62 protein-coding genes and 1 tRNA gene (2 of these 63 only partly in view) are annotated in these 54,659 nt (G+C 61.4%); 13 read left to right on the forward strand and 50 right to left on the reverse strand.

Annotation, left to right across the window (positions count from 1 at the left end):
- The 3 genes from ACODNH_RS07980 to ACODNH_RS07990 all read right to left on the reverse strand — a co-directional run.
- Window positions 1-439 carry the 5' portion of a hypothetical protein gene (locus ACODNH_RS07980; RefSeq protein ID WP_434531232.1) on the reverse strand. Its footprint begins 341 nt before the window's first position, so 439 of the gene's 780 nt are visible here — the first part of the coding sequence; its start codon is at window positions 437-439; its stop codon lies beyond the left edge, outside the window.
- A 39-nt stretch (window positions 440-478) separates the two neighbouring features.
- The gene (locus tag ACODNH_RS07985) at window positions 479-1,555 is read right to left on the reverse strand and encodes a CNNM domain-containing protein (RefSeq protein ID WP_306709054.1); all 1,077 of its coding nucleotides are present in this window, start codon (window positions 1,553-1,555) and stop codon (window positions 479-481) included.
- A gap of 82 nt (window positions 1,556-1,637) precedes the next feature.
- Window positions 1,638-2,579, reverse strand: coding sequence for an oxidoreductase (locus tag ACODNH_RS07990; protein ID WP_306709056.1), 942 nt, complete (start codon window positions 2,577-2,579; stop codon window positions 1,638-1,640).
- Between the two features lie 85 nt (window positions 2,580-2,664).
- On the opposite strand from ACODNH_RS07990, the gene ACODNH_RS07995 reads away from it, so the two are divergent.
- Complete coding sequence (locus ACODNH_RS07995) at window positions 2,665-2,919, forward strand: glutaredoxin family protein (protein ID WP_306709058.1); 255 nt, start codon at window positions 2,665-2,667, stop codon at window positions 2,917-2,919.
- A 107-nt stretch (window positions 2,920-3,026) separates the two neighbouring features.
- Window positions 3,027-3,323, forward strand: coding sequence for a hypothetical protein (locus ACODNH_RS08000; protein WP_306709060.1), 297 nt, complete (start codon window positions 3,027-3,029; stop codon window positions 3,321-3,323).
- 82 nt (window positions 3,324-3,405) lie between these two features.
- Here ACODNH_RS08000 and thiE read toward each other — a convergent pair whose 3' ends face one another.
- The 7 genes from thiE to ACODNH_RS08035 are packed head-to-tail and all read right to left on the reverse strand — an operon-like array spanning window position 3,406 to window position 11,742.
- Window positions 3,406-4,041, reverse strand: coding sequence for a thiamine phosphate synthase (thiE, locus tag ACODNH_RS08005; RefSeq protein WP_306709062.1), 636 nt, complete (start codon window positions 4,039-4,041; stop codon window positions 3,406-3,408).
- Window positions 4,042-4,083: 42 nt separating this feature from the next.
- A complete protein-coding gene (locus ACODNH_RS08010; RefSeq protein WP_434531233.1) occupies window positions 4,084-5,145 on the reverse strand; it encodes a PhoU domain-containing protein in 1,062 nt (353 codons plus the stop codon).
- A 2-nt stretch (window positions 5,146-5,147) separates the two neighbouring features.
- Window positions 5,148-5,825 (reverse strand): phosphate signaling complex protein PhoU, encoded by a 678-nt coding sequence (gene phoU / locus ACODNH_RS08015; RefSeq protein WP_306709066.1) that lies wholly within the window; start codon window positions 5,823-5,825, stop codon window positions 5,148-5,150.
- A 3-nt stretch (window positions 5,826-5,828) separates the two neighbouring features.
- Window positions 5,829-6,770: a phosphate ABC transporter ATP-binding protein PstB gene (gene pstB, locus ACODNH_RS08020; protein WP_306709068.1), complete on the reverse strand. Its 942-nt coding sequence runs from the start codon at window positions 6,768-6,770 to the stop codon at window positions 5,829-5,831.
- On the reverse strand, window positions 6,763-9,417 hold the full coding sequence (pstA, locus tag ACODNH_RS08025) for a phosphate ABC transporter permease PstA (RefSeq protein ID WP_434531234.1): 2,655 nt from the start codon (window positions 9,415-9,417) through the stop codon (window positions 6,763-6,765). The genes pstB and pstA overlap by 8 nt, the downstream gene beginning before the upstream one ends.
- Window positions 9,414-10,535 carry a phosphate ABC transporter permease subunit PstC gene (pstC, locus tag ACODNH_RS08030; protein WP_306709072.1) on the reverse strand — a complete coding sequence of 374 codons (1,122 nt, stop codon included), beginning with the start codon at window positions 10,533-10,535 and terminating at the stop codon, window positions 9,414-9,416. Before pstC ends, pstA begins: the two co-directional genes overlap by 4 nt.
- Window positions 10,536-10,593: 58 nt before the next feature.
- Window positions 10,594-11,742 (reverse strand): substrate-binding domain-containing protein, encoded by a 1,149-nt coding sequence (locus ACODNH_RS08035; RefSeq protein WP_306709074.1) that lies wholly within the window; start codon window positions 11,740-11,742, stop codon window positions 10,594-10,596.
- A 331-nt stretch (window positions 11,743-12,073) separates the two neighbouring features.
- On the opposite strand from ACODNH_RS08035, the gene ACODNH_RS08040 reads away from it, so the two are divergent.
- Window positions 12,074-13,078: a PhoU domain-containing protein gene (locus ACODNH_RS08040; protein WP_434531235.1), complete on the forward strand. Its 1,005-nt coding sequence runs from the start codon at window positions 12,074-12,076 to the stop codon at window positions 13,076-13,078.
- Between the two features lie 41 nt (window positions 13,079-13,119).
- Here the strand turns inward: ACODNH_RS08040 and ACODNH_RS08045 are convergent, their stop codons facing one another.
- The 8 genes from ACODNH_RS08045 to ACODNH_RS08080 form a co-directional block, all read right to left on the reverse strand.
- On the reverse strand, window positions 13,120-13,905 hold the full coding sequence (locus tag ACODNH_RS08045; protein WP_306709078.1) for a DUF7260 family protein: 786 nt from the start codon (window positions 13,903-13,905) through the stop codon (window positions 13,120-13,122).
- 290 nt (window positions 13,906-14,195) lie between these two features.
- Window positions 14,196-14,579, reverse strand: coding sequence for a rhodanese-like domain-containing protein (locus ACODNH_RS08050; RefSeq protein ID WP_434531236.1), 384 nt, complete (start codon window positions 14,577-14,579; stop codon window positions 14,196-14,198).
- Between the two features lie 38 nt (window positions 14,580-14,617).
- Window positions 14,618-15,160 carry an NUDIX hydrolase gene (locus ACODNH_RS08055; RefSeq protein WP_058994280.1) on the reverse strand — a complete coding sequence of 181 codons (543 nt, stop codon included), beginning with the start codon at window positions 15,158-15,160 and terminating at the stop codon, window positions 14,618-14,620.
- Window positions 15,157-15,570 carry a hypothetical protein gene (locus ACODNH_RS08060; protein ID WP_434531237.1) on the reverse strand — a complete coding sequence of 138 codons (414 nt, stop codon included), beginning with the start codon at window positions 15,568-15,570 and terminating at the stop codon, window positions 15,157-15,159. Before ACODNH_RS08060 ends, ACODNH_RS08055 begins: the two co-directional genes overlap by 4 nt.
- On the reverse strand, window positions 15,570-15,983 hold the full coding sequence (locus ACODNH_RS08065; protein WP_434531238.1) for a DUF5809 family protein: 414 nt from the start codon (window positions 15,981-15,983) through the stop codon (window positions 15,570-15,572). The genes ACODNH_RS08060 and ACODNH_RS08065 overlap by 1 nt, the downstream gene beginning before the upstream one ends.
- A 23-nt stretch (window positions 15,984-16,006) precedes the next feature.
- A complete protein-coding gene (locus ACODNH_RS08070) occupies window positions 16,007-16,483 on the reverse strand; it encodes a DUF5810 domain-containing protein (RefSeq protein ID WP_434531239.1) in 477 nt (158 codons plus the stop codon).
- 133 nt (window positions 16,484-16,616) lie between these two features.
- Window positions 16,617-17,114: a ribosomal protein S18-alanine N-acetyltransferase gene (gene rimI, locus ACODNH_RS08075; protein WP_306709091.1), complete on the reverse strand. Its 498-nt coding sequence runs from the start codon at window positions 17,112-17,114 to the stop codon at window positions 16,617-16,619.
- Between the two features lie 481 nt (window positions 17,115-17,595).
- Entirely contained in the window at window positions 17,596-19,569 is a 1,974-nt protein-coding gene (locus tag ACODNH_RS08080; RefSeq protein ID WP_306709093.1) for an aconitate hydratase, read from the reverse strand.
- A gap of 66 nt (window positions 19,570-19,635) precedes the next feature.
- On the opposite strand from ACODNH_RS08080, the gene ACODNH_RS08085 reads away from it, so the two are divergent.
- The 4 genes from ACODNH_RS08085 to ACODNH_RS08100 all read left to right on the forward strand — a co-directional run bounded on the left by ACODNH_RS08085 (window position 19,636) and on the right by ACODNH_RS08100 (window position 22,022).
- A complete protein-coding gene (locus ACODNH_RS08085) occupies window positions 19,636-20,193 on the forward strand; it encodes a deoxyuridine 5'-triphosphate nucleotidohydrolase (protein ID WP_373567966.1) in 558 nt (185 codons plus the stop codon).
- Between the two features lie 222 nt (window positions 20,194-20,415).
- Window positions 20,416-21,075 carry a helix-turn-helix domain-containing protein gene (locus tag ACODNH_RS08090; RefSeq protein WP_306709096.1) on the forward strand — a complete coding sequence of 220 codons (660 nt, stop codon included), beginning with the start codon at window positions 20,416-20,418 and terminating at the stop codon, window positions 21,073-21,075.
- 226 nt (window positions 21,076-21,301) lie between these two features.
- A complete protein-coding gene (locus tag ACODNH_RS08095) occupies window positions 21,302-21,580 on the forward strand; it encodes a HalOD1 output domain-containing protein (RefSeq protein WP_306709098.1) in 279 nt (92 codons plus the stop codon).
- A gap of 58 nt (window positions 21,581-21,638) precedes the next feature.
- A complete protein-coding gene (locus ACODNH_RS08100; RefSeq protein WP_306709100.1) occupies window positions 21,639-22,022 on the forward strand; it encodes a methylglyoxal synthase in 384 nt (127 codons plus the stop codon).
- A 46-nt stretch (window positions 22,023-22,068) separates the two neighbouring features.
- On the opposite strand, the gene queC is transcribed toward ACODNH_RS08100, so the two are convergent.
- The 4 genes from queC to ACODNH_RS08120 all read right to left on the reverse strand — a co-directional run bounded on the left by queC (window position 22,069) and on the right by ACODNH_RS08120 (window position 24,525).
- Window positions 22,069-22,758, reverse strand: coding sequence for a 7-cyano-7-deazaguanine synthase QueC (gene queC / locus ACODNH_RS08105; RefSeq protein WP_306709102.1), 690 nt, complete (start codon window positions 22,756-22,758; stop codon window positions 22,069-22,071).
- A gap of 19 nt (window positions 22,759-22,777) precedes the next feature.
- Window positions 22,778-23,560, reverse strand: a complete 783-nt coding sequence (locus tag ACODNH_RS08110) for a 7-carboxy-7-deazaguanine synthase QueE (RefSeq protein WP_434531240.1) — start codon at window positions 23,558-23,560, stop codon at window positions 22,778-22,780.
- Window positions 23,560-24,006: a 6-pyruvoyl trahydropterin synthase family protein gene (locus tag ACODNH_RS08115; RefSeq protein ID WP_306709106.1), complete on the reverse strand. Its 447-nt coding sequence runs from the start codon at window positions 24,004-24,006 to the stop codon at window positions 23,560-23,562. Before ACODNH_RS08115 ends, ACODNH_RS08110 begins: the two co-directional genes overlap by 1 nt.
- A gap of 228 nt (window positions 24,007-24,234) precedes the next feature.
- Window positions 24,235-24,525 carry a hypothetical protein gene (locus ACODNH_RS08120; protein WP_306709108.1) on the reverse strand — a complete coding sequence of 97 codons (291 nt, stop codon included), beginning with the start codon at window positions 24,523-24,525 and terminating at the stop codon, window positions 24,235-24,237.
- A 154-nt stretch (window positions 24,526-24,679) separates the two neighbouring features.
- Here ACODNH_RS08120 and ACODNH_RS08125 point away from each other — a divergent pair, with 154 nt between their 5' ends.
- On the forward strand, window positions 24,680-25,054 hold the full coding sequence (locus ACODNH_RS08125; RefSeq protein WP_306709110.1) for a response regulator: 375 nt from the start codon (window positions 24,680-24,682) through the stop codon (window positions 25,052-25,054).
- A 108-nt stretch (window positions 25,055-25,162) separates the two neighbouring features.
- Window positions 25,163-25,852, forward strand: a complete 690-nt coding sequence (locus ACODNH_RS08130; protein WP_306709113.1) for a hypothetical protein — start codon at window positions 25,163-25,165, stop codon at window positions 25,850-25,852.
- Window positions 25,853-26,321: 469 nt separating this feature from the next.
- Here the strand turns inward: ACODNH_RS08130 and ACODNH_RS08135 are convergent, their stop codons facing one another.
- From ACODNH_RS08135 to ACODNH_RS08175, 9 genes are all read right to left on the reverse strand, one after another.
- Window positions 26,322-27,650 carry a M28 family peptidase gene (locus tag ACODNH_RS08135; protein WP_306709115.1) on the reverse strand — a complete coding sequence of 443 codons (1,329 nt, stop codon included), beginning with the start codon at window positions 27,648-27,650 and terminating at the stop codon, window positions 26,322-26,324.
- 62 nt (window positions 27,651-27,712) lie between these two features.
- Complete coding sequence (locus ACODNH_RS08140; RefSeq protein WP_306709117.1) at window positions 27,713-28,045, reverse strand: hypothetical protein; 333 nt, start codon at window positions 28,043-28,045, stop codon at window positions 27,713-27,715.
- 146 nt (window positions 28,046-28,191) lie between these two features.
- Complete coding sequence (locus ACODNH_RS08145; protein WP_306709119.1) at window positions 28,192-28,509, reverse strand: 2Fe-2S iron-sulfur cluster-binding protein; 318 nt, start codon at window positions 28,507-28,509, stop codon at window positions 28,192-28,194.
- Window positions 28,510-28,531: 22 nt separating this feature from the next.
- Entirely contained in the window at window positions 28,532-29,926 is a 1,395-nt protein-coding gene (locus ACODNH_RS08150) for a selenium-binding family protein (protein WP_306709121.1), read from the reverse strand.
- A gap of 112 nt (window positions 29,927-30,038) precedes the next feature.
- Window positions 30,039-30,941 carry an NAD-dependent epimerase/dehydratase family protein gene (locus ACODNH_RS08155; RefSeq protein WP_306709123.1) on the reverse strand — a complete coding sequence of 301 codons (903 nt, stop codon included), beginning with the start codon at window positions 30,939-30,941 and terminating at the stop codon, window positions 30,039-30,041.
- 60 nt (window positions 30,942-31,001) lie between these two features.
- The gene (locus tag ACODNH_RS08160) at window positions 31,002-31,886 is read right to left on the reverse strand and encodes an NAD(P)H-binding protein (RefSeq protein ID WP_306709125.1); all 885 of its coding nucleotides are present in this window, start codon (window positions 31,884-31,886) and stop codon (window positions 31,002-31,004) included.
- A gap of 114 nt (window positions 31,887-32,000) precedes the next feature.
- Window positions 32,001-32,073 (reverse strand) — tRNA-Arg (locus ACODNH_RS08165).
- Window positions 32,074-32,162: 89 nt separating this feature from the next.
- Window positions 32,163-32,747: an NUDIX hydrolase gene (locus ACODNH_RS08170; RefSeq protein ID WP_306709127.1), complete on the reverse strand. Its 585-nt coding sequence runs from the start codon at window positions 32,745-32,747 to the stop codon at window positions 32,163-32,165.
- Between the two features lie 48 nt (window positions 32,748-32,795).
- Entirely contained in the window at window positions 32,796-33,380 is a 585-nt protein-coding gene (locus tag ACODNH_RS08175) for a 2Fe-2S iron-sulfur cluster-binding protein (RefSeq protein ID WP_306709129.1), read from the reverse strand.
- A gap of 144 nt (window positions 33,381-33,524) precedes the next feature.
- On the opposite strand from ACODNH_RS08175, the gene ACODNH_RS08180 reads away from it, so the two are divergent.
- Window positions 33,525-33,974 (forward strand): type IV pilin N-terminal domain-containing protein, encoded by a 450-nt coding sequence (locus ACODNH_RS08180; protein ID WP_306709131.1) that lies wholly within the window; start codon window positions 33,525-33,527, stop codon window positions 33,972-33,974.
- 18 nt (window positions 33,975-33,992) lie between these two features.
- Here the strand turns inward: ACODNH_RS08180 and gnd are convergent, their stop codons facing one another.
- Window positions 33,993-34,892 carry a phosphogluconate dehydrogenase (NAD(+)-dependent, decarboxylating) gene (gene gnd, locus ACODNH_RS08185; protein WP_306709134.1) on the reverse strand — a complete coding sequence of 300 codons (900 nt, stop codon included), beginning with the start codon at window positions 34,890-34,892 and terminating at the stop codon, window positions 33,993-33,995.
- A gap of 264 nt (window positions 34,893-35,156) precedes the next feature.
- Between gnd and ACODNH_RS08190 the strand changes: the two genes are divergently transcribed.
- The gene (locus tag ACODNH_RS08190; RefSeq protein WP_306709136.1) at window positions 35,157-36,254 is read left to right on the forward strand and encodes an aminopeptidase; all 1,098 of its coding nucleotides are present in this window, start codon (window positions 35,157-35,159) and stop codon (window positions 36,252-36,254) included.
- Window positions 36,255-36,523: 269 nt separating this feature from the next.
- Here ACODNH_RS08190 and flaJ read toward each other — a convergent pair whose 3' ends face one another.
- The 18 genes from flaJ to ACODNH_RS08280 all read right to left on the reverse strand — a co-directional run bounded on the left by flaJ (window position 36,524) and on the right by ACODNH_RS08280 (window position 53,070).
- On the reverse strand, window positions 36,524-38,272 hold the full coding sequence (gene flaJ / locus ACODNH_RS08195) for an archaellar assembly protein FlaJ (RefSeq protein ID WP_306709138.1): 1,749 nt from the start codon (window positions 38,270-38,272) through the stop codon (window positions 36,524-36,526).
- Between the two features lie 2 nt (window positions 38,273-38,274).
- Window positions 38,275-39,948 carry a type II/IV secretion system ATPase subunit gene (locus ACODNH_RS08200; RefSeq protein WP_127014150.1) on the reverse strand — a complete coding sequence of 558 codons (1,674 nt, stop codon included), beginning with the start codon at window positions 39,946-39,948 and terminating at the stop codon, window positions 38,275-38,277.
- A 14-nt stretch (window positions 39,949-39,962) separates the two neighbouring features.
- Window positions 39,963-40,724 (reverse strand): ATPase domain-containing protein, encoded by a 762-nt coding sequence (locus ACODNH_RS08205; protein ID WP_058994253.1) that lies wholly within the window; start codon window positions 40,722-40,724, stop codon window positions 39,963-39,965.
- Window positions 40,721-41,173 carry a CARDB domain-containing protein gene (locus ACODNH_RS08210; RefSeq protein WP_306709142.1) on the reverse strand — a complete coding sequence of 151 codons (453 nt, stop codon included), beginning with the start codon at window positions 41,171-41,173 and terminating at the stop codon, window positions 40,721-40,723. The genes ACODNH_RS08205 and ACODNH_RS08210 overlap by 4 nt, the downstream gene beginning before the upstream one ends.
- Before the next feature lies 1 nt (window position 41,174).
- A complete protein-coding gene (locus ACODNH_RS08215) occupies window positions 41,175-41,612 on the reverse strand; it encodes a flagellin (RefSeq protein ID WP_306709144.1) in 438 nt (145 codons plus the stop codon).
- Complete coding sequence (locus tag ACODNH_RS08220; protein ID WP_306709147.1) at window positions 41,596-43,254, reverse strand: FlaD/FlaE family flagellar protein; 1,659 nt, start codon at window positions 43,252-43,254, stop codon at window positions 41,596-41,598. Before ACODNH_RS08220 ends, ACODNH_RS08215 begins: the two co-directional genes overlap by 17 nt.
- A gap of 241 nt (window positions 43,255-43,495) precedes the next feature.
- Window positions 43,496-44,017 carry a chemotaxis protein CheD gene (locus ACODNH_RS08225; RefSeq protein ID WP_058994249.1) on the reverse strand — a complete coding sequence of 174 codons (522 nt, stop codon included), beginning with the start codon at window positions 44,015-44,017 and terminating at the stop codon, window positions 43,496-43,498.
- Window positions 44,017-45,234, reverse strand: coding sequence for a chemotaxis protein CheC (locus ACODNH_RS08230; RefSeq protein ID WP_306709149.1), 1,218 nt, complete (start codon window positions 45,232-45,234; stop codon window positions 44,017-44,019). The genes ACODNH_RS08225 and ACODNH_RS08230 overlap by 1 nt, the downstream gene beginning before the upstream one ends.
- Entirely contained in the window at window positions 45,235-45,594 is a 360-nt protein-coding gene (cheY, locus tag ACODNH_RS08235; protein WP_004515265.1) for a chemotaxis protein CheY, read from the reverse strand. It lies immediately after the preceding gene.
- A gap of 85 nt (window positions 45,595-45,679) precedes the next feature.
- Entirely contained in the window at window positions 45,680-47,746 is a 2,067-nt protein-coding gene (locus tag ACODNH_RS08240; RefSeq protein ID WP_306709158.1) for a hypothetical protein, read from the reverse strand.
- On the reverse strand, window positions 47,743-48,225 hold the full coding sequence (locus tag ACODNH_RS08245; RefSeq protein WP_434531241.1) for a hypothetical protein: 483 nt from the start codon (window positions 48,223-48,225) through the stop codon (window positions 47,743-47,745). The genes ACODNH_RS08240 and ACODNH_RS08245 overlap by 4 nt, the downstream gene beginning before the upstream one ends.
- Before the next feature lie 128 nt (window positions 48,226-48,353).
- Entirely contained in the window at window positions 48,354-48,929 is a 576-nt protein-coding gene (locus ACODNH_RS08250; RefSeq protein WP_306709161.1) for a DUF7500 family protein, read from the reverse strand.
- A gap of 89 nt (window positions 48,930-49,018) precedes the next feature.
- Complete coding sequence (locus tag ACODNH_RS08255; protein ID WP_306709162.1) at window positions 49,019-49,645, reverse strand: archaellin/type IV pilin N-terminal domain-containing protein; 627 nt, start codon at window positions 49,643-49,645, stop codon at window positions 49,019-49,021.
- A gap of 324 nt (window positions 49,646-49,969) precedes the next feature.
- Window positions 49,970-50,593, reverse strand: coding sequence for an archaellin/type IV pilin N-terminal domain-containing protein (locus ACODNH_RS08260; RefSeq protein ID WP_306709163.1), 624 nt, complete (start codon window positions 50,591-50,593; stop codon window positions 49,970-49,972).
- 377 nt (window positions 50,594-50,970) lie between these two features.
- Window positions 50,971-51,246: a DUF7521 family protein gene (locus ACODNH_RS08265; protein WP_058994242.1), complete on the reverse strand. Its 276-nt coding sequence runs from the start codon at window positions 51,244-51,246 to the stop codon at window positions 50,971-50,973.
- An 83-nt stretch (window positions 51,247-51,329) separates the two neighbouring features.
- Window positions 51,330-51,665 (reverse strand): ArsR/SmtB family transcription factor, encoded by a 336-nt coding sequence (locus tag ACODNH_RS08270; protein ID WP_004515272.1) that lies wholly within the window; start codon window positions 51,663-51,665, stop codon window positions 51,330-51,332.
- Window positions 51,666-51,821: 156 nt separating this feature from the next.
- Complete coding sequence (locus ACODNH_RS08275) at window positions 51,822-52,547, reverse strand: RAD55 family ATPase (protein ID WP_058994241.1); 726 nt, start codon at window positions 52,545-52,547, stop codon at window positions 51,822-51,824.
- Between the two features lie 88 nt (window positions 52,548-52,635).
- Entirely contained in the window at window positions 52,636-53,070 is a 435-nt protein-coding gene (locus ACODNH_RS08280; protein WP_170096951.1) for a chemotaxis protein CheW, read from the reverse strand.
- Window positions 53,071-53,240: 170 nt separating this feature from the next.
- Here ACODNH_RS08280 and ACODNH_RS08285 point away from each other — a divergent pair, with 170 nt between their 5' ends.
- Both ACODNH_RS08285 and cheA read left to right on the forward strand, forming a co-directional pair.
- On the forward strand, window positions 53,241-54,347 hold the full coding sequence (locus ACODNH_RS08285; RefSeq protein WP_306709165.1) for a protein-glutamate methylesterase/protein-glutamine glutaminase: 1,107 nt from the start codon (window positions 53,241-53,243) through the stop codon (window positions 54,345-54,347).
- Window positions 54,348-54,349: 2 nt separating this feature from the next.
- Window positions 54,350-54,659, forward strand: the 5' portion of a protein-coding gene (gene cheA / locus ACODNH_RS08290) for a chemotaxis protein CheA (RefSeq protein ID WP_306709167.1). The gene runs 1,685 nt beyond the window's last position; only the first 310 of its 1,995 coding nucleotides appear in the window; the start codon lies at window positions 54,350-54,352; its stop codon lies off the right edge, out of view.

Genomic DNA, 54,659 nt, shown 5'->3' on the forward strand with positions numbered 1-54,659 from the left:
TTCCCGCTGCAATCGCGTCGACAGCGGTGCGCCGGTGGCTGCCCGGAAGGTCGGCCACGCGAACCGTTGACTCGTTCCCGGGGTTGTCGACTTCGCTCACGCTGTACTCTTTGACGTACCCGACGGACCCGCTGGTCCGCTCGACGACCGCGTACGTCGTCCCGTCGAACGCGAAGCAGTCGAACTGATGAAGCACATGCGCCCACCCGTGGTCCGTTACGGCTGCCGAGGCGTCGCGGGTAGCAGCTATAAGTTCTGTAGTCGTCTCCGAAAAGATGCCGACGGTCGCTGTGTGGGGCACTGCCGCGGCGTCGACAGGTGACAATACTACTGGGGCTGGCGTCGCTGTGGCTTCCTGCGACGACGGGTCGCTGAGTCCGGAACAGCCGGTAACGAGCGTACAGGCAACGGTACCGATGACGGTCCGGCGGGAGGGCATAGCCGTCGGTTGCCGGCCGACCGGTAAATGCTTTCAGCGTCAGGCGACGCCGGCCTCGGCGTCCATTGGGTCCTGAATGTCGCCGACGACCTCTTCGAGCAGGTCGGTGACCGTGACCAGCCCGACGACTTCGCCGTCCGCAAGGACGAACGCGAGTTCCTGGCGCTCGGCCTGGAACTGGTCGATGGCATCGCTAACAGTCGTCTCCGGCGACATCGTCATCGGCGGCGAGGCGACGGCTTCGAGGTCGATACGGTCAAGCAGGCCGCCGTCGCCGGCCTGTTCCTCGCGCTCGTCGACGAGCGCGGGGATGTAGACGATGCCAAGGAAATCTTCGAGCGCCTCGCCGACGAGCGGGTAGCGGGTGTGTGGCGTCTCGGCGATCCGCTCGGCGTTGGTCGCGTCGTCGTCGGTCGGGGATAGCGCAACGATGTCTTCCCGTGGGACCATCACCTCGCTGACTTCGCGGTCACCGACGCGGAACGCGGAGAGGACCTCCTCGCGGCGTTCATCGGATACGTCGCCGCGGTCTAGAACGGAGCCGAGTTCGTTTCGCAGCTCGCCCCGGGACTCGATGCTATCGACTTCAGCTTCGAGCCACGCGCCGGACATTTCGACACCGAACAGCCCTAGTGTCCACTTGGCGATCCCGTCACCGACGGCGATAATCGGCGAGATGAGCATGGCGAAGTAGTACAGCGGCGTCGCGCCGTACCGACAGACGAACTTCGCGCGCTCAACGCCGAGATACGTCGGCGTCTGCTCACCGTGGGTAAGGTGGACGAGGTTGATAAGGAGGAAAGCGATAGCACCACCGAGGCCGACCCCAGCCAGGACCGACGACTCAAAGTAGGGCTCAAAGATGGCCGCGAGCGCCGGCTCGGCGATGATACCGACGGCGATACTGGAGGCGGTGATACCGACCTGACAGCTCGTCAGATAGATCTCCAAGTCGTCAGTCATCTCCCAGGCACGCCGGAGGCCGGGTTCGTCGAACTCCGATTCGTCGTACTGTCTGGCTCTTGTCAACGCGAACTCGATAGCGACGAAGAAGCCGTTCGCGAGGATCAGGGCAAGTCCTGCAAGCAGCCTGACCGAGATTTCGACTGGTTGCATGTGCCGGCGGGATTCACGGTCCGGCGGGGAAAAAGTGGGGATTACAGGCTCCGTCCTCTCGCGGCAGCACTGTCGACCGTCCTCAGGTGCGCTCGAAGTCGTACTCGACGCCAGTGAGGTCGGTCGAGACCGCCCAGAGCCGCTCAGCGGTTTCCTCGTCCTGTGAAGCGGCGTTTGACTGCTGGAACTCGGGGGAGCCGCGCATATCGAACAGGCCGCCGGGCCCGACGTACTCCCCGCCGATAACATCCTCGGCGGTGGCGGCGTACAGCATCGGTAGCGCACCCTGTGCAGCGGACTGTGCGAGCACAGCATTGGCAACGCCCATAGCCGCGGTTCGCAGTGTCGACCCCATCTCCCGCGGCCCGCGGAACTGGAGGTCGGTGTCGGCGTAGCCGGGGTGGCAGGCGACGCTTAGCACGTCGTCCCAACCATGGTTACCCAGACGCCGCTGGAGTTCGTAGGCGAAGAGGAGGTTCGCGAGCTTACTCTGGCCGTAGGCCGACCACTTCCCGTAGGAGCGCTCACGCTGCAGGTCGTCGAAATCGATCTCGCCCATCTCGTGCGCGCCGCTGGACTGCGTGACGATTCGGGATTCACCGTCGGCAGCCCCGAGCAGGTCGAGCAGGTGCCCAGTCAGTGCGAAGTGGCCCAGATGGTTGACGCCGAACTGCGTCTCGAAGCCGTCGGCCGTCTCGCTCCGGGGAATCGCCATGACGCCGGCGTTGTTACAGAGGATGTCGACAGCGTCGTAGTCGTCCCGGAGGCTGTCGGCGAACGAGGCGATGTTCGACAGGTCGGCCAAGTCACACTCTCGGACATCGAGCGTTGCGTTCGGAACGGCCTCGCGGATCTCCGCGGCGGCCGATTCACCGCGTTCGACGCTCCGGCAGGCCATCACTACCGTCGCGCCTCTGCGAGCGAACGCCTTCGAGCCTTCGAGTCCCAGCCCGCTGTTCGCGCCAGTCACGACCACGGTTCGGTCCGTCAGCGGGGGCATATCTTCGATAGTCCAGCCTGTCATTGGCCCGGTTACGGGCGCGAGACACTGAAACCTATCGCCGGCCAGAGAGTGAGAGTCTTATGCCGTCGTCCCCGTGTTTCCAGTGATGAGCGACGTACCGGTCACCGTCTACACGCGGGAGGACTGCCATCTCTGTGAGGAGGCCATCGAGACAATCGAGCGGGTCGCCGACGACGAGGGGACCGCCATCGAGCTGGACCTCGTCGACGTCGACGAAGATCCCGACCTCCGCGAGGAGTACGGCGAGCGCGTGCCCTACGTCTTCGTCAACGGGTCGCCGGCGTTCAAGTACCACGTCACTGAGCGACAGTTGCGCGAGAAACTGCAGCAGTCGGCGTAGCCACAGGACATCGGACCCACCCAGAACCGTTCGCTGTCGGGACCGGGTCGGCGCTATTGGGCAAGTACCAGTGCTGTTTATTATTTCTCGATGAGAATACGTCGGCGATGCCCTCCAGTATCAGTGAGACGCTCTTTAGTGAGCCGTCCGGACGCCCGATTACACTCGTCCACGCCGCCGGTGCACTCATCTTCGCCGGCCTGTATCTCTACGGCTGGGTTGTGGACGGGTCTCCAGTTACCTGGCTGCTCGTCATGGTGATCGGGACAGGAATGGCTGGCATTGCCGAAGCGCTGCCGGCAAGTCGGCGGCAAACGGCCGGTGTCCTCCGCTCCGTGGCGATTCTCGTGTTGCTCTGTCTCGTCGTTGCCTCCGTCGTTGCGCCCGAGTTCATCGTTGGCTGACCGCTGTGCTGTGTCGGGAGTGTCGCCCCCTTTCGCTGGGCTAGTTCAGGAGTGTGCGCACAGTCGCCGACGGCTGCCGGGGCTACTGACTGCGTTCGACTGCGTGTCGCAATGCGTCAGCCGCTGCCGCCGGGTCGTCGGCCGTCGTAATCTCGGTGATAACAGCCACACCGTCGGCCCCGGCATCAACGACCTCGGCGGCGTTCTCGGTCGTAATGCCACCGATACCGACAAGGGGAATGTCCACTGCCTCGGCGATAGCAGCGACGCGGTCGGTGCCGACGGCGTACTCCTCGTCGTCGATGTCGTCTTTCGAGCCAGTGGCATACACCGCACCAACGCCGAGGTAGTCCGCACCAGCCGCCGCCGCTTCCCGGGCGTCTTCAACGGTCGAAACCGAGCGCCCGATGACCGCATCGTCACCGAGGATATCCCGGGCAACAGAAACGGGGAGGTCGTCGTCGCCGAGGTGGACCCCGTCGGCGTCGATGGCCTGTGCGATGTCGACACGGTCGTTAACGACGAACGTGACGCCAGCCTCGCGGGTCAGTTCCCGCAGTTCCTGCCCGAGTTCGTAGCGTTCGTGTGCGGTCCGGTTTTTCTCGCGGAGCTGGACGACACCGGCACCGCCGTCAATCGCGTCCGCGACGATTTCGTCGGTTGTCCGGCCCGCCGAAAGCGACGCCTGCGTGACGAGATACACGTCCCAATCGATCATAGCGGATCTCGGAGCCGATGGCCCTTGTGTGCTGTGCGTTCGTCAGGACTCTGTTTCGGCTGTTGAACTCGTCGTGTCCGCTTCGTCAGTGCCGGTTTCGGAAGCCGTGAGCGCGCCGTCGCGGACGGCCATCCGGAGACCGAACTCGGCAATATTGCCGCCGTGTTCAGCTGTTCTGGCAAGGCTATCGAGGGCTCGGGTGAGGCGGTAGTCGGCGTCGCCCGATTCGAACAGCTGGCGGTCAAGGCTCGTTATCTGCTGGCGTACGGCCCGGCGCGTAGCCAGTGTCTGTCGGGCGGTGTCGACACAGGCGTCGCCAATGATCACTCGGACAGCGTCCTCGACGACAGTGCGAACGTCCTGAGCGATATCTTCGAGGGCAGTGACGATGGAACCGGTTGGCTGGCCGTCGAGTTGGTCGGCGATGGTGCCGATGCGTTCGGCGTGGTCAGCCACGCGTTCGAGTTCGTTCGCGGTTCCCCAGAGGGTGAACAGTTCGGGACGGGTCAGCCCGAGCGAATCGATCTCGTCGAGCCGTGCCAGTCCCCGCTCGAAGTAGCGGTCGATCATGGCGTACAGCCGGTCGGCCTGCTCGTCACGGTCACCCCACCGGTCGCTGGTCGTCCCGGTCGTCAGCGCGGCCATCGCGTCCCGGTGCATCGACAGGGCGACGAACTGGAGCTGGCGGACCGATTGCCTGACGGACACCTCGCCAGCGTCAAGCAACGTCTGGACCGTGACTTGCGTTTCGGTCTCCTCAGCGATAGTGACGCCGCTCAGGTTCCGGGTGACGCGTTCGATGGCCCGGTGTTGCTCGTCGCTGTAGCCGTCGGGGACTTCGAGGACGACGGACTCGACTCCGGCAGCGTAGGCCGCTCGCAACAACTGCTCTATTTCGGCCGGGTCGTCGTTGCCGACTTCTAGGGTGACGTGGTTCCGCGGCGTGGTCCGGGACTCGGGTGTCTGAATCACGAGTAGCCCGTCAATATGCGTGTGGAGGTTCACCGCCGTCCCGGCCGTACAGTTCTCCGATTCGGCCCACTCTTTCGGCAGCGAAACGGTGTATGTGCCGCCGCCGACGGTCTGTATCTTTCGGGTTTCCATGGTTAATAGATGAGTTCCGAGTCGGTTTCGACCATGTACAGCGTGCGTGCCGCAACGTTGACAGCGTGGTCGCCCACGCGTTCGAGGTCTCGAACCGTCAGCAGGAGCCGGGAAACGTCATCGAGTAGCTGCTCGACCGCCCAGCCGTCGTTCGTGTCGGCCTCTCGTTCGATGAGGTCCCGAGCGACGGTCTCGCTGGCCCGCTGGCAGAGCGCGTCGAGCGCGTCGTCGTCAGCCGCGATAGCGCGGCATTCCTCGACATCTTCCCGCCGATAGGCGTCGATACTGCGCTCGACCATCTCGATGGCTTCGCAGCCGATGGTATCGACGTCAACCTCGGGAGCGAGTCGACGATTAGCCGACTGTGCGTACGCTGCGAGGTTCGTGGCAAGGTCCGCAATGCGTTCGAGGTCGGTGATAATCTTGAACGAGGCGGCGACAAAGCGGAGGTCGGTCGCGACCGGCTGCTGGAGGGCAAAGAGGTCGATACAGTCGGCTTCGAGGGCCAGATACAGCTCGTTTATATCGTCGTCGCCGTCGATGACAGACTGCGCCATCTCCCGGTCGACGGTCCGGAGCGCAGTGAGCGCCGCTTCGAGCCGCTCAACAACGAGGTCGCCCATCTCGACCACGTGCTCCCGGAGTTCGTCCAGCAGTTGCTGGTACGACTCTCGTGACATGGGTTACCCGAACTTGCCGGTGATGTAGTCCTCAACGCGCTGGCTCTCGGGGTTCTCGAAGATTTTGTCCGTGTCGTCGTACTCGACCAGCTCGCCGCCGGTAAGGAACACGGCAGTCTGGTCGGAGATGCGGGCAGCCTGCTGCATATTATGGGTGACAATGACGACGGTGTAGTCCTTCGACAGTTCCTCGACGAGGTCCTCGATTTTTGACGTGGCGATGGGGTCAAGCGCCGACGCCGGCTCGTCCATCAGGATGACCTCGGGGTCGACGGCCAGGCAGCGGGCGATACAGAGCCGCTGTTGCTGGCCGCCCGAGAGGCCGAGTGCGTTGTCATCGAGACGGTCGCTGACCTCGTCCCACAGGGCGGCCTGTTTTAGTGAGCGCTCGACGAGTTCGCCCTCCTGCTCCGTGTCGTCGCGGCCGAACAAACGCGCGAGCAGGCCCTTGTTGATGTCGCCGTGCTTGCGGGGACCGTACGAGATGTTTTCCCGGATGGATTTCGGGAACGGGTTCGGCGACTGGAACACCATCCCGATACGTTTGCGCAGCTCGACGAGGTTGGCGTTGGGGTCGTAAATCTCGGTGCCCTCGAGTTCGACCGAGCCGTCGATGCGGGCGGCCTTGATTCGGTCGTTCATGCGGTTCAGGCACCGCAGATACGTCGACTTGCCACATCCGGACGGGCCGATGAGTGCCGTGACACTGTTTTCCGGGATCTCCATCGAGACGTCCTTGAGCGCGTGGTCGTCGCCGTACCACACGTCGAGGTTATCGACTGAGAGTTTCGTGTCACCATCGAACTCGTAGTGCCGCCACTCCTCGCGGACCTGCTCTTCGCTCTCACCGGCCGTTGTTTCAGCACTTGGCGATGCGGTTTCGACCGTCCGTCCGCCGTTCGTTTGCGTGTCCGTGCTCGGCTCCGTGTTGATGCTATCACTCATAGTTGAGTTTCCTCCGGAAGTACGTCCGCGCCGTGATACCGACTGCGTAGAACGTCAGGACGACCATCAGCAAAATAAACGCCGTCGCCCACCCCATCTGTGGCGACCCCGACACCCCGGCCGCGATGACGGCCCACACCTGCGTCGGTAACGACGCTGAGGCCGTCAGCAAGGCGTCGTTGGCGATGAATGGTGGCCCCGAGACGAAACGGAAACCGCCAATGACATCGACGGCAGCCGTCGCGTTCAGCGTCGACCCCAGCACGAGAATGAGCGGGGCGGTCTCACCGGCGATGCGGCCGACGCCGAGGATGACGCCGGTGATGACGCCCGGCATCGCCGCCGGCAGAACGACGCTCTTGATTGTCTCCCACTGGGTTACACCCAGCGCCGCGCTGGCGTCACGGTACTCGTCGGGGACAGCCTTGATCGACTCCCGCGAAGTGATGAGCACCAGCGGCAGGAGCATGAACCCAAGCACCAGCATCCCGGCCAGCAGGGACTCGTCACCGCCCAGCCGCGGGATCAGGAACGCGGCCCCGAACAGGCCGAAGACGATGCTCGGCGTGCTCCAGAGCGCGTTCGTCGCGATTTCGACGAGCGCGGTGAACTGGCCCTGCTCGGCGTACTCGGTGAGGAACACCGCGGCACCGACACCCAGCGGGACCGCGAACAGCGTCGCGCCGACGACCAGCCACACCGTGCCGATGATGGCAGGCATGATGCCACCGGGCTCGGCCCCCAGCGGGATGTAGGCCTCCATCACCATCGGCCACGAGAGGCTCCCCTCGTTGGCGATGGAGACGCCGAGAACGTTGAACGACGTGCCGGTAACGGCCACGTGCAGGCCCACCAGCGCGGTGAAGCCGGCCGTGCCGACGAGGCCGAGTCGCGTCTCCTCGGTCAGGAGCCGACGGGTGATCGTCGCCTCGCTGGACCGCTTTGCGACGGTCGTGAGCGTCGCCAGTGCGAGCGAAGCGACAGCGGCCCCGAGAGCGACCGCAGGCACGAGGTTCACCGGGCCGACCTGTGGATTGATGCCGGCAACTGGCTGGAGCAGCAGTGCGGCCAGCAGCAGCCCGAGACCGCCGAACACCCCCAGCGTGAACAGCGGTGCCTCGGACTGTGCGCTCTCCGCCAACGTCGGCCCGTCGCTGGCGAGCACGCCGACGAGCGGGTAGACCGCGAGGCCGCCTGCGACGGCCGACCCGGCGGCGACGGCGGCGAATCCGAGCGTCTCGCCGAGCGGCAGGCCGAACGGAGCCGGGCCGAACACGAGGAAGAAGCCGATGAGCGCGATTATCGCGAGAACCGCGGTCGGGACAGCCTGTCGGATCGAGTCGGTTCGCTCGGACTGTGACCCGACCTTTCGGAGCGAACCGAACGAGCGGAAGAAGATGACCGCGAGCAGCGCCGCCGGTGCGATCAGCAGTAGCGTTCCGATTGTCGTGTCGGGCGTCACCGTGAATGCCGTCTCGAGTGCCTGCCCCTGTCGGTTGACCTGAACAGTGTAGGCATAGGAGTAACGCAGCGGGGACCCAGTGATGAGGACACTCGCAAACATCGCGGCAAGCGCGCCGACTGCCGCCAGTGGGAGGACCCGGAATAGCTGTCGAGCGCCGCTGTTCCAGTCATTCGTGCCCGCAGGTGTGCGAGCGAACTGGACCGCGGCGAGGAGGGCTGGCGTCAGGAGGACCAGTGCGGTAAGCGCGCCAATCGAGAGTCCGTGGAAGGCGTATCCGACGCCTTTGACGGTCACGAACACGACAATTGTCGCCATCACGGCCACCATCAGGAAGGCGTTGAGGTTGATGACGAGGAAGGCCCCGTACTCGCGGCCCCGAGCGCCGAACCCGGCCCGGCACTTGGCGGCCGACCAGGCCGACAGGAGCGTCCCGACCAAGAGGAACACGGGGATGACTGCACCGCCGGTGAAACCACCGGAGAGCGTCTGCGAGTTCCACTGCCAGCCGACGCCGATGGTGCCGGTCACGATTGTCAGTCCGAGCGCGCCGACGACGATAGCCGTTGGGAGCGTCGAACCGAGGTCCTCACGGGGGAGAATCGCCAGCAGGAACAGCCCGACGCCGGCGACGACGGCCCCGACGAGCCACAGCAGTGAGCCGGCACCGGTGAGCGCACCACCGACGGCGGCCCCCATAGCCAGGCCGATTGCGCCGAGCGCGCTGCCGGAGAGCAGCCCGGCGCTCATGTTCGGCTCCGTGTCCACGAGTTCGAGCCGGGAAGAGACACCAGCAGCAGTGATCGCCAGCGCTTCGGCCAGCAATACGATTCCAAGCAGTGTCGCCATCGTCACAGGGAGGGCCGCGGCAAGCGCGGTCAACGCAAGCGTCGAGACGACGAGGCCCAGCCCGATGCCGCGCACTCGCTGAGAGGTGACCGGAACGACGTTGGTGTAGGAAGCAAGGCCGGTGATGCCGACCGCTCCGACGACGACAGCAAGTAGCGTCCCGAGCGCCGTGGTGAGGGTACTGCCGCTGGCACCGGGCGGGACAAGATTCACGAGCGTGACGAGCCCGAGCGTGAAGCCGACGACGCTCAGCGCGATCGCCGTATCGAGTCCTCGGTCGTAGCTGTTCGAATCCGCACTGACAAGTCGGTCCGTGGTCGCGTACGCGTCACTCATTGTTGCCCCTTCAGTTTCCGCTGCATACGTCGCTCAATGTACTGCGAGACGATGCTCATCCCGGCGACGATGACGAACAGCATGACGCCGGCGACGAACAGCACGTCGACGGTACTCTCGGAGGCGCTCCCGTACTGGGTCGCAATCAGGCTGGTCAGCGTTGCGTTCGCGTCGAAGATGTCGAACAGTGGGTCGGCGAACTGCGTTCCCGAGGCCATGATCGCGGCGACGGCCATCGTCTCACCGATGGCTCGACCCAGACCGAGAATGACGGCCGCGGAGATACCCGAGAACGCCGCCGGGATGGAGATGCTCTTCATCGTCTGCCACTCGGTTGCGCCCATGGCGACGGAACCGTCACCCATCGACTGAGGGACGCTGGAGAGAGCGTCCTCGCCGACGGAGACGACCGTCGGCAGCGCCATCACGCCCACGACGATCCCCGCGATGAGGAAGCTCGCCCCGTCATCGAGGAAGTTCGTCTGGATGAAGCCGTTCAACACCTGGAAGCCGATGAACCCGTAGACGATGGAGGGGATGCCGGCCAGGATCTCCACGCCGGGCTTGATGAGCTCCCGCAGGCGGTCGCTGGCGACCTCGGCGATGAACAGCGCGCCGAACAGGCCGAGCGGCCCCGCCACCGCACCCGCGATGACGGTGACGACCACCGTCGCCCAGATCATCGGTATCAGCGAGTAGGCCCCGCTGAGGGGGTTCCAGTACGTCGGATCAGACGGCAGGACGGTTTCGAGCCAAAAGAACCAGCGGGCCGCTCCGCCCTGTTCTGGGATCAACAGTAGTCCGAGCCCACGTTCGAGAAACGCCGGCAGTGCACTTGCGAACAGGAAGAACGTGATGAACGCGACGGTCAACACCGTTAGCACCGTCGCGATCAGCGTGAGTAGACGTGCAACCTCAGCCTGATAGGTGACCCAGCCAACCGCCGTAACGAACACGAACGCCAGCAGCATGGGCAACGCCAGGGCCGGCCGAAACAGGAAGACGAGAATCGTCGCCACCAGCGTCGTCGCTATCGTACCGACAGCGAGCGTTGACCCGTCAACTCTGTCTCCGCTTGACACCGCCTCGCCCTCCGTCGTAGGTATGTCTTCTGTCATAGTATGGAAAATCGACCGACACGGTCGATAATCGTCAGATCGGGTCGGCTGGGGTCAATTACACCTGATCGGGAAGCTTGGCGCGCTCTTCCTCGCGGCGGCGTGCGCCAAGCTGGAAGTAGTTGTTCGGCGCAACGAAGGTGTCCTGGCCGAAGTCGGACAGGATCATGTTGATGACTGCGGCCTCTTTCTTCGAGGTGCCTTCCCACGTGTACATATGGAGGTCCCGCGAGAGGGGGTATGCCGTCGAGTCGAGGCCGTTCTCGTCGTCCTGATAGCTGTAGGTCGTTCCTTCCCATTCCAGCCCGACGGGGGACAGGCCGTCGGTGTCGATAAACGCCAGCGCAAGGTAGCTGATAGCGTTGTCGGCCTGTGCGATAGCCTGCGCGAGACGCTGGTTCTGGCCGTAGCGGTTGGCGACGGTGGTGTCCGCCTCGGGATTACCAAAGACGTTGGAGACGAAGGAGGTTCGCGTCCCAGAGCCCTTGACGCGGCCCAGCACCTGAATCTCGCGGTCCGGGCCACCGAGTTCGCTCCAGTTGGTGAGTTCGCCCTTGTAGAGGCTTTTGAGCTGGTCGCCGGTGATCTGCTCGACACCGGCGTCGGCGATCTCCTGGGAGACGACCAGCGGCTGGCCGTCCACGCCGACAACGTGGTCGATGAACTGGTCGTAGGAGTCCCGGTCCGGGAGTTCGTCCTCGACATTCCCGGAGGAATTACCCATGTCGTTCTGACCGTTCATGACCTTCTCGACGCCGGTCCCGGAGTGGGAAAGGCCGACCGTGAACTGGAACGGCGGGCCGTCTTCGCCGCCAGCTTCGAACCCGTAGAGACCCGCCCAGTAGTCAGCGAGATTCTGGTCCGTGTCGATGTCGTACTCGCCGTGGGGCCAGTACTCACTGTCGCTGGCCGGCCGGTTGGCGTTCCAGTACGAGGCCGCGGTGTTGGCGATGGGGTACACCGTTGAGGAGCCACCGGATTCGAGTGCGCTGGTACCGCCGGAACTACCGCCTGCATCGGTGCTTTCGGTCGCTTCCATCTCTGTCGACACCTCGGTGTCCTCACTGCCGCCGGAACTTCCGTCTGACTCGGGGTCACTGCTTCCACTGGAGCAGCCAGCGATCGCAGCGATACTGGTCGCACCTGTCGTTGCGATAAATTTCCGCCGCGATACGAACTCTGACAGCCCGTTTGAGTCGTGCGCCATCACCAGAGTCCAGTGAGACAGCTAATAAGTAACCTGCTAAGATAGCTATATTTATTACGTTAGTACTATATAGGTGTGGTATGACAAACACCCACGAACAGGTATAGATATATTAGCTTTCTTGCCGTCTTTGGGGCCTCAAGTACTCGTATACGGCATATATGAACAACCACACACATTACGGTGTTTCAGCCGTCTGCACCACTATTACAGGCGAATATCGTCGAAGAATCGACCCTCAGCCGGGAAATATGTCCCCAAATATTAGAGGTCCAATATAGTATATAGATATGAGTGGATTTATATCATCCCGTGAACGAGTGCCAGTCACATGGAGACACGCAAGGTCCAGGTGACGGGCGGGTCGACATACACCGTCTCACTACCCAAAGAGTGGGCGACAGAAAACGACGTGAGCGCGGGCAGCGTCGTCGAATTCCACGCTGAACGGGACCTACTGTTGCTCGCTCCACAGCGGGACAACGGCCGCGTAGAGGGGAGTCTCGACGTGGAGGGACTCGGAAACAGGCACGAACTCACGCGGGCGGTGATGACGATGTACGTCAGCGGGTTCGACATTATCCAGCTCGAAGCAACTCGGATAACAGCCGAACAGCGCCGCATTATCCGTGATGCGACACAGGGACTGGTCGGTCTAGAGATGATCGAGGAAACGACGGACCGGGTCGTCCTGCAGGACCTGCTGGATTCCTCAGAACTGTCTGTCCACAACGCGATCACGCGTATGCGGCTGGTCTCGTTGACGATGCTCTCCGACGCTGTCGAGGCACTCATTGAGGACGACGACGACCTCGCAGCGGACGTGATGCAACGCGACGACGACGTGGACCGCCTCTGGTACATGGTTTCGCGCGTGTTCCGAACTGTCCTCCGGAATCCAACGGCGGCCAACGAGATCGGGTTCCCACGCGAGACCGTCTTCGATTTCCAGTCCAGCGCCCGCCAGCTCGAGCGTATCGCCGACCACGCGACCAAAATAGCCAGCCTCTCGCAAGAAATCGGAGAGATCACCGGCGAAACGGCCGACCTGCTCGATCAGCTGGAAGCAGAGGCGATTGCAGTCCCCGAGACTGCGATGGACGCCCTGTTGGCTGAAGACTCCGACGAGGCCGTCGAACTGGCAAACGCGGCCCGGAGTCAGATCCCCGATGTCGACGAGACTGCCCGCGGGGTCGATGGCCAGATCCGGGAGTTCGACCCACAGAGCGCACAGGTTCTGGGCCTCATCGTCGACTCCCTGTCCCGAACCGCCGACTACGGCGGCAACATCGCCGAAAGCGCCCTCCAGAAAGCCGCGCCCCGACCACAGTCCTGACCACTCGGCAGTATAAAAGTAGAGACAGCCGTCCTGTGGCCCTAGCTTGTCGAAACGATGCAGTGACGACGATGCCGCCTGATCGTGTCGAGACAGTCGACAGTGTCAGCGAGCGCCGGACACGTCACCGGACAGTCGCCGTAGAGATACCGAGCGAGACTGGTTCCGTCAACACCGGAGAGAGCGGCGGCTGACCGGCTGTGAAGCCGTTGCTGGCGGGTCGCTGCTACTGCCTCGCAGTCGGCCTCGATTTCGGCGAGTTGACCATCGATGCTGTCGAGTCGCGCCGGGTCAGTCGTTCGGTGCGCGTTCGCACCGAGTGCGGCCCCGCGGCGTTCACAGTTGTCGAGTGTCGCTCGCACAGACTGTAACGACTCCCGCTCGTCTTCAAGCGCCGGGAGCAGCGTCTCGCGTTCGTCGCGTGCCCCCTCGCTCGCGGTTAGCAGTGCCTCATACAACTGCGGGGTCAGGCGCGTTCCCGTCGCGATCTGTGTGCCGAGTTCCGGCCCGAACTCCATCGACATGTTGGCCTCCAGCGAGTCATCGTACTCAGCGTCGAAATGTGGTACAGCCATGACCGTCTCTCGGTAAGCTTCCCGGACGGCACGCAAGCTCGTATCGGGTTTCGGCTGCCGGACACTCAGCGCCGACATCCCGCCCGCAGACGTGTCGACTGAGCCTGGAGATTGTGCCGTCGGCTCAATAGCTACAAGCTGGGTCCGAAAGCGCCTGAACGCCGCCAGTTCAGCCTCGATACAATCGATCTCTCGCTGAACGACAGCGAGCGCCTGCTCGATCCGCGGCTGGCTTGTCTCGGTGTTAGACACGGACACTCAGCCGGAGTGTTTGCTGTCGTCGTATAGGTATTTTATATGTCTGCTATGTAGACGATTGTATCGCTACCGGCGGAGTCGGCAGTGGTCCGGTGCACTCCGAGCGGCAGCGTCGCTGCCAGCGACAGGTGCTGTCAGACCATCCGTTCACGCCGTCCGCAACGGATGCACTTTTCCCGAGTGGGGGACTACGACCTGCTGGTGGCGATGACGAGATGTTACCCCCGCTGAGCCCCTTGTGACGATGGACTTTTCCTGAGCCACCATTTCACTCCGAACAGCGGCTAAAACGGTGCAGCAGGGCCTTCGTCGGTGTCTCCGTCAGCAGCCGCAGTATCTACCGGCGTCTCTCCATCTTCGGCACGTTCCAGCGCCCCGTCCCAGCCGTTCAGACCGGGTTCAAAGCTTACCACGTCGCCCTCAAACCCTTCGTACGACGCGATGAGTCGGGCGGCCTGCACGCTGGACTTTCCTTTCGGACACACTGTCACGACCTCGTCGTCGCCTTCGAACCGTTCGACTTCGTCGACAAGCGACGGGAACGGGACGTTCTCGCTCCCAGGGATGTGACCCCGCTCGAACGCGCCGGGTGAGCGGATATCGACTACCCGGGCCGCCTCCTCGTCGAGTTTCGACCGCAGCTCGTCGGCGTCTATTTCGCCATCCATATTCAGCCGCTAGCGGGCGATACCTAAACCTTCACCGGCTACAGCAAGCCATCAGCCTGTGCCAGCAGAATGCCTTCGATGGTCGCGTCGTTGGCCGGTTCACGGCGGGCGACCTGTAGCGCTTCGTCAATGGGCACAGTCGTCACCGAGAGGAACTCGTTGTCGTCAAGTTCCCGGTCGACCGGTTCGAGTCCCTCTGCAAAGACGATGCCACGTCGGTGCCGGAGCACGCCGGTCGAACACGAGAACTCCTCGATCAGTGAGACGCCGGCAGCCTCGAAACCGGTTTCCTCGCGGAGTTCACGCGCCCCGGCGGTCGTGTATGACTCGTCATCCTCGACGATGCCGGCCGGGAGTTCGAGGCACTGCTCCCGGATGGTCGGGCGGTACTGGTCGACCATGACGAGTTCGTCGCCAGTCGTGGCGACCACGACGGCCGCATCGGGCAGTTCAGCCCAGTAGTAGTCCTTTTCGGACCCGTCAGGCTGGCGAACTCGGTCGTAACCGCCGGTGTACCAGCCGGTCTCGTACTCGCGTTCGCTCTCGACAATAGGCCACTCGTGGGCCGGTTCGCGGGTCATATGTCCTGTCGGACCGCGACGTGGTAAAACGTGCCGTTGTGCCGGACGACGACGCCGTCGTCGGTCACAGCCCCATCGTACTGCTGTCGCAAGGCGTCGCGTTCATCGAAGGGCGAGTGGGTGAACGCGCCCTTGAATCCGAGCGGGCCGCGCCAGTATGGCTCTGACTGCCCAGACGTTGACGGAGATGCATCGGCCAGCGCCTCGCTCGTGTACGGGAAGCGCCGCTCGGACTGGCTGCTCCAGTTGATTGCCGTGCCGTTGTCGACGCTGTACTCACCGTCGGTCGGCGTGGCGACAGCGTAGTAGGGGTCGCCGCTCTTGAGGAGGCCCGGCAGTGCACCCAGCGCCAGTAGCAGGCTGACGACGGCGATGATGCCAAGCAGGGTGTTCCGTGTGACCGGGCGCATCAGACGACCTCGTGGTAGATGCGACCGAAGGCCTGGCGACGGAGCGTCCCGACAGCGGCCCGGCGTTTGTCCTGAAACGTCGCCGCGACAGCTTGCTCTGCGAATGGGGCGGCGTGCCAGACGACGTTGTCGACGTTCTCCGCGCCGACCAGCGACACCTCGCAGTCCGTGTCTTCGCGCCACTCCTCGAACTCCGCCATCGAGCCGACCTGAACCGCGAGCGATTCCGCGAACAGCACGTCGCGGGCGGTTTCGACCACCTCGCTGGTAACTCGCTCTTCGTAGGTTTCTGCGTCGAGACCCATCGCCTTCGCGACTTCCTTGACGACGACTTGCGCTGTCGGCCCGAACGCATCGTAGCGCTCGCGGGCCTCGGCTGCCGATGCCGGCGCAAACTGCCCCTCAGTGTCCATACATCCCCTTGCTGCCGGCGGGACTATTCGGTTTCGTCTTCGGTTGCGTCAGTGTCGTCGCCATCGCCGGACGCCGACGTGTCGCTATCAGTGGCGTCTGCATCGCTCTTCTCGTCGCTATCGCGTAGCATCTCCCGCGTCAGGTCTCGGGCCTCGGCCAGCACCTCGTTGTCGTGGTCGCTGAGCGCGTTCGATCCCCGGTGGCGGTCCGCGCCCTGCGGGAGGTCGCCGTGGCCGTGTCCGTGCGCGTGGTCGTGGCTATGCCCATCGTCACTGCGGTCGACGGTATCCTCGAACATCTGCGGGAACTCCGTCTCCTCGGCGTATTCGACGACTTCGGTGGACAGTTCGTCCTCGCCGAGTTGCCCCCAGTCGGGGACGCGCTCGTCGAGCCACGCTTCGTGGTCGTCGCCGCCGGTCATCGCGGTAAACGCGAGGTGGTTCGCCAGATGCACGTCATCGGCTTGCGGGTCGTCACACACTGGACAGGCGTATCCCATCGGTGTGCAAAGCGTGGATGCGGAGCCGTATATGCAGTCGGGGTCTCGGAGCAGTCGTCGTTTCAGACCTGTGTTCCCGCTCTTCGCCGAGGCTGGAGTTGGGAAGATAAAACAACGGAGTGAGACAGAACGCCTACAGCAGGCGGACCATTACCAATGCGTCCTCACCATTGCTATAGTAGTTCGGGATCGTTTTGCGGTGTTCGAACCCAAAGCGCCGGTAGAGCTTTCGCGCTCCGCCATTGTCGGCCCGGACCTCTAGCTTGACCGAGCCAGCACCCGTCTCGTCGATAACCTCCATCGCATGGGTCAACAGCGCGCTCGCAACCCCCTGCCGTCGGTACGCCGGCCGGACCGCAATATCCTTGATGTGGCCGAGCGGGGTACCATGGTTCGGCACCGTATCCGCGACGACGTAGCCTGCGACAGCAGGCGGGTCACCGTCGTCGTTTCCGGTTTCGGCGACGAGAAACCCCGTTTCGCCGAGATAGCTCTCCAGTGCAGAAAACGGCCATGGCTGTGGAAATGACGCCTGCTCGATACGATGGACCTCGATGAGATCCGCACGGACGGCGCGTCGAACCGCTGGCGTATCCGGCGTCTCCGGTCCGTCAGGAGCGACCGTTGTCACGTGTACACTTCGGTATGGACATACATATGTGTTACCGCCAACCGAAGATACCGCGGCTTCTGACTGTTTGTCGATAGGTGCTGATAATTCATGCATCAATCAGGCCGGGCCAGAGTTAGAACTCCGGAAGGTTCTTTAGTCTGACGAGTCTATATGTAAGTGCACCCGTTTTGGGTGCCACCACCCCCACCCCCACCCCTCTTTCCAAACTTTTCCATCGCTGCCGAGTTGTACTAGGCGTAGGTTCTGCTAGAGCTGACTGCATACGCTAGAGTGAAGCAGTACTGGCTACGGAGTGGGCCTGATCTGTATGGTGCTGTTGCGGTTCCGGTGTCCCGCTATCTGAGCTAAACGTGATACTAGGCCTCGTTTCACTGCTCAAAAAAGTCGCGGTCAGAAGGCGACCGCGCTACGCTCGGAATCGCTCTGTCGCGGGACCTACGGTCCCGCTGCGGGATTTGAGGTCGCTTCGCGACTCACTTTAGTCGTCAGCAGGTGCAGCGCCGCCTTCGTCGTGCTGCTGCTTCGTGTGCGAGAGCTTGCCACCGGCGGCGAGGATCTCGCGTTCGCGCTCGGAGGCGTCGAGCTGGCCGGTCGCTTCCCAGTCGTCGTTCACGCGGATGGTGAACTCCGTCTGGCCGGACTTGACGGCCTCGGCCGCGTCGTCGACGATCTCGATGTCGTCGCCTTCGTCGATCTGCTCGTAGGTTTCCTCGTCGATGGTGAGTGGGACGATACCGAAGTTGAACAGATTCGCCTTGTGGATGCGGGCGAAGCTCTGTGCGAGGACGGTCTCGATACCCAGGTACATCGGGCACAGGGCCGCGTGTTCGCGCGAGGAGCCCTGACCGTAGTTCTCGCCAGCGACGAGCACGCCGCCGTCAGCTTCGAGTGCGCGCTCCGCGAACGTGTCATCGACGCGCGAGAGCGTGAACTCGGAGAGCTTCGGGACGTTCGACCGGTACATCAGGATGTCCTGCGTGGCCGGGATGATGTGGTCCGTCGTGATGTTATCCTCCATCTTCAGGAGGGCTTCACCACCGACTTCGGTCTCCAGCGGGTCCTTCAGCGGCACGTCGCCGATGTTCGGGCCCTTGATGAGTTCGTCGTCGACGGCGTTGTCCGGCGCGATGAGGTCCGATTCGGAGTTGCCGATGTACTGGTCGGGCATTTCCAGACCGGGGGCCTCGAGGTCGCCGAGTTCGTCTGCGAGGTCCCGCGGGTCAACGATTTCGCCTTTGATGGCCGCCGCGGTGGCGACTTCCGGCGAGCAGAGGTAGACGTTGTCGTCCTCGATACCGGAGCGACCCTCGAAGTTGCGGTTGAAGGTCCGCAGGGAGACGGAGTCGGAGGCCGGGACGTGACCAATACCAATACAGGCACCACACGTCGCCTCGGAGAAGTTGACGCCGGCGGCCATCATCTCCGCGGTCCAGCCCTCACGGGCCAGCATCTCGGAGGCCTGCTTGGAGCCGGGGGCGACGATCATCTCGGTCTTCTTGTCGATGTTGCGCCCTTCCAGCATCTTCGCGGCCGGGAGGATGTCCTCGTAGGCACCGTTCGTACAGGAGCCGATCATGACCTGCTCGACGTCGACGCCCTCGACTTCGGAGACAGGGACGACGTTGTCAGGCATGGACGGCTCGGCGATGAGCGGTTCGAGGTCCGAGAGGTCGACGACGATCTCGTCGGCGTACTCGGCGTCCTCGTCGGGGCCGATGTCCTCGAAGACGTCCTCGCGGCCGAGGCGTTCGAGGTAATCCTTGGTCTGGTCGTCCGTCGGGAAGATCGAGGACGTCGCACCGAGCTCGGTCCCCATGTTGGTGATGGTCGTCCGCTCGGGGACGGTCAGCGTCTCGACGCCGGGACCGGTGTATTCCAGCACCTTGCCGACGCCGCCCTTGACCGACAGCCGGCGGAGCAGCTCCAAGATGACGTCCTTGGCGGTAGCCCATTCGGGCAGTTCGCCTTCGAGACGGACGTTGACGACTTCCGGCATCTCAATGTAGTAGGCGCCGCCACCCATCGCGACGGCGACGTCGAGGCCACCGGACCCGATGGCGAGTTCGCCGAGGCCGCCGGGGGTCGGTGTGTGGGAGTCGGACCCGAGCATCGTCTTGCCGGGTGCGGCGAAGTTCTCCTTGTGGACGTTGTGACAAATACCATTGCCGGGGCGCGAGAAGTGGGCCCCGAACGTGCCTGCCGCAGAGCGGAGGAAGCGGTGGTCGTCGGTATTCTTAAAGTCGAACTGATAGGTCTGGTGGTCACAGTACTGGGCGGCCAGTTCCGTCTGGACCTCTTCGAGGCCCAGCGCTTCGAACTGCAGCCAGACGAGCGTCCCGGTCGTGTCCTGTGTCAGCACCTGATCGATCTCGATCCCGATCTCTTCTCCGGGTGTTAGCTCCCCTTCGACGAGATGGTCGCCGAGAATTTTTTCCGTAAGCGTCTGTCCCATAACGTGCGTCAATGGATGGCGCGGCGGTATAAATCCCGCGTATTCCGTCGTATTTTTCATATAAAAATCCGTGCCGTCCGTCACTCAGAAGCGAGTCAACAGGTCGGGACAGCGGTCGTCCAGACCGGCAGGTCTTTCCACGACACTCGCACAGAACCGCGTATGTTCAAAAGCGGGCGGTTCGTCGCCGATGCTCTCGGCGATCTGAGAGACTCGCAGGTGCAACCGAACGGCGTCGACCTCACGCTCGGGGCGGTCTACGAGCAAACCGAGCCAGGGCGCATCGAACGCAACGACAAGACCGTCGGCGACCGGCAGGAAATCGAGCCTGACGACGGCGTCTACCACCTCAACCGCGGCGGCTACATCGTCGAGTACGCCGATCGCGTCGTCATTCCGGATGGCCACATCGGCTTTCTCCTTCCTCGGTCGTCGTTGCTCCGCAACTCCTGCATGCTCGATACGGCTGTCTGGGACGCCGGTTACGAGGGACGCGGAGAGGGGCTACTGGAGGTTCACCACCCGATCGAACTCGAACAGGGCGCGCGGATCGCACAGCTTGTTCTCGCTGACGCCGCTCACGAGGGGACGTACGAAGGAACGTATCAGGGAGAGAATCTCTGAGACGTAATCGCGGTCCCAGACGTGTCTCATAGCCCGAGACATGGTAGGCCATGCTGTGAATTTAAGTGGATTTCCTGAGTGCTGTCAATTGGTGCTTGAAGCAACTATACCCCGGTTCATACTGCCGTCAGCCTTCAGTACCCGGAAATTACACAAGCACCGTTTTCAGGTACGACAACTGTCTGACCGGGGTTTATCATTGTTGCTGCGTGACAGTGAGACATGATAGTAGAATTTCACATCGATGCCCCCCTCTTGCAGCGAACAGCTGAAACGCTGAGTAAAGCAGCGATACGGATACAGCGATTGCACTGCGAGAGCGGCGACTGCCGTGCCGTCGCCTGGATTGGCCCCGTCGAACGGCCCGCCATCGAAGCGAATCTGGCCCAGGACGAGAGTATCACCGACTATGCCCATGTAGCGGCAGAAGGAGATGGTCACTGGTATACCCTGCATACAACTGATACGACAATTGACACGATCGGAGAATCGTTATTGAATGCGGACGGGTTCCTCCTTGGTGCCGCACAGACCGGCGATGACTGGGTGTTTCGAGCCCGGTTCCCCGAGAAGAGTTCGGTACTGTCGTTCCGTGACACACTCGTGTCCAGTGATATCAACATCGACATTCAGACCATCACTGACGACACGGAAGCCTCCCCACAGTTCGGCGTGACGGACCCACAGCAAGAAGTGCTGTTGCTCGCGCTCAATCGTGGGTATTTCACCGTTCCGCGGGAATCGTCCCTCTCGGACCTCGCCGCGGAGCTCGGTATCTCCAGTCAGGCCGCTTCGGAGCGGCTCCGGCGGGGGACGCGAACGCTGGTACAGAACACGCTGGCGGCCCCTGAACGGCCGCTTGTCGGCTCACCGCCGGAGTAATCGGACCAAGAACGGCTTCCGGTTGGTAGAAAGTGAGAGTGGTGGGACGATGACCCGCTGTGAGCAGTGGGTCTGGGGGCGACAGATTGTTGAATAACTGCGTCTTGTGTCATTTGAGTCCCCAGTGTGGGTGACGTAGCGTCTGGTCCGTCACCTAGACGGTGGTTACTTCAGACAGTGAAACCGCTCATCCGCTGTTATAAGAAAAGGGAGCGTATGCTGGAGTATGAGCTCGAACGAGGGGACTGTGTATATGCTACGGAACCGGGCCACGGAGGGGTCCGGGGACTGGGTGAGCCCCGAACCCGCAGGTGATGTTATTGCTGATGCAGTTATCGAAGCGACAGATCTGGATGCAGATGATATTGACGAACTGGAGACATACGTCGACAGCGAATCACTCCGTGCGGTTGTCGGGGAGAGGACGACGGAGTCGCTGACGTTCGCTGTCGAAGGACACGACGTGACGATAACGGCTGACGGTGAGGTTTCTGTCGACGGGTAACGGGCGCTGACACGTATCCGTCCAAATGACATAAGACGGTGGCCCGAGAGCCCCAGGTATGACCCGCGTTGCACTCATCGCACACGACGACGAGAAGCCAGAGATGATCGATCTGGCACAGAGTTACGAATCAACGCTTTCGGAGTTCGACCTCGTCGGGACTGGCACGACGAGCAAGCGTATCATGGCAGAGACCGACCTCACAGTCGAACGTAAGGAGAGCGGGCCGATGGGTGGCGACACGCAGATCGGCGCAGAAGTCGCCGAGGGCCGCATGGACGGCATCGTCTTCCTCCGGGACCCGCTGACGGCACAGCCCCACGAGCCGGACATCTCGGCGCTCCTGCGCATCTGTGACGTCCACGACGTGCCGCTGGCGACGACGCGAACCTCGGCGGAGTACATCCTCGAAGGGCTGGCGCAGGACAAAGCCGACGACTAAGCTCGTTGGGAGCGGGAGACAACCGTCTGCAATCTACTTACTCGGCCTACGTCGGTCGCTCCGCGTACTCGATGGGGTCCCGTTCGCCGATGCGCTGGAAGGCTTCGAGCCGGAACGCACAGGCGTCACACGTTCCACAGGCCGGTTCGTCGTCCCGGTAGCAACTCCAAGTGTCCGCGTAGGGGACGCCAAGTTCGACGCCGCGCTCAGCGATATCGGTCTTGGACCACTCGACGAAGGGCGCGACGAGGTCGATGTCGGTGTCGGGTTTCGTTCCGGCGTCGATGACGCCCTGAAACGCGTCAAAGAAGGTGGGGCGGCAGTCAGGGTAGCCCGAGAAATCCTCGCTGTGGGCGCCGATGAAGACGGCTCCGCAGTCGTTGGCTTCAGCGTAGGAGACCGCCATCGACAGCAGGTTCGCGTTCCGGAACGGGACGTAGGAGGTCGGAATCTCATCGCTGTCGGTGTCGGCGTCCGCCACGTCCATCGAGTCGTCGGTTAGCGACGACGCGCCGATCTGGGTGAGGTGGCCGGTTTCGACGTGGAGGAAGTCAGCTGCGTCGACGTGGTCGGCCAGCGCGCTGGCACAGTCGTACTCCCGGTCCTCAGTGTTTTGCCCGTAGCTGGTGTGCAGCAAATACAGGTGGTCGTAGCCGCGAGTCTGTGCTTCGTAGGCTGCCGTGGCGCTGTCCATGCCGCCGGAGGCGAGCACGACAGCGCGGGTATCGTCAGTCATCTGTAGTCAGTCAGGTCAGTCAGGTGCCCGGTGCGTCGTTCCAGAGGTCGACGTGGAGTCGCGGTGTGTATCGGTAGCCGTGCTCCAGCGCAAGGTCCGCGACCGTCTCCCGGGTCGCTTCGAGCTGGTCGCGCGTCTGTCCTTCCGGCATCAGTAACACGTCGTCGTCACGCACGTGGGTGGACGCGGCGTCGCGGAGCCGCTCGACGAGGCGCTCGATTTCGGCCATATCGTCGCGGCCCGTAACGACGAACTTCAGTTGTGTGTCATACGTTTCGACGAGTTCGGCCAGCGTTGGCACGTCGAGCCGGCGCTCCTCGTGACGGTCCGCCCACTCGCCGTCACCGTCGGGGTCGCGTTCAGCCGTCGGCGTGCTTGAGGCCAGTTTTGGGCTGACGCTGGCGAGGTCGATAGGGGCATCGGGGACGACGGTCCCGTTGGTCTCGACCGTCGTGTGATACCCCCGGTCGGCCAGCCGTGCCAGCAGGTCCTCGCTCGAATCATGAATGAGCGGTTCGCCGCCGGTCAGGACGACGTGGTTGGCGTCGTACTCCTCGATAGCGGCCAGCACGTCGTCGACGGCGAACCAGTCGTGGGTCGGCTCCCACGAGGTGTGATAGGAGTCACAGAACCAGCACCGCAGGTTACAGCCGCTGGTCCGGACGAACACGCTCGGGACGCCGGCCAGTCGGCCCTCGCCCTGGAGGGACTGGAACAGTTCGTTGATGGGCAGGTCACCCGTCTCGGCGTCGGCGTCGGTCCCCTCGATATCGAGACCGGGCGCGTCGTTTGCGACCGGCATCAGCGGATACAGAGTTCGCTGGTCTCCTGAACAGAGACGGCCACATCCGACACCGTCTCTGGGAGGCGGTCGGCGAGACGCTGTTCCAGTATCGCGGCCATGACCTCGGCTGTCGGCGGATGGTCGAGGACGACCACGGCGTCGCCGTCGCCACTGGCATCGAACGCCTCGACCAGCGGGTCGCCAGTCTCAAGCAGGAACCGGTGATCCCACTCGTCGACTACATCCGTGATTTCGCCCTTGTCGACGACCCACCCCTCGTCAGTGAGTTCGCCGGTGACGCGGACAGTGATCTCGTAGTTGTGTCCGTGCGGGCGCGAGCATTTCCCGTCGTGGTGTAACAACCGATGGCCCGCAGAGATACGGAGCGGCCGGTCACCGCCGACGACGAGTTCGCGTTCAGCGTCGGCGAGCGTGTCATCGGCCTTCGATAGTCGCTGAGACATACCACGGTATTATCGGTCGGTGGCTTAACTCTCACGGGAGCTGGCCAGCCAGTGCCTCGGTAACACGGAAGCCGAAACGGAAGGGGAGTCCAGTAGTCACTGTCCGACAGTACGAGTGCAGTAGCGGACGTGTATCGAGAGCGAGCGGACCGTGACTAGAGAACAGCTTTCACCACATGCTGTCGCTCAGCAGCCTCCGAAACCCGGTTCCGCGTGGTATTGTGAGGGCTATTCAGAGGGTGTTCCGTCAACGACGGCCGCGAGTCGTCGGTTCATCGCCCGGAGGTACTCGGCGGCAGCGTCGGGATCATCATTGTCGAGCGCGGTGCGCACTTGCTCGTAGCCGTGGAGCAACTGTGAGCGCAACTCACACTCCGGGAGTTTGTTCCGGCTGACCGTCTCTGCCGACGCAACGGTCTGTCGAGCCGTATCGAACTCCGCGCCACTGATCGCCGACTCGCCCTCATCAACGAGTTGTGTTAGCACCGCGTGTACGTCGCTGGGCAGGTCTCTGGGCACAGACGCTATTAGATATGCACAGTGATAACGGTCGTGTTGAGTGGACAGCGGAGAACGAAACGTAAGCTCCAGACGACAGTTACTGCGAACAGTGACGATTACTCCCGAGACACACTGACGGTGGTTTTAATCTGTTCTGTCCCTTGTGTGTATTATGACGACCGATCGGCTGTTGTTAGTCGAAGACAGCGATTTCCTCGGGACACAACTACAGGACGCACTTCGGGGCTACAATTTCGCCGTCGATGTCGTTTCGACTGCCCGTGAAGCAGAGCGACACGTTGCCCAGAACGAGGTCAATTGTGTCGTAACGAACTACGATCTGCCGGATGAAACTGGCATTACGCTGGCCAGGGATCTGCCCGACTCACTGCCGGTACTCCTTCTGACAACGACCGAACTGGAATCTATTGCGACCGAGGCCCTGGAGGCCGGCGTAACCGATTTCGTCCACAAAGACAACATTGTCGGAGAGATGAATATCGTGGCCAATCGGGTTTCGGTGGCAGTCCGTGCAGGCCGGGAGTAACCGCGAACCACAGCGGGCGGCAGCAGTGGCGGCGGCCCGTCTCGCGGGCGACTATCGCTGGCGAACATCGGCGTAAGGGATAGGTCACTGCAGCCCACAGAGTCGGGTGTGACACGACGTGCCGTCGAACGGGAGTTCGAACGTTACCTTTCGCAGTTCGTCGACGAGACGTACGCAGCATTTGACGTGGCAGCCGTACTGCGCGGGTCAAACGGGAGCGGGGGCCGCGTTGCTGGCAAACTGCTGAACAACAGCCGCCCGCTAGAGCGCCACGTTGTCCGGCCGAAACTCCAGTCCTACCAGCAACAAATACTCGACCAGCTGGAGCCAGTGCTTGATTACGCCGCCACTGATGCGGCGTTCGACACCTATGCTGATGAAGTACTGGCCCGAGATATCTACTGGAACGCGCTCCGGGACACCGTCCGTGGCGACCGACGAGATCAGATCCGAGAGCGACTGCTGGCCCGCCAGCAGTCGTTTGGCGATGACCTCGAACCGCTGGTGGCCGCCGACAGCGACGACTTCTGGACTGCTGTCACCGAGGCATACAACCAGGAAACCGCGACAGATATCGTCCAGACGCACTTCGAGTTCTCCGTCCCACTGCGAGAGGACCAGAATGCCTTCGCCTTCGAACTGCGCATCGACCCTGGCGAGGTGCTGGGTGGTCTCGCACGGGCCCTCCCCACGCTCGATGTCGAGTTCACCGACGAGGCGTTGCGATCGATGCGCCGCGCTGAACAGCAGGTCATTCCGTCGGCGAAGGCTGACGTAGAACAGGCGTACGAGTCATAGAGCGGCCCTGCCCCCAGGTCTTGTTTGCGACAGTTCACGCTACACGGTTGGTGTTCCTCAGAAGTCTCATCCGAAAGTGGACACGACGGCCGTCTTGGCACGTGGACGGCCGTCGTGTCAGGTATTGGTGTTGGTGTTGACTGACGACGGCAGGGATGGTTTACTCACGTCGGCTCGGCCTCGGACTCCGCGAGACCGATAGAGCATGGGAGCTTGGCAGCGAACGCCGGTGATGGCGCTCGCATACGGGCTACAGTACGTAGACCAATCAACCTGCCATCGATTTCCATGTACCCATATGGTAAATAACCTACGGAATATGTTACTTCTATACTGAGTAAATCATTATAGTCCGCTTTCAGCGACTAGAACACCGGAACGCAGGCGGGGACCAAAATACTAGAAATCTGGTAATTCTTTGGCACAGGTCGCGGAAGTTGAACGTGGCAGTGAAGCGGCCGACGTCGCGTCAATCGCCGAAGGGCCAGTCTCCTGTAATCTGCATCCCTTCGGCGAGGTTCTGGGCTTCGAGCGCATCGGCGATCTCCGCGGGGTCTTTGTGAGCAGGCCGGACGGAGTCATCTGCAAGCGTCACAGCAAGTTCAGTCAGGAGGACAGCCTGCTCGCGGACCGTCCGGGGTTCCAGTTTGTCCAGCGTATCGGCGTGGGTGTGGCCCCAGCCACGCCCCTCGCCGCCGGTTTCGCTGGTCACGTGATAGCCGGGGACGCCCCGCTGTACGAACGGCCAGTGGTCGCTATGGGGGCCTTGCTCCGGCGTGAGCGAAATGGGATGATCAAGGCGATCGGCCACATCCTCGGCAGCGGTCGTCAGTGCGTCGAAGCCGTGGGTGTAACACTTCAGCGTGCGACCCTGAACAACGCCATCGAAGTTGAGCACGGCCGTTACGTCGTCGAGGGTAGTTTCGCCGGCCAGCCGGTTTGAGCCGACCAGTCCGACCTCCTCGGCACCGAAGGCGACGAACTCCACGCGCGTCGCCAGTTCGTCCTCGCGGCCGGCCAGCGCGCGGGCCACCTCGACGACCATTGCCGTCCCAGCCCCGTTGTCCATCGCCCCCTCCGCGATATCGTGGGCGTCGACGTGGCTGGTCACCAGCAATCGCTCGTCCGTGTCTGGTCCCAGTTCGGCGTGAACGTTCTGGCTCGTCGCCGTGGGGGTCTCGCAGTCGACGCTGAGGGTGACGTTTTTCCCGGCGTATCGGCGAACCAGCCGCGCGCCCGTTTCGCTGGCGACGCCGATAGCCGGGATCTCGCCGATTGGTGCGTCCGCCGTGCCGACGCTCCCGGTCGGTGGCAGCACGCCGTCGACGTGGTTACGGTAGACGAACCCCGCGGCTCCTGCCTCGACGGCGTGATAGTACTTCTCTCGGCGGTGGATATACCGGTCGTACCAGTCGGGCACGTCCGAGCGGGCCTGCACAATCTGGCCCTCGCAGTCAGCGTCCTCGAAATCCTCCGGGAGACCGTGACCGACATCGACCAGTTCGCCAGTCACTTCGCCGGCCGGCGACCGCGGGAGGGCGATGCATTCGTGGGCCTGTGTCGCGACCGGTGAGCCATCAGCGTGGACGGCGCTGTCGCCCCGTTCCCAGCCCTGTATCTCAAACTCGGAGAGGTGGGCGTCGCGGGTGAACTCTGCCAGCGCGTCCCGGGTCGCCTCGGCGGCCGCCCGTTCGCCGCCGCTGCCAGCCATCCGGTTCCCGATATCGACCAGTGTCTCCAAGTGGTCCCACCCGGCCGTACTGGTGAACGTGTCTCCGATCCAGTCAGTGTCGTCCATACGTCTCGGTGGGGCCGTGCCGGGTTTGAAATTAGGGGTCGGCGGGCCGGAATCGGTGACGGTTACGACGACGCGAGCGGGCCGTACCGACTGGTGAGTCCATACCCCAGAACGGCCAGAGCAGTGACGGCGAGGCCGAAGCAGAGCAGAGAAAGAAGCAGATCAAGCGGTGTGACAGCTATGGCTGGCTGGCTCAAGAGACGGTAGTACGCCGAAAGGATCCCACTGCCGAGGACACTCGCGGCGAGAAAGCCACCGAAACTGGCGAGACCGACGACGGAAGCGGCGGTAGTACAGTACCGCCGAGACAGGTCACGCCGCCTGGCGTCGACGTACACCAACATGGTGACGGCTGGTGATACGAACAGGGCGACGACAACCGGGAGGAGGGTCATAGCCGGACAGTTGGCTGCAGGGCTACATAAAATCGGCTCCCGGTAGCTGGCCGGTCAGTAATCTGGGGTCGCCGTCCTCGGTAGGTTCTTGGACAGATACTCCAACAGGCGCTGTCGGGCCACAACCGGGCCTAACCGGCTCCCCGTCACTTCCAAGGGTTCGGGACCAGTTCGGACTGCACCGTCGCACCGACGGCGAGATGCGTGTCGGTCGTCGGCTCGGCGATACAGAGCAGGACGTAGCCGTCCGCCAGATGCCGGTCCTTGAGCGCCCGTGGCGGGCGGTGATGGACCACGTCGCCGGACAGCAACCGAGCAGTACAGGTCCCGCACGCGCCGGTCCGACAGCCGAACGGCAGCCCGATATCCGTGGCCGCCGCGGCATCGAGTATCGTCTCACCGGCCGGCACCGAAATTGTCTCGGTACGCTCGCTGTCCTGCCAGTCTAGCAGAACCTCGGTCATCGGCTGCCTAACCGCATCGCCATCATTGCCACACGTCGCTGGTGCAGTCTCCGTCAGGCCACCGAATCTCGTGGGCCCGAGCGGGGCCTTCGGGAAGGTCACCGAAGTCCACGAGGAAGTCCCGGTCCAGCGACATCGTTCCCGTTCGCGGGTCCACATCGGCTTTGAGCATCACTGACCCGTTCTCGGCTTCCTCGGGGAAGAACTGGTTGTCCCATGAAGAAAACAGCGAGGTCGTCCAGTACAGTCGCTCGCCGTCAAGCGAAAGCTGGAGCATCTGCGGACCTGCGACAGTGTCACGACCCTGGACCTGTTCGATGTCGCCGAAGTAGCCGCCGATGGAGATGGAATCCGCCTTTCGGGGATTTGACGGGTCCGAAATGTCGTACATCCACACCTCGCCGTGGAGCCAGTTCGACCCGAAGAGGTAGCGGTCGTCCATCGAAATGAGGATATCCGTCACCAGTGCTGGCACCGGCATATCCCAGCCCTCGTGCTCGCGGTCATCGAACTCGATGACCGGTTCGGCGTGGTACTTGCCGTCCGACTCGTGGAAGTGAATGATGTTCGAGGACAGCGCCGCGCCGACGTAGCCGTGGGTGCTCTCGGGCGTGTGCAAGAAGCGGGCTTCCAGCGGAATCAGGCCGTCCTCGCCGAGGTCGATAGTCTGCTCGACGGTGCCGGCCTCCCAGTCCCAGAAGTTGAGCCGCTGGCCGTACTTCCCGTCCTCGACATCGTCCAGATCGAAGCCGGGGTAGTAGGTTTTCGGGGCTGCCCACTCCGTCGAGAGCATCACGTTCTGGCGAGGCTGGTACCAGTAGTCATAGTTCATCTCGATCTCGCCGGGTGGGTCCCACCGGCCCTGTACCTCGAAGTCGTCGTTCAATTCGAGGAAGCCACCGGGGAGGTCACCGTCGGCATCGCCCAGCATGGAGATGAGGATCTCACCGTCGGGGATGCAGTGGACGGTGTGGGGCGCGGAGAGGTCGTGGTCGTACACCTCCTCCGGTTCGATGACTTTCGTCAGTTCGGGGTCGCGGCGCTCCTTGGTGTCAACGATGTGAATGCGTGAGGACCGCTGGCCGGGAATGACGAGATGCCGGCGCTCCAGCCCCTCCATGTGACACGAGGAAGAGCAGGCGTTCCACCCGAAATGGTGGAGTTCGTCGCCCTTGTTCGGCATCTGGACCCGATTGACGATCTCGCTGTAGGTGTCGGAGTCGGGGTCGACATCGACGACGGCCAGAAAGTCCGGCGCGTCGACGTCCTGACCGACGTGCAGGCCCATCACGTACGCGGTCTGTTCGGGTTCGGCTTCCTCGATTGCAGCCTGCGGAGTGGCATAGCCCGGCCCCTCATGATCGTGGTCATGATGGTCGTGTGTCTCGCTCTCGGCTGGCTGCTCTGCATCACTCATGCGTGTTAGTTACAGACACATTATGTTTTAGTGACGTATTCCGGCTGAAACAGCCGCTACATGCGGTGTGGTAATGATGGCGTCCGGAGCGATGCACGGGCCACCGCCAGCTTCATCCCAGTTGTCGCCAGCTCCAGATCGGTTCCCAGTCGAGCAGCCGCTCGGCTTTCGTCGTGTCGATGAGCGCTGTGTACAGGTTCTCGTCGTCGGCTGCCGGTCCCCGGTAGTCAGCCTCGGGGTACAGCTCCGCCGCGAGTTCAGCGCTCGGTGTCTCAGCGCTCGTGTCCGGAGCCGACACCCAGAGCCGCTGGTGGCCGGCGAACGACGCCTCGATGGCTGCCTCGACAAGCGTGACAGCATCAGTGGCGTGGATGTAGCCACAGAGCGTGTTGCGCTGGGTGTGGAAATGGTCCGAGTTCCGGAGCCCAGCGAGGGTACGGTCAGCCTCGACGAACGTCTTGCGGGCCAAGTCGTCATCGACCACCCACGGAAACCGAAGCGACGTGATGGTCTCCGGCGCGTCCGCGCTCCGGCGGGCGAATCCGTCAGCGACGATCTCCAGCGTCTGTTTTCCCATTGCGTACGGGTTCGATGGCGTGAGTCGGTGGTTCTCATCAATCGGGAGGTAGTCAACCGTGATAGGGTCCGGTTCGAACCCGCCGCCGATGGCGCTGAAACTTGACGCCAGAGCGACCGTGTCGATACCCAGTTCGCCGGCCGCTTCCAGTACGTGATAGCTGGACATGACGTTGCTCTCGTAGGTCCGGTATCCCGGCGTCTGGTCGGGCGTGGGAATCATGCCGAGGTGGACGACAGCGTCGACATCGCTCTTTGCGAGTGCGCCGTACACCTCGCCCGCGTCGAGCAGGTCGGTCCTGACGTATGCGTCCGAATGGTCTTCCTCTCGTTTCCCACGGGAGAGGTTGACCGTTCGATACCCCTGTGCGGTCAGGTGTTCGAGGACATGCTGGCCGACACGGCCGTTGCCGCCGGTGACGGCGACCGATTCAGGCATGTGAGGGTATGCAGCAGACAGGCTCAAAGGAATTCCGCCGGGACACATCGAAGCCGGTCGTCACGCCGCAGCGAGCGCCTTCCGAACGGCGTCCTTGATCGGCGTCTGTTCGATCGGCACGACGTCCTGCAGGTCGATTTCCGGGTCGACCGTGACCGGGTTCCGCATGCTCTCGGCCAGCGGCCGGGCGATGGCGTACTGTACGTCTGTCGTAAATCGAAGCCAGTGCGAGGACAGACCGGGCGTCATCACTGGCACAGGGACAATAAACACCCGCTTGCCCTTCTCTGCCGCGGTGAGTTTCAGCAACGACTCGTAGGACCACACTGACGGCCCGCCGATGTCGTAGGTCTCGCCGCGAGTCTCGTCGGTACCGAGTAACGCCACAAGGTAGCTAATCGCGTCGTCGACGCCAATGGGCTGACACGGCGTTCGAACCCATTTCGGGACGAGCATCAGCGGCAGGCGGTCGGTCAGGTCGTCGACGATCCGAAAGCTCGCACTCTCCGGGCCGATGATAACCGCCGCCCGGAGCACTGTCAGGTCGAATGACCCCTCCACCAGCACCGATTCGACTTCGCGCCGCGACGCCAGATGTGGCGAGAGGTTCTCCTCGTCACCGCTGATACCGCTGAGATAGACGACACGGTCGACACCCGCAGCTGACGCCGAGTCAGCGAACCGGCGAGCGTAGCGACGGTCTAGCTCAGCGAAGTTCTCGGAGGTGAGCGAGTGGATGAGGTAGTACGCAACGTCGATATCGTCACAGAGACCGTCAAGGGAGTCCGGGTCGCCGAGGTCGCCCTCAAATGGCTCAACCCCTTCAGGAAAGGACTCCTCGCTCGCGCTCCGGGAGAACGCCACCACATCGTGGCCTGCGTCGTCCAAGGCACGAACCAGTCGCCGTCCGATGAATCCGGTCGCACCCACAACGAGCACACGCATGTGTTCGTACCTTGTGTCGGAACCCCAAGGACGTTGCGGCGATTCCCTTGCAGTCCTGTCGATGTCCGGGACCGCAGAACAAGACACATCGCCTATACAGTGGGTCGCAGAAAGCGGGCGGCGAGGGATTTGAACCCCCGACCATCTGGTCCGGAACCAGGCGTTCTGTCCGCTGAACTAGCCGCCCACAGAAAACGGTATCAGACTGTCCGTCTTAACGGTTGTGAACCACCGGGGCGAACAGCGGGACTATCGTGTTTGTGGAGCAGTCCCTCCTCACTCGTCGAACCAAGCCTCCGCACGAGTCTTGAGTGATTCACCGACCGACTGCGGCTTCGTGTTCACCCAGGCTGCACCGTTCAGTTCGCTTGGCTGGATCGAGATACACCCGTTGCGATACCGGCCATCGAAGTACGCCCAGAGCGTATGCAGTCGTTCATCGGAGCCATCAGCCACTGTCCGCAGGTGTTCGAGGCGAAAGCAGTCCTGTACTGTACACTCGATACCTGTTTCCTCATGTACTTCACGGACAGCAGCGTCTTCAAAGGTCTCACCGGACTCAACACCACCGCCGGGGACTTGCCACGTCGCGCTACCGCGATGGAGGATCATAAGGACCCGAGTCCCGTCCTGCTGGTCGTTCGGTCCCATCGAGTCAGACAATTCGGCCGCTTGCTCGGGCGCCCGGACCACCCAGACGTACCCGCTGCCGACGTAGCCGTCGCGGACGACCGTCCGAAGGTAGTCGAAGAGTTCGTCGGACACAACCTCGTCTTTGTCACGCACGGAGACACCGTCGTAGTGGTCAAGCAGTCGGTCTTTACACGTCCGGACTCGCGTTTCGTTCAACTCGGCGGGCATAACAGGTCAGCACAAAGAGCGGCGATGAAATGTGAGTGAGCGGTGGTCTCAGGGCGACTCGCCGGTTTCGAGGGTAAAGTCGCTGGTCGGATAGGCGACACAGGTCAGGCAGTACCCTTCTTCCATGTCGTCGTCCATCAGCGAGTCGTTGTTGCTGTGGCGGATGTAGTCCTCGGCCGGGCCGTCCTCGATGTGGCCGGCACAGGAAATACACTGGCCCTCGCGGCAGGCGTAGGGGAGGTCCCAGCCCTCCTCTTCGCCGGCGTCGAGAATCGGCTCGTTGTTGGCGACCTCGATTGTCTCTCCTTCCTTGGCGAATTCGATTTCGTAGTACTCGACCTCGTCGTCGGCGATGTCATCGGGGTCGAAGCCTTCGTCTTCTTCCTCGACTGCTTCACCTTCGCCGAGTTCGCCTTCGGCCTCACCAGCCGGAATCGCTGCGGCACCGCCACCACCGATAGAACGGTTGTACGGCTCCGGGAAGTCCGTCTCAGGGACTGTCGCAGCCCGCTGCTCGAGGACCTCCTGAGAGATATCTTCCGGTGCCTCCCAACCGGTCCCTTTGGCGTAGTGGAGCGCGACCACTATCAGGGTAAGCGTGGCCCCGACGGCGACTCCAACGAGTTCTACCATGTGCACGGCTATGGAATACTGGTTTAATTAGCTGTTGTTTCACCCGCAGCCACCCGCGAACGGCCCGGCCATCAGATGACTATGTGCTCGGCGGATGCAATTAATTTCCACATTGTTTAGTAACCTCAATTAATGAAAGAGCATATGGGACTAAAAGATTCGTGGAACAATCTCGGTACCGCAGGGAAGGTACTCGTCGGATTGGGTGTTGGTATGGCTGTCCTGTTTATCCTGATTCCGCTTGTCATCATCGTCGCGGCGGTAGTTGCATCCTTCGTGTTAGGTATGGGTAGCGGTGGAGGCGACGTAGCTGTGGCCCCGCAGGCCTCGTTCTCGTTCGAGTACGAGCAGACACCAGACGGGGTAGTTACTGTCGTGACGCACGACGGCGGTGATACGATCAGCGCGGAGCAACTCACTATCGAAGTGGCAGACGGACAAACAGTAGGGTGGAACAGTGACGACGGCGAAGTGACTGTCGGCGATCAGTCAAGCGTTAGCGTCGAGGGCGGAGACGAAGTCAGCCTCGTCTGGCACGGAGACGACCAGACAACAGTGCTGGCAAGAAGTACTGCACCGGCAAGCGAATACTGAAGCGACGCGGGAACACACTCACTCCCGTCGTGGGACCTCGTGGCGACCGAAGCCGTATCGGAGTCGGCTGGCAAGGCGGCGCGAGAAGCGCCCGTCATCGGCCCGCGAGCCGAACCGCTCGGCCAGCGACTGGTAGATAAGCGGCACCGGGACTTCCTGTTCGAGTGCCTCCTGCACGGTCCAGGTGCCGGTCGACCCGCCTTCGACGCGGTCAGCCACGTCGCCGAGGTCGTTGCCTTCCTCGCGGAACGCCTCCTCGCAGAGTTCCAGCAGCCACGATCGGATGACGGCCCCGTTGTTCCAGGTGTTGGCGACCGATTCGAGATCGAGGTCGTACCGGCCGTTTGCCAGCAGTTCGAAGCCCTCGCCGTAGGTCTGCATCAGGGCGTACTCGACGCCGTTGTGGACCATCTTGACGTAGTGGCCCGAGCCAGCCGGCCCCATCCGGTCGTGGCCGTCGGGGCCGGTCGCGACAGCATCGAAGACAGGGACCAGTTCGTCGTAGGCCCACTTCGGGCCGCCGACCATCAGCGAGAAGCCGAGTTCCGCACCGGCTGGGCCGCCGGAGGTGCCACAGTCGAGGTAGGCCGCGTCGGTGGACTCGGCGCGGCGAACTGAATCCTCGAAGTAGGAATTGCCGCCGTCAACCACGATGTCATCGCTGTCAAGTGTCGGAGTCAATTCGTCCAGCGCGGCGTCGACCGGGTCGCCGGCCGGGACCATCAGCCAGATCCGTTTCTCCGAGCCGAGTTTCTCCACAAGGTCTGCGATGGACGATGCCGGCCGAGCACCAGCGTCTGCCGCGTCAGCGACGCTCTCCTCGTCGATATCGAAGACGACGACTTCGTGGCCGGCTTCGAGTACGCGGTCGACGACGATGCGGCCCATGCGTCCGAGTCCGATGACGCCAAGTTCCATACCGAGGAGTCACCGACCGAACAGGTAGAGGTTGCGATTCGACAGAAAAGCGTGGCACGAACACCACCCGTGCCGTCGTCAGTCATGGCGCCGTCGCCAACCGGCTATCCCTGAAGCGACCGTGGGAGAATCGCCACGAGTCCTGTCCCGTACTGCACCGAATAGTCCGGCTCTGGAACGCAAAAAATCCACGGAAAATACTCACCTCGGCCGTGACAATTTGGGGACCACTGCCGTTTTGTTCCGGCCACACCTGCTGAGGATATGGACGACCGAATACGCGAACACGCCCGGATTCTCGTTGACTGGAGCGCTCGCATCGACGCGGGCGACGACGTGGTGCTGGCCGTTGAGGACGGTGCCCACGACCTCGCAGTCGCCGTGGCCGAACAGCTGGGTGACCGCGGCGCGAACCTCCTGTCGACGTATCAGTCAGACGAACTCACGCGGGCCTATCTGCAGGCCCACGATGGGTCATTCACCGAGAACCCCGAGTACGAACTGGCGCTGTACGAGCGAGCCGACAGCGTGCTGTTCCTGAAAGGGTCGCGAAATACCACCGAGACAGCCGACGTGGACAGCGACCGGCGGCAGGCGTACTCGACGGCTCGACAGGAAATCAGAGAGGCCCGGCTGGACACCGACTGGGTATCGACACAGCATCCGACGCGGGCGATGGCCCAGCAGGCCGGAATGGCCTACGACACCTATCAGGACTTCGTCTACGACGCGACGCTGCGGGACTGGGAGGCACTGGCGGATGAACAGGCCCGGCTAAAGGATATTCTCGACGACGGCAAAGAGGTCCGAATAGTCGCCAACGGCACAGACATCACGCTGTTCATCGACGGCCGCATCGCCGTCAACTCCGCCGCCAGCGTAGCGTACGACTCGCACAACCTCCCCTCCGGCGAAGTGTTTACCGCGCCCTACGACACCGCCGGCGTCGTCACCTTCGACGTTCCGATGACGATACAGGGTCGCCGCATCAAAAACGTCGAAATGACGTTCAAAGACGGCGTCGTCGTCGACTGGTCGGCCGAACAGGGCGAGGCAGTCATCGACGAAATCATCGGGACCGACAGCGGCTCCCGCCAACTGGGCGAACTCGGTATCGGGATGAACCGCGGCGTCGACCGCATCACCGATAACATCCTCTTCGACGAGAAGATGGGCGGAACAGTCCATCTCGCGCTCGGACGTGCGTACGATGCCTGCCTCCCCAAGGGCGAATCCGGCAACGACAGCGCCGTCCACGAGGACCTCATCACGACGATGGGCGAGGGGTCGCGGCTCGAAGTCGACGGGGAAGTCGTCCAGAAGGACGGCGTATTCCGCTGGGAAGACGGCTTCGAAGGGTAGCTGTCGCGGGACTGCGGTGCTGTGGGCCGGGAATAGATGTTCTGATGCCGTGGGCCGGGAGCGCCCTCCGTGGCGCGACTCGGGGAAGGGCAGGTCTGCCGAGGGCTGTACTGATGCTGTTGTGATGTACCGCGAGCGGAGCGAGCGGTTTCACTCCGAGCGCGGCCCCAGGCCGCGACTCGGAGGTCGTTTTTAGCGTAGATTTTTGCGAGGAGCCCTCCCACAGCGGCGCGAAGCGCCGCGAGGAAGGGCGACGAAGTAAAAAGGTACTAGATGGCGAGGAACTGCGACACCAGCCACTTCGTAAACGTCCCAGTAATAGCCCCGATCCACGAGAGAATCACGAAATGCATGTAAGTGTTGGCGTTATGGCCGCCATCAATGGTTCGGATCATCAGCGACGACAGCATCGCGCCAAACATGATAATAATGATCAGCAGGAACTCGATGAGCGGGATGTTGTAGACGCTGGTGTTGATGAGCGAGGCGGCGTCAAGCCGGCTCCCGGTGCTCAGGTTGAGCGACATATCGGCGAGGATGTTGACGACCTGTAGGCCGATGAAGAAGGCGAAAGTCGACGCGGCGGTCATCCCGTAGAGGAGGCCCACAAGCGTCGTCGCCGCCTGCTTGCGCTTCTGGCGGAGTTGTAGCACCTGATTCATGTTCTCGGAGATGAGCTCGCCCAGTTGCTTCGGGGACCCACCCATCTCGCGGCCGATGAGGTACATCTCGGAGAAGGTCTGGATGAGATAGGAGCGACAGTCCGCGGTGAAAAAACGCCAGGCTGAGGTCGGTTCGATCCGCATATTCAGCCGTTTATAGAGGTTATCGATGTTGGGCGAGAGCGCGCCGAAGTCCTTCTTGCGGAGGGTGCGAAGCACCGCACCGGTGGTAGACTGCTTCGCGCCTTCAGTTGCACCGAGCGCGCGGATGAAGTTCGGAAACTCCGAATCCCGGTCCTTGATGCGCTGTTCCTCCTGCCGGAAGGCGAGTCCGGGGATGAGCATCGGGGTGATCGGCGCAGCAGCGTACAGCGGCAGCGGCACTCCGTCAAGCATGAAAAAGAGGTCGTTCAGCGTGATCGGCGAAATCCCGAGCATCCCGCCCAGCGTGATGAACACGAGCAGCATCGACAGCCCCACGCCAGCGACCATCGATTTGTTGAGCTTAGACTCAATCGGCGACGGGTAGTCGACCGGGTGGAACCACACCGGATCGTACGGGGCCATCGAGCGGATGGCGAGGTAGAAGCCGGTCTGGACGAACACGAACATCACGATAACGGCGCTGACGGTCATCGTCGGGTTCGTCCCAGTCAGCACCGGAAGGACGACCGCGAACACCAGCGCGAATGTCATCGACAGGATCATCGACAGGTAGAGGTCCTTCATCACTTCGAGGCTGTCGAGCGAACTCTTATACACCGTCGAGTAGTGTTGGATGATCTGCTCCTGTTCGGTCAGGAGGTAGTCGTCGAGTCCCTGTCCGGCCCCGAGCGTGTACGCGAGGCGGTCGAAGAAGTCCGAAACTGCGCGGCTCGGGACCTGTTTGGCGCGGCGACGACAGGCGTCGTCAAGGCTCAGGTTCCAAGTGTCGACAAGCTGGACGATTCGGTGCATCTCCATTGCGAGTTCGCCGTACTCGTCTTCCTCGGCCAGCGTTCGGAACACCTCCATCCGGTCGATCTTCGTCGTCGCCAGCACGGTCATGTGCGTGATAAGCAGGTGAAACCGGTTGTTGAGTTCGCGTTTGCGCTGGCTCAGGAGGATCTTGGGGTAGAAAATCGCCGATGCCATCACAAGGAACCCAAGCAAGGGGATCGGTGCGCGGACTGCAATGGGCTGCTCCAGCAGCAAGGCGACGGCTGCCGAGATGATAAAAAATGCGACGGCTGGCAGCAGAATGAGAAAGAGATACCGCTCCAGCGGGATCGTCATCTGGCGGTAGGACTCAACGAGCGACTGGATCGTCTCGGATATCGTCAGATCGATGTCGCTCTCGGCTTCACCCTGTGACATTGTTAGTCGGGCCTGGCCATGTTGAACGGAATCCCTTCGACACCGTCGCGCTGGAAGTCCGAGATGAAGTCGTTGACCTCGTGATACCCCAAAATCCCCTCCTGCATGGCGCGTTCGATGAGGTTCGCGCGGAACTCGAGGTCGTCGTAGATGTCACGCGTATCCTCGTAGCCGAGCAGGGTCGCGATCTGCTCTTCGAGGACGAAAGAGTTGTTCATCCCCTGGAAGATAATTTCGTCCTCGACGGGGTCCCAGTTGAACACCTGCCGCGTGACGACACCGTCCATCTCCTTGGAGTATCCCTCGATTTCCTGAACGCTCGTCACGCGGCGAAGGACCTGATCGCCCTGCTTGACGCGGTTCTGGAACAGCGCCACGTCGGCCACGTCCATGAACGTCTCGGGGACGTTAATCGGTTCGCCAGTGAAGCGCTGAATCATCGAGACGATGTCGCTCGCGTGGAATGTTAGCATCACCGGGTGGCCGGTCTGGGCGGCCTGGAACGCCATCCGCCCCTCCTCGCCACGAACCTCACCCACGATGATGTAGTCAGGGCGAGAACGCAGTGCGGCGGCAACCAGGTCGAACATGTCGATGCTGGTTCCCTCGTCTTCACCCTCACGAGTGAGGAGTTGCTGCCAGGTGTTGTGCGGGGGGAGCACCTCAGCGGTATCCTCCGCGGTGTAGATCTTTGCGTCGTCGGGAATGAACGAGGTGATCGCGTTCAGCGTCGTCGTCTTCCCGGAGGCCGTCTCCCCGACCACGAACACCGTCTGCTCGTTCTCCAGGCAGAGCCAGAGATACGCGGCCAGTTGCGGCGACAGCGTCATCCACTTGGTAATCTGGAAGACAGACAGCGGAACGTCGTCGCCCTGACGGATCGTGAGCGAGGGGCCCTTCAGGCTCACGTCGTCGGAGTAAATGAGGTTCAGACGCGACCCGTCCGGGAGCGTCGAGTCGACGATGGGATCCGAGTCGGAGACCGGGTCGCCCATCCGCTCGCCCATGTTTCGGAGCCACTGGTCGAAGGCTTCCTCGCTCTGCCATTCGACTGTCGTTTCCAGCATCCCGTAGACCCCGTGGTCGACGTGGCATTCGCTCCGGCCGATAACGTGAATATCCTCGTTAGCCGGGTCGCGCATAACCGGTTCGAGCGGGCCAAGACCGACGATGTCGCGGTTCAGTCGGTAGAGGATGTTCTCGTAGGTCTCCTGTGTGACTTCGACGCTGCTCACGTCGGTGAGGTTCGACAGGCGCGTAAGGACGCCGTTTTCGCTGTCCTCGTCCCTGACTTTGGTCGTCTCCTGCAGGAGCTCCTCGATACGGTCGTCGAACTGAGCCTCGTTTTCGGGCGCGGGCTTGTTGACGCTGCGCTGGAGCAGGCGGTTCCGGACCTTCCCGAAGACAGCCCGCTCGTCCTCATCGAGTTCCGGTTCGATGGCGTAGTACTTCATGTCCTGACCGACGTCGCCGTAGATATGACAGAAAATGGGGCCACCGACCGGATAGAGTACGTTCGGCCGGTTCGTTTCGTAGTCGTCGTCGGCCTCATCGATGAGCATCGGGAACTCACCGGTGATCTGCTTGAACTTCTTCAGGTGGTCCCGCAGGTGGGGCCGCCGCGCTGCCATCTGTCGAAGTTCGTCCGACGGTTTCGCACGTCCGTGGTCTGTCATATCTTAGCTCACCTCTAGGCGACGCTGCGCGATTCGATGACGATGCCGGTTCCCGAGCGGACCGAGAACCCGATGGTGTCACCGACCTGTTCGCCCATGCCGGCGAATCGGAGGACGTTGATCTGCCGGCGCACGTCGTTGCCGACCTCGATCATCTCTAGTTCGATGAACACGTCGGCGATGGCCCGGAACGGGCCGATAGCCTCTTCGTCCAGCGTTGACGGGTCGACAGTGAGCATGATGCATTTGCCCTGTGAGATGACATCCCGGAAGTAAGAGATGACCTCCAGAGCTGCCTGTCGCTCCTCGTTTTGCCGGACGAGGGCTTCGAACTTGGGGTCGTTCCGGAGGATAGCGTCGAAAGTATCGATGACGACGACGTCGGCATCCCACATCACCTCAGCCTCCATCAGTCGCTTGAGGAGTTCCTTCCGGTCGGTCTGTTCGTCGCCGCCGGTGAGGGCGTTCGATTCGCCGATGTCGGCGTGCAGGAACAGCACATCCTCGTCGAGGATGTGGTCGACCATGTCATACGACAGCGAGTGCATCTGGTCGAGGAAGCTCCCGACAGTGAGTTCCGTCGAGAGGTAGGTCACTTCGTGCCCCTCTTCACAGAGGCCGTAGGTGAACCGCTGGCTCATGGCGGATTTACCGGCCCCGTAGTCCCCTTCCACGAGGATGATGCTGCCGGGTGGGATACCGCCGCCCAGTTCTTTGTTCAGCCGGTCGTGATCATCCAGTCCAAGCGAGAATAGGTCAGTACTTGCGATACTCATGTGTTAAACTCGAACACCTCCTCGTCGCCGTTGACAATGAGCTTGAGACGGTGGTCCCCACCGCTGAGGTTGTCATTGATGTCGATGCGGACGACCCCACCGGGCCGCCAGCTGTTGCCACCGTTTGGCTCCAGCGTCACCGTATAATCACTGGCAAACGTCCCATCAACGAACACATCTACCTGCCCGGGGACCGGTGCTAACGTCTCCGAACCAGTGTTTTTGACGTGAATAGTGATCGTTTCGGCGCCGTTATCGTAGATGGTGTTGCTGCCGCTGTCGGAGATGATTTCGACGTCGGTCCGGACGTCGCTGCTCACGTCCAGCCCTTGCTCCGAGACAGCGTTGCTCAGCTCGCCGATACTGCTCGTAAAGACGCCGGCCACGCTTGCGGCGATGGCCATCGACGCGATGAACAGGATCAGGTGTGAGACGGAGACACTAGCCATGTTAGCTCACCACCATCGTTTCGGCGATGCCGTTCTCGGCGACGACTTTCACCCGGTCAGGCTGACTACTGAGCGAGGTAACGGTAATCTCTAACCGCTCCTGTGACGCCCAGATGTCCGTCGAACCGTTACCGTCGACAATCGTGCCATAGCCTGTCCGGTAGTTGTTATCGACCAGCAGGTCAGTTGCTTCGATCGACAGCGTCTCGGAACCGGTGTTGTCGACGGTCACGACGAGATTGTCGTTCCCGCTGCTGTTCCACGTCGCCGAGACAAGTGAGATGTCGGTGTTTTGCTGGTCGAGCAGTCGGTCTCGCTGGTCCTCGCGGGCGTCGTTGACGCGCTCGAAGCTGTTCGCGGTCGCGGAGTAGAACATCCCGAAGCCGATGAACGCGGCCACGAAAATGATGGCTGCCGAGCCGCTAACGCTGAATCCCATCGGAACCACCCCCCACCAGTTTCGAGAGCGCAACGGCGTCAGCGCCGCTGTCACTGTCAAGCTGTGAGATGTAGTGCAGGCTCTCCGTGTGGTGGTCGATAGACAGCCCATCCCCGGTGTCGTTCACGTCGTTGAAGCCGCGAAGGTACTCCTTGAGCTGGTCCGCGACCGACTCGTCGATCCAGTCGATAGTCTCGTAGTAGTCGATAGCGCGAGCCGTCTCACGGTAGCCCGAGTGCTGGACCAGGAATTCGAGCCACTCGACGATGATGAGGTCCGCCGCGAACCCTTCCGGCATCGTCGCCAAGTACGGTTTCCCGTCATCGTCAGCATCTGCGTCCGAGCCGTCGTCCGCCGTTGCCGCATCGCCGCTGCCGGTAGCCGCGGTGCCAGTCGGCTCGGGCTCTGGTTCCGGCTCTGGCTCGGGCTCTGGTTCCGGCTCAGGCTCGGCGACCGGTTCCGGCTCTGGGTCGGGTTCCGGTTCGGCTTCCGTAGCCGCCTCGGCCTCGTCAATCCCATCGTCCTCGATAACCTCATCAAAGAGGTCGTCGTCTTCCAGCCCGCCTGCATCGCCGTCCGAATCGTCTTCGCCCAGCAGATCATCGCCCTCGTCGGCCAGCGGGTCGTCATCATCGTCCGCGAGGAGGTCATCGTCGTCTGCTTCCCCCTCGGGTTCCTCACCCTCGGCCCACTCGGCGTCGCCGGACTCGTACTCGTCTTTGAGCTCTGCGAACGATTTGCCGCCGTCGCCGTCGTCGCTGTCCTCATCCATACTCTCCTCGTCGTCCATGCTCATCCCATCGTCCATGCTCATGTCGTCCTCCGTGTCGTCGAAATCGTCGAATTCTTCGTCGAACGACCCGCCGTCGTCCTCGAAGCCGCCCATGTCGTCGCCACCGTCGTCGGGAAACATATCGTCGACACCGCCATCATCCATCGACATGTCGCCACCAGTGTCCTCCGTCAGGTCTTCGTCGAAAAAGCCCTCTGCGTCGGCGTTGGCGACATCGTCATCGATGTCCTCCTCGGTATCGTCGCTCCCGTCGTCGTCGAACAGGCCGAAGGAGCCGCCGCCTTCGCCCATGCCGCCCATGCCGCCGTCAACGTCGTCGGCAAAGGGGTTGACGCCACGGGTGACCATCTCGTAGATGTCGAGCAGCTTCCGGACGTTCTCCTCGGTTTCTTCGACGGACTCGGAGATGCTCTCGTTTTCCGTCCGCACCGTGTTGACAGTTGAGGAGAGGCTCCCGACCTCATTTTCCAGTTCGTCGAGCCGGTGTTCCAGTTCGTCGGTGTCAGGCCCGCTCGCGTCTTCCATGTCGCCGAACTCGTCGTCACCGAACCCGCCCATGTCGTCACCGTCATCGTCGAGGCCGCCAAGGCCCCCGAGATCGTCGCCACCACCGCCGAGGTCGTCGCCACCGCCACCGTCGTCACCCATCAGGCCGCCGCCGTTGGCCATCCCGCCGCCACCGTCCTCGCTCGCGTCCCCGCTCTCGTCGTCCGACAGAATCGAGTCGAACATGTTCTTGATGCTCATACCAACCAGCCCGCCGGTCAACAGGACAAAGAGGGCTGGTGCCAGTCCAACCAGTTCCGGTGAAACGGCTGGAGCCAGTGGCACGAGAGCGAGACTACTCATCTCTTGTATCTCACGCTGTTTCTACTCTTGAATATTCCCCTTAGCGTATCATATTTGATAATAATATCCCATTTTCCCGGCACGGATACGGTAAATTAACGATCCAAGTACTAGCCAATTACATTTCATATTAATTTCGGACGGAAAGCCAGGGAACAGAGTGTGGCAGTGCGGCCCCGGCAGACGAACGGCTGTCGCCCGTCTGACGCCGGATGTCAGACACAATTACGGCTCGCAGACATCACAGTGTTATCGAATCCGTGTTCGCGCTTTTGACAATGAAATTGCCAGTGTCCGCTTCGAGTTTGACGGACCGACCGTGGTCACCGCCTAGGTCTTCGCCGACAACGGGAACGCCGTGTTCATCCAGCGTCTCGCGCACCTTCTTCGCGTTGCGCGAACCGATAGAGGAGCCGTTCTCGGAGAAGTCGAGCATATCGCTCCCGCCAGCGATTTTGGCTTCCATGGCCTCCGTCGACGCCCCGACGTCGGCCATGGCTTCAATGAGCGCTTCGATGCCCGTGTCCGCGAACTTCGCATGGTTGCCGCCGTCGATATCAGCCGCCGACGGAAGCATGACATGGACGAGTCCGGCCACCGTGTTCCGAGTGTCGTATATCGCGATCCCGATACAGGAGCCCAGCCCGCTCGTGGTTAGCATGGCCGGCTCTGTGGTCACCTTGTACTCCGCGATGCCGACTTTGATACGCTCGGGCGTGCTTTGTTCGGGACTCTCTGTTTGGCTACCATCGTATACTTTCATTATTTGAAGATCTGTTCCACATCCGCGCCCGTCTCGGTCGCTCGCTCGACATCGAGGTCATTGAGGGCGGCGCGCAACTCTTTCTCGTTGGGCAAGGCGTGAATCTCAGCCTGGAACTCGATGTCGTCGGTCTGCATCTGGGAGTCGATGATAAACGCGTGCTCCTGATACTGTCCGACCTGCGCCGCAAGCGGGTCCATGATTGCCCGTCCCATGTCGTGGACGACCCGCGGCGGCGTGTGTTCGACTGACGTCTGGAGAACGTTTGCCCAGCCATCGACGAACCCGCTCGTCATGATGTTCCCCAGTTCCTCGATGGCGGCCTTGTGCTGGTCGGTGAGCTCGTCGCTGTCCATCTCGATGGGCATCATCGCCTCCGCGACGTTGATTGCCGAGACCTCGTCGAACAGCACCATAAGGTAGCCACTGGGCGTCCCAGTGAACTCGACGACCGTCCCGACGAACGTGTCCGTGCCGATCTGCTTTGGCACGTCCTCAATGGGAGCAAAGCTGATCTGTGTCACCTCCGATTCCGTCGGGATGCCGGTCATCATCTCGACGTTATCAGCGGCTTTCTGGGTGCCACTGGTCGTCATCTCGTTGAACGTCTGGAGCTTGTCGATGGGGATCGCATCGCCGTCCGTGTCGACGTGCTCTACCATCATCTCCGTGAGTGATTCATACTCAGGGAGCATGTAGATGTAGAAATTCACCGATTCGTCAATCCATTCGATCTCGGATTTGAACACGAACACCTGCTGGTGGTCGCCGTTCTCAGGCGCATCTGGGAGCACGTCGCTCCCGGATTCTTCGATATACTCCGGCGGTGAATGGTCGATGGTCGCGCCAACATAATCGGCCCAGCCGTCGATGAACCCGCTCATCATGATGTTGCCGATTTCCTCGATACCGCTTCTGGCCATCGCCTCGTCGTCGCTGCTACCGGGCATCATCTCCTCAGTGATCGTTCCGGCGCTGTCCACATCGAAGGCAAGAACGGTATCGCCCTCCAGAACGCCATCGAAAGAGAACTGGACGCCGACGAAGTCACGACCGGCCAGTTCCTCGCCGACATCTGCTCTGTCAAGCAGCGTGATCTTGGTTACGTCGACGACGGCATCGATGCCCGTCATCTGGCCCATCGACTGCGTGGCCTGTTCAGCCCCCTCGTGAGCGAGTTGGTTGAATGTGCCCAGCGACTGAATATCGACGTTCATCTATGAGGGAACGACGTCCTCGATAGCCTCCATCACACTGGGTTTCTGGAACGGCTTGGTGATGTACCCGTCAGCCCCCGCTTTCACGGCCTCTTTCATCTTCTCCTCCTGGCCGACGCTTGTACACATGATGACGTTGGCATCGGGATTGGAAGATTTGATTTCGTCCGTGGCCTCGATGCCATCCCGGATGGGCATCACGATATCCATCATGACCAGGTCTGGCCCTTCTTCTTTGAACACTTCGACAGCTTCGACTCCGTTCTCGACCTCCCCAACAATCTCGTGGTCTTCTTCGAGAATCTCGCGGAGGAGGTTACGCATAAACTCTGAATCGTCGGCGATCAGTACGTCTGGCATGCCTATCAAGCCTACATATCGTGATGAGTTAGATAAAGGTGTCCCGTAAATTATCGCGTGTGATATCGGTGGGCCCGAAACCCAGTTACACCGCAGGGAGATACGGTGTGAGAACGCGAATGAAATCGAGCGCGAAGGGGCCATACTGGAAGTACACGAGCCCCGAGAGGAGAAGGTACGCTGTCGTCAGCCCCGCCGGGAGTGCGAGGCCAAGCGTGACCATCCTAGACGGGACGCGGTCAGGAACGACTGTGCGGCCTAGTACAGTCCCGCCACAGACTGCTGCCCCACCGAGATTGAGGAGAGCATGGAACTGTACTGCCTCCCCAAGCGCCAGATCAAGTCCGGCAACGACGCCGAGTCCAAGGAGGAGACCACCAATTGTGCTCACAGCGTACCCGCCGGCAAGCCACCGCTTCGCATCGCTGACGGTTTCGTGGACGGCCGGAATCCGAACGACGCCGTACATAATAAGTGGGACCGTCGGCAGCAGATACCGAACCGTAAGCTGTGTGTGGAGTGGTAAGCGACTCAGATAGACAAGCGTGAACGCAGCTGCCAGGGCTGTGACGAGAATATCAGTCTGTGTTCGAGGCGAATACTGCGACGGGCGGACACTCCATTGCCGTAGTCGCTGAGTAGCTGACCGGACCAAGACCACAGGAAGTGCCGCGACCGCGCCGAAAACCGGGACGGCCTCGACCATCGTAAGTTCGATTGCCTCATAGGAATTAGGAGCATAGTTGATCCGTGGCGCGGAGCCGCTCCGCAAGAATATCTGGAACATTCGCTCCGGCGTAGTCAGGACGCCGAGACCGCGACTGACCGCATCCGAGACAAATTCTATTGCGGGTGCCGCAGGTCCCATGACCCGTTCGAACAGGCCGAGAAGCGGTGTTACAATCGGCGTTCCGGTATCACCGCCCGTCCCTGTGGAGTCACTACCACCGGTCCCGCCAGCACTTCCATCGGACCCCCCGCCAGTACCCCCATCCGTTCCAGCACCCTCAGTGCCGCCAGCGCCACTACCCCCATCCGCTCCAGCGCCCTCAGTGCCGCCAGTGCCGCTACCGCCACCCGTTCCGGCATCGCCGCCGGTATCGGGTGTGAATTCGACGTTCGCACCACCAACGGCGGAGAGCAACCGCGGCGGTTTGACCGGGTTGCCAGAGATAAGGAAATTCGTCACGAGCATCGGGAGCGACCCGAGGAAGAGCGCGAGGGCGACAACGGCCAGATGGACGAGCGAGTTGCGTCTTGCAGTGACAAGGTCCACGAGGGTCAGTATCACCACCAGGAAGAACCCCTCGAAGGCATGGGTCCAGGTTACCAGCCCAGCAGTGATATACGCGCCAGCGCGAAAGCCGAGCCCGAGTCGGTGTCTGGAGTCGGCATACGCAAGTCGGCTCCGAGCGAACAGGTACACCGTCGTCAGTAGCAACAACCCCACCAGAACGTGCCGTTTCGGAAGCGAAGCCCAGAATCCGACAGATGAGGCGATACCGATTGCAACACCGGCCGCCAGAGCGACCGAGCGGTCGTGCCAGATGCTGACGAGGCGGTAGAGAACGACACTGGTCGTCGCCGCTGCAAGCATCGTCGAGATCTGGAATGCGGCTATTGGGATCGCGGTGTCCGGAAGGGCTGTCGCTGTCAGCGAACCAACCAGAAACAGGACGGCGACGAGGCCGCTACCGACCCACAGAACCGTACGCCTAGCGGTATCGGTGTGGCGCTGTCCGAGCACGCTAACGTGAGACACAAAGACGAGTGCAGTGCCCGACCAGAGTCCAAGGAGCAATAGCCGGGGAGTGATGAGCACGGACAGCGCCTGAAGGGCCCAAACCAGCGGGACAGCCAGCAGGATCTGTCCGTAGTTTCGCCCGTACAGTCTGCCGCCGGACTCGTGCAGGCCCGGTTGGGCGCCGAGTGTCAGAGTGTACGGCGTCTCTGTGATGTGGAGGTGCCCGTTCGAGACAGCGACAAGCGCGTTGGCAGTTGTGTACGTGTCGGTGATGAAAATGCCAACGCGCCAGTAGAGCCCAAACGTAACGAGCAGGCCGAGCCAGAGAACATAGCCGTAGCGGTCACCGAACACAGCCGTTCCGACCTGTCGACACCGGCCCGTGAACCACTCGATGTCTCGAGTCATCGCTCCACCTGCACTGTGACGTTTTCAGCAACGATTGTCTCGGAAGTTTCAAAGCTCTGGACCTGAAGCAGGACGGTTCCCCTGTACGCGTCTCGCTCCAGTGACGACCATCGTACCGCTCTGTCGCCCGGTGCGAGTCGATATGTTCCGGACTGGCCGTCCGAAAGGACCTGCTCGTCTTCGCGGGAGATATCGAGCGCAGGGACCGCGACCTGATACAGCAGCCTCGGGCGGCCCGTGACAGAGTCGACGGTCACGCTGGCATCCGGGACTCGGAGATATGCAACGTTCGTGCCGAACCGGCCGTTCGTGATCCGTATCTCTGATGTCGGTAGTTGTACGGAACTGATAGCCGCCGTTCCGTCACCGATAGTCGTCGGCTGTGTCCTGACAGCGTCGACGCCGACGAGCGGTCCCGTCACGACGAGCGTTACCAGAATCAGCAGGGCGACAACCCTCGGCGGCTGGCGCGGGACCATTATCTACCCTACACACTGCTGTCCCCGGATTTAAATCCCTCGTCGGTTATACAGGCTGCTGTTCCTGTTCACCGCGACGGCTACCCGAGTGCAGATAGTTGTTGCGCCAATGACGGCAACGGTCCGTCTCAGAGTTCAGCACCGTCGGCGTCTTCGACGGCCTGTAAGAGGTCAGCGATGGAATCATCCGGTGTCAGTTGCGTCGACCGGACGAGCTGTTTGATGACCCCTGGCGGGTAGCGAACTGGCACGTTCGACTCCGACAGCAGAATACCCAGCACTTCTTCGACCGGTGTCGACCCATCCATCTGGCGACCGTACCAGAGCATGAAGCTCTCGAAAACGGTGACGATATCATTGGAGGCGAGCTGTTGCTGGTCGACGTCGCCGTCGAACTTCGCGGTCACGTCGAAGCCGTATCTGGCGTTGGAGTCGGCCATCTGTTCAGCAAGCCACTCGTGGACGTTCGCATCGGAGAACTCAGGAGCTGACGGCTCCGGATCTGGTGCAGGAGACGGCGGGGATTCAGACGCCGAATCCGATGAAACGTGGTTCCCGTAGGAGTCGTCAGTGCGGACATCCGACGAAACGACATAACGACCCTCGTCGATTTCAGTAACGTGCTCGTCGTCGGCAATATCGAGCTCTTCAGGCGAGAGTACCTTGCCCTCTTCTGGATTCGGTTCGTCTGACCGCCGAGCCATAACGACTAGTGTGTGTGGCTATCGTATAACTCCGTCGCTGGTCAGGGTGGACGAAAAGAGAACTGCGTTGAACCGAAAAATGGCCGAATTTAGAGGCTGACTGCGGAGTTACCAGACAGAGTCTCCGGGACGACCAGCCGAGCGGTCGTCGTGCCACCGGATTGGGTGTTCAGGCGAACCGTCGCCGTCTCACCCTCGCCGAGACCGTCACCGTCGCCGCTTCCGCGGATCTGTTCAGCGCTGAAGATGATCGTCGCACGGTCGGACGGGTCGTTCAGAACTTGGCTCCCTGAAATCGAGTCGTCGTCGTCCTGAACATCATTGACAGCGAAGGAGGACCCGTCGGGGTTTGGCGTATTACTGTATCCAGCCGAGGTGAGGTCGTACGAGCCAGTAGAGTCAACCCATTGAGCGATCGTACTACCGATGTCGATGTTCCCTGCACCGGGTGCCTTCTTGACGGTTAGCTTGACCGTGTTGATCGTGCTGCTGGATGATTGGATGTCTTCACCGACGGCGTTGACGAGCTGCAGTCGGTTCGTCACTTGGTCACTGCTCTGTTGTCCGGTTTCCTCTGCACTGCTCTGGAGGAAGCCGGCCGTGTTGATCAGGACGCCCGCAGCAATCGCCGCCACCAGCACCATCGCGATGAACACGATCAGGGTGCCGATACCGACCTGCCCGCGGTCGTCGTCGTTCGTTAGTTCCGTTAGCATTGTTGATCCGGGTCTGTCTGACCCTATCAGTTGACTCTTTTCACTGGTAATAATACCTCCTCTCAAATTATGCGATTTGATAACCGAATATCTAGTGGTTGTAAACAACAGCCTCAGAGATCGAGGACAGTATCTATCCGAAAATAGACGCAGCGCTGAATTCTATCTCTGAGAGCAGTAGTCAACGAACAATGAGTATCGTAAGTCGCAGATGACTGTGTGTGCCGGAGTCAGTATTGCGTCGCAGGCTATCCGGTGAAAAGTGCGCAGAAGGCAGAATAAGCTATGCGTATGGCAGCAATTGAAACTGAAAGATATGACGTCTTAGAGGCTGACTGCGGAGTTACCAGACAGAGTCTCCGGGACGACTAGCCGAGCGGTCGTCGTGCCACCGGACTGCGTGTTCAGGCGAACCGTCGCCGTCTCACCCTCACCGAGGCCGTCATCAGCAGCGCCACCGCGGATCTGTTCAGCGCTAAAGATGATCACCGCGCGGTCAGACGGGTCGTTCAGGACCTGGCTGCCTGAAATCGATCCGTCATCATCCTGGATATCAGCGACGGAGAACTCGCTTGAGCCTGGGTTACCGTCGTAGGTTCCTTCGTAGGTGAGGTCGTACGAGCCACTGGAGTCGACCCACTGGGCGATTGTACTGCCGATATCGATGTTCCCCGCACCGGGTGCCTTCTTGACGGTTAGCTTGACCGTGTCGATCGTGCTGCTGGACGATCGAATGTCTTCACCGACGGCGTTGACGAGCTGCAGTCGGTTCGTCACTTGGTCACTGCTCTGTTGTCCGGTTTCCTCTGCACTGCTCTGGAGGAACCCAGCCGTGTTGATCAGGACGCCCGCAGCGATCGCCGCCACCAGCACCATCGCGATGAACACGATCAGGGTGCCGATACCGACCTGCCCGCGGTCGTCGTCGTTCGTTAGTTCCGTTAGCATTGTTAATCCGGGTCTGTCTGACCCTATGCAACCGTTCTTTTCGCCAGTAATAATACCTCCCCCCAAATTATGCTACTTGATAATAGGTTGCTGAGCGTCTGAGGAGTGTATTTTCCAATAGAACGCCTATCATTTGGTCTGAGGAAGATAGCTGAACCATGTCGGCCCTAAGAATCAGATTTAATTGCTTCTGTAGGTCGGTATCAGCGGTGGAAATAGCCGGTCGTCCGGCGTGTGGTCGGAGGTATCGTGTTGCGTTCAAACTGGTGAATGGTGCGGTCTGTAGAAGAGAATATATTGAAACCGTGTCGACAGAGAGACCAAGCACAGAGAAATCAGCTCACAGGCAGGTCAGCTGATGTAGTCGAGGTACATACTCACTCGTACGTGACCAGACTGTACATTACGAACAGATAGCCGAAAGTCGTCAGCCCACTGTTGACTAACAACAACGAGCGGACACCCTCGAAATCGTTGATGAACGCGCTAATCATTGTCGCGGCCGCGCCCGCGATTGCAAGCGAAAATCCCACTGAGAGGTGAAGCATCGCCTCCCGGGATGTCTGGACGTACGCGCGCATGGCCATCCCGACCATTGTCAGTCCGGCTACGACGAACACAAGCGTCGATATGGCATAGAGAAGTTCTATCATCAGCACTGTACAGTGCTACAGCGAACCCGTTATTAAATCCATGCTCGAAAATATCTTTCGTGATAACGCTGAGAAGAGAGCCTCTAGCGCTCGGATAGGGTCCGCCACGCCTCGTCGAGTTTGTTGGTCACTTCCGACCGCTCTTCGATGTGGACAGTCAGTTCATCGTCGAAGTCGACCCGGACTTCGTCCACGTTCCGCCGGTATACTTTGATACGTCGGCGGTCATCAGAGAGAATATTATCGTGGAGTTCTAGGAGGTCATGTTCGGTCAGTTCATCGATCCGTCGATAACACGTCGCGATGGGGATTCCAAGTTCGTCGCTGAGTTCCTGTGCGGAGACCGGTTCATCCGTCGCGTCGAGAATTTCGGCACTGTATTTATTGCCAAGCGTCTGAAGAATCTCCCCTGAATCCATCGTTATCAAATAATAAATTCAGTCGATAATAAAGCTATCGCCTGTGATACCGAGTGAAAGAGAGACAAACACGCACCGCGGGACGTTTGTACGGAAACGGCGTTCTGTGTCGCTGTATCCGTCGTTCTCCGGAGTAATAATGACTCTATTCTATCGTTAAATTGGTGATTCTTCCTCGCTCATCATCGAGAAGGCGCTGGCGTTCTGGTGGACATCGATACCGCCGTGGTCAATCTCCATCGGATAGATATCCGTCTCAATATTCTGCTTTCGCATCTTGGCGACCCAGACGTATCTGTTCACGCCGGTATCAGTCGGGGTCTGGATGAGGTAGATGTTGCCGTCAGTTAGATAGTTCTCCAGTCCGATGTCGGTGTCCGGGAAGACGGCCCCTTGCTCGTTGGTCATCAGCGTCGTGAGACCGCTGTCGCTGAGGATGTCAGTGAACTTCAGGAGATACGTCCGCTTCTCCTTCTCGTTTTCGAAGAACAATTCGAACATGGCAAGCGAGTCAAGCACCAGTCGATCGTAGTCACCGTCTTCGAGTTCCTCCAGGAGAATATCCAGCGAGGACGTGAAGTCGTTCTCGCGCAGGAGGACCTGCTTATCGTACACTTTGATGTCGCCGTTATCGACGTACTCTTGCCAGTTTTCGAAGCCGATGGATTCGGCGGCCTCCTGAAGGTCCGACTCGTCTTCCTCGAAGGAGAGATAGATGCCCTTCTCGTCGTACTTTTCGACGCCGTTGTAGATGTACTGGAGACAGAGGATCGATTTCCCGGCACCGGGGTTGCCGCTCACCAGTGTCGTCGAGTTCTTCACAATGCCGCCGTTCAGAATGTCGTCGAGGCCCTCGATCCCCGTTTTGGTTTGCTCAATCATAGTTTCGGAAGGAACTGGAAGTTGATTAGATACTTCTCTGTCGGGAATGTTAAAAAGTCTTGCTGGTGTGTCGCTAAACAAACCGGAATCAGTCACCAGCGTGGACGATGGCGGGGTCCACCCAGATAACAAAACTGTCATCTCGCTTGATGACGCCCCGAATTGAGCCGGCATCGTTCGCGGGGGACTGGTCGACCTGCTCCGGAGTGACCTGCACGACCTGATACACCTCATCGACGAGCCAGCCGGCTGCGCCCTGTTCCTCGACGATCTCTGGGTCGAAGACGATAATTCGCTTCTCCGCACCCTCGTCTCCGATGCCGAAGACGACCTTGGGGTCGACGATTGATGTCGTGCGCCCGCGAAGGTCCATGACACCACGGACGTGTGGCGGGGCGTTCGGGACGGACGTGAGTTCGCCGATATCGACGATCTCAGTCACGTAGTCGATACTCACGCAGTACGTTTCCGAGCCGAGCTGGAACTCGAGTACTTGGCCGGTGGTGGCTGACTGTGCTGCCATTGCGGTTCTTATCCAAACTGTCGCGGATAGTGGCGCATAAAGGTGCCTGCTGGGCTATCAACTTTGATTACGTGGGCGGAGTATTTATTTCGGGGCCGGACGGGATTTGGAAGTAGGTATGAGGATGTCTCGTTCGCCGATGTCTCCTGTCCGACGGGAGCGTTGGTGATATGGCAGATGGTGTCCGCGCCGTGGTCGCAGACGACTCTCACTTCATGCGGAGTGTCATCTCTGATATCCTCAGTGATGGCGGTATTGACGTCGTCGCGCAGGCGCGTGACGGCGAGGAGGCAGTGTCGGCCGTTATCGAACACAAACCGGACGTCGTGACGATGGATGTCGAGATGCCGGTAATGAACGGCATCGAGGCGACGGAGCGAATCATGGCCGAGTCTCCGACGCCGGTGTTGATGCTGTCGGCCCACACCGACGAAAACGCCGATGTGACGTTCGAAGCACTCGATAAGGGTGCGGTCGACTTCTTCACCAAGCCCGGTGGTGAGGTGTCGATGGAGATGTCACGCCTGAAAGACCAGCTGGTCGAGATGGTCAGCTCCGTCGCGGCGGTCGATGTCGGCGCGACGCGCAGCCGCAGCGGGACAAGCAGCGACAATGGAGCAGCAACGACGGCCGGCGGCTCAGCTACTGGCCGGAGGGAAACCGGGGGCTCGTCAAGTCAGGCGAGCTACGTTGCGAACCCGACGCTCGTCATCGGCTCTTCGACCGGCGGCCCGAAGATGGTGGAACAGGTAATGGAGAATCTCCCCATTGAGGCCGATCTACGGGTGCTCATCATCCAGCACATGCCGGAGGGGTTCACCGGCCGGTTCGCCGAGCGGATCAACACGCGAAGCGATTACGAGGTCCGGGAGGCCACCGACGGGGCGCGCATCGGCGGCGGCGAAGGCCTTGTCGCCGCCGGTGACCGACACATGGAGGTCAAGAACTACCGGAACGGCCGACTGCGGACGAAGCTGACACAAGACGAACCGGTCAACAGTGTCCGTCCGGCCGTCGACGTGACTATGCGAACAGCCGCGGAGACGATCGACGACCCGCTCGTCGGCCTCATCCTCACCGGGATGGGCGAAGACGGCGCAGACGGAATTCGGCGGATCAAGCAGGCCGGTGGCAAGACCATCGCACAGGACGAGGCCACGTCCGCGGTGTACGGCATGCCAAAGCGCGCCGCCGAAACAGGCTGTGTGGACACTGTCTTGCCTATCGACGACATTGCGGACGGCATTATCGACACGATTACCACTGAGGTGACCTGACAATGGACGACCAGTATCTAGACGCATTCATCCGTGAAAGTGAAGAAGCGATTACCGAACTCAACAACTCACTGCTCGAACTCGAGTCCGACCCCTCCAACACGGAGGCAATGGATTCGATCTTCCGGACAGCCCACACGCTGAAGGGCAACTTCGGGGCGATGGGCTTTGACAACGCAGCGAATCTCGCGCACGCGATGGAGGACTTGCTCGACGAGATGCGCCAGGGCGAGATGGAGGTTACGCCGGATCTGATGGACCTCGTCTTCGCCGGCGTCGACCAGATAGAGGTCATCGTCGGAGAGATCGAAG

This window comes from Haloarcula sp. NS06 (assembly GCF_051122755.1).
GTDB lineage: Archaea > Halobacteriota > Halobacteria > Halobacteriales > Haloarculaceae > Haloarcula.

Bases quoted from the DNA above. Each gene is read 5' to 3' on its own strand.
- ACODNH_RS08115 (WP_306709106.1), bottom strand. From the start codon at position 24,006: ATGTCTCAGCGACTATCGAAGGCCGATGACACGCTCGCCGACGCTGAA.
- ACODNH_RS08135 (WP_306709115.1), bottom strand. From the start codon at position 27,650: ATGGACGACACTGACTGGATCGGAGACACGTTCACCAGTACGGCCGGG.
- ACODNH_RS08040 (WP_434531235.1), top strand. From the start codon at position 12,074: ATGGAGACACGCAAGGTCCAGGTGACGGGCGGGTCGACATACACCGTC.
- cheY (WP_004515265.1), bottom strand. From the start codon at position 45,594: ATGCCAGACGTACTGATCGCCGACGATTCAGAGTTTATGCGTAACCTC.
- queC (WP_306709102.1), bottom strand. From the start codon at position 22,758: ATGACTGACGATACCCGCGCTGTCGTGCTCGCCTCCGGCGGCATGGAC.
- ACODNH_RS08125 (WP_306709110.1), top strand. From the start codon at position 24,680: ATGACGACCGATCGGCTGTTGTTAGTCGAAGACAGCGATTTCCTCGGG.
- ACODNH_RS08100 (WP_306709100.1), top strand. From the start codon at position 21,639: ATGACCCGCGTTGCACTCATCGCACACGACGACGAGAAGCCAGAGATG.
- ACODNH_RS08175 (WP_306709129.1), bottom strand. From the start codon at position 33,380: ATGGTAGAACTCGTTGGAGTCGCCGTCGGGGCCACGCTTACCCTGATA.
- thiE (WP_306709062.1), bottom strand. From the start codon at position 4,041: ATGATCGATTGGGACGTGTATCTCGTCACGCAGGCGTCGCTTTCGGCG.
- ACODNH_RS08055 (WP_058994280.1), bottom strand. From the start codon at position 15,160: ATGACCCGCGAACCGGCCCACGAGTGGCCTATTGTCGAGAGCGAACGC.
- ACODNH_RS08240 (WP_306709158.1), bottom strand. From the start codon at position 47,746: ATGACTCGAGACATCGAGTGGTTCACGGGCCGGTGTCGACAGGTCGGA.
- ACODNH_RS08070 (WP_434531239.1), bottom strand. From the start codon at position 16,483: ATGGGATACGCCTGTCCAGTGTGTGACGACCCGCAAGCCGATGACGTG.
- ACODNH_RS07990 (WP_306709056.1), bottom strand. From the start codon at position 2,579: ATGACAGGCTGGACTATCGAAGATATGCCCCCGCTGACGGACCGAACC.
- ACODNH_RS08230 (WP_306709149.1), bottom strand. From the start codon at position 45,234: ATGAACGTCGATATTCAGTCGCTGGGCACATTCAACCAACTCGCTCAC.
- phoU (WP_306709066.1), bottom strand. From the start codon at position 5,825: ATGTCACGAGAGTCGTACCAGCAACTGCTGGACGAACTCCGGGAGCAC.
- ACODNH_RS08065 (WP_434531238.1), bottom strand. From the start codon at position 15,983: ATGGACACTGAGGGGCAGTTTGCGCCGGCATCGGCAGCCGAGGCCCGC.
- ACODNH_RS08050 (WP_434531236.1), bottom strand. From the start codon at position 14,579: ATGGATGGCGAAATAGACGCCGACGAGCTGCGGTCGAAACTCGACGAG.
- ACODNH_RS08260 (WP_306709163.1), bottom strand. From the start codon at position 50,593: ATGCTAACGGAACTAACGAACGACGACGACCGCGGGCAGGTCGGTATC.
- ACODNH_RS08215 (WP_306709144.1), bottom strand. From the start codon at position 41,612: ATGGGATTCAGCGTTAGCGGCTCGGCAGCCATCATTTTCGTGGCCGCG.
- ACODNH_RS08225 (WP_058994249.1), bottom strand. From the start codon at position 44,017: ATGAAAGTATACGATGGTAGCCAAACAGAGAGTCCCGAACAAAGCACG.
- ACODNH_RS08220 (WP_306709147.1), bottom strand. From the start codon at position 43,254: ATGAGTAGTCTCGCTCTCGTGCCACTGGCTCCAGCCGTTTCACCGGAA.
- ACODNH_RS08250 (WP_306709161.1), bottom strand. From the start codon at position 48,929: ATGGCTCGGCGGTCAGACGAACCGAATCCAGAAGAGGGCAAGGTACTC.
- ACODNH_RS08190 (WP_306709136.1), top strand. From the start codon at position 35,157: ATGGACGACCGAATACGCGAACACGCCCGGATTCTCGTTGACTGGAGC.
- ACODNH_RS08270 (WP_004515272.1), bottom strand. From the start codon at position 51,665: ATGGATTCAGGGGAGATTCTTCAGACGCTTGGCAATAAATACAGTGCC.
- ACODNH_RS08095 (WP_306709098.1), top strand. From the start codon at position 21,302: ATGAGCTCGAACGAGGGGACTGTGTATATGCTACGGAACCGGGCCACG.
- ACODNH_RS08180 (WP_306709131.1), top strand. From the start codon at position 33,525: ATGGGACTAAAAGATTCGTGGAACAATCTCGGTACCGCAGGGAAGGTA.
- ACODNH_RS08145 (WP_306709119.1), bottom strand. From the start codon at position 28,509: ATGACCGAGGTTCTGCTAGACTGGCAGGACAGCGAGCGTACCGAGACA.
- ACODNH_RS08000 (WP_306709060.1), top strand. From the start codon at position 3,027: ATGCCCTCCAGTATCAGTGAGACGCTCTTTAGTGAGCCGTCCGGACGC.
- ACODNH_RS08110 (WP_434531240.1), bottom strand. From the start codon at position 23,560: ATGCCGGTCGCAAACGACGCGCCCGGTCTCGATATCGAGGGGACCGAC.
- ACODNH_RS08275 (WP_058994241.1), bottom strand. From the start codon at position 52,547: ATGATTGAGCAAACCAAAACGGGGATCGAGGGCCTCGACGACATTCTG.
- ACODNH_RS08090 (WP_306709096.1), top strand. From the start codon at position 20,416: ATGATAGTAGAATTTCACATCGATGCCCCCCTCTTGCAGCGAACAGCT.
- ACODNH_RS08210 (WP_306709142.1), bottom strand. From the start codon at position 41,173: ATGGCTAGTGTCTCCGTCTCACACCTGATCCTGTTCATCGCGTCGATG.
- ACODNH_RS08245 (WP_434531241.1), bottom strand. From the start codon at position 48,225: ATGGTCCCGCGCCAGCCGCCGAGGGTTGTCGCCCTGCTGATTCTGGTA.
- gnd (WP_306709134.1), bottom strand. From the start codon at position 34,892: ATGGAACTTGGCGTCATCGGACTCGGACGCATGGGCCGCATCGTCGTC.
- ACODNH_RS08010 (WP_434531233.1), bottom strand. From the start codon at position 5,145: ATGGAAACCCGAAAGATACAGACCGTCGGCGGCGGCACATACACCGTT.
- ACODNH_RS08150 (WP_306709121.1), bottom strand. From the start codon at position 29,926: ATGAGTGATGCAGAGCAGCCAGCCGAGAGCGAGACACACGACCATCAT.
- pstA (WP_434531234.1), bottom strand. From the start codon at position 9,417: ATGAGTGACGCGTACGCGACCACGGACCGACTTGTCAGTGCGGATTCG.
- ACODNH_RS08170 (WP_306709127.1), bottom strand. From the start codon at position 32,747: ATGCCCGCCGAGTTGAACGAAACGCGAGTCCGGACGTGTAAAGACCGA.
- ACODNH_RS08265 (WP_058994242.1), bottom strand. From the start codon at position 51,246: ATGATAGAACTTCTCTATGCCATATCGACGCTTGTGTTCGTCGTAGCC.
- ACODNH_RS08200 (WP_127014150.1), bottom strand. From the start codon at position 39,948: ATGACAGACCACGGACGTGCGAAACCGTCGGACGAACTTCGACAGATG.
- ACODNH_RS08080 (WP_306709093.1), bottom strand. From the start codon at position 19,569: ATGGGACAGACGCTTACGGAAAAAATTCTCGGCGACCATCTCGTCGAA.
- ACODNH_RS08205 (WP_058994253.1), bottom strand. From the start codon at position 40,724: ATGAGTATCGCAAGTACTGACCTATTCTCGCTTGGACTGGATGATCAC.
- pstB (WP_306709068.1), bottom strand. From the start codon at position 6,770: ATGAGTGATAGCATCAACACGGAGCCGAGCACGGACACGCAAACGAAC.
- ACODNH_RS08255 (WP_306709162.1), bottom strand. From the start codon at position 49,645: ATGCTAACGGAACTAACGAACGACGACGACCGCGGGCAGGTCGGTATC.
- ACODNH_RS08280 (WP_170096951.1), bottom strand. From the start codon at position 53,070: ATGGCAGCACAGTCAGCCACCACCGGCCAAGTACTCGAGTTCCAGCTC.
- ACODNH_RS07985 (WP_306709054.1), bottom strand. From the start codon at position 1,555: ATGCAACCAGTCGAAATCTCGGTCAGGCTGCTTGCAGGACTTGCCCTG.
- ACODNH_RS08285 (WP_306709165.1), top strand. From the start codon at position 53,241: ATGGCAGATGGTGTCCGCGCCGTGGTCGCAGACGACTCTCACTTCATG.
- ACODNH_RS08140 (WP_306709117.1), bottom strand. From the start codon at position 28,045: ATGACCCTCCTCCCGGTTGTCGTCGCCCTGTTCGTATCACCAGCCGTC.
- ACODNH_RS08060 (WP_434531237.1), bottom strand. From the start codon at position 15,570: ATGCGCCCGGTCACACGGAACACCCTGCTTGGCATCATCGCCGTCGTC.
- pstC (WP_306709072.1), bottom strand. From the start codon at position 10,535: ATGACAGAAGACATACCTACGACGGAGGGCGAGGCGGTGTCAAGCGGA.
- flaJ (WP_306709138.1), bottom strand. From the start codon at position 38,272: ATGTCACAGGGTGAAGCCGAGAGCGACATCGATCTGACGATATCCGAG.
- ACODNH_RS07995 (WP_306709058.1), top strand. From the start codon at position 2,665: ATGAGCGACGTACCGGTCACCGTCTACACGCGGGAGGACTGCCATCTC.
- ACODNH_RS08155 (WP_306709123.1), bottom strand. From the start codon at position 30,941: ATGCCTGAATCGGTCGCCGTCACCGGCGGCAACGGCCGTGTCGGCCAG.
- ACODNH_RS08160 (WP_306709125.1), bottom strand. From the start codon at position 31,886: ATGCGTGTGCTCGTTGTGGGTGCGACCGGATTCATCGGACGGCGACTG.
- ACODNH_RS08035 (WP_306709074.1), bottom strand. From the start codon at position 11,742: ATGGCGCACGACTCAAACGGGCTGTCAGAGTTCGTATCGCGGCGGAAA.